Raw genomic sequence first — 57,671 nt, forward strand, 5'->3', positions numbered from 1 at the left:
ATGCCGATAAACCAGTGAACATCGCTGATAAAAGTAAGAGAATCGCCGATAAACCAGTGAACATCGCTGATAAAAGTAAGAGAATCGCCGATAAACCAGTGAACATCGCTGATAAAAGTAAGAGAATCGCCGATAAACCAGTGAACATCGCTGATAAAAGTAAGAGGATCGCTGATAAACCCGCGAACATCGCTGATAAAAGATCAGAAATCGCTGATAAACTCACGAAAATCGCTGATAAAAATCAGTCACATGAAAGGAGCAAAGCAATGACATACAAAGGTTGGTTGTTGCCACCTTCATTACGAGATTTTCATGAAGGACGTATTTGGTTAAAGGAGCATGCCCCATTTTCTAAGGAAGATATCGAGAAATCAATCAATCTTCAATACTTCCATATAATAGAAGGGATTCAAAAAGAGCCACATCTAAAATGCAATCGTTGCCATAATGAGCATCCTCAGCAATTTACAACGTTTGCTTGTTCAAAGTGCCAGCAGCAATGTGTATATTGTAGACATTGTCTGAATATGGGCAGAGTGAGCAGTTGTACGCAATTAATGATTTGGACAGGTCCTCGCGCAATTAGGACAGGAAAGCATTCACTCAATTGGACGGGGCAATTTACAGTGCTTCAACAGCAGGCGGCAAATGAAATGCTAGAAAGTGTTAAAGCACAACGTTCCCACCTTATTCATGCAGTATGTGGGGCAGGAAAAACAGAGCTACTTTTCCCGACTGTACATTATGCGTTAGAGCAGGGCTTACGGGTATGTATCGCTACTCCACGTACAGATGTAGTGCTAGAGTTATATCCTCGCTTTCAAACAGTTTTCCCGCAAACGATGATCCATGCTTTATATGGTGGTTCACCAAAACAGGTTGGTTATGCCCAACTTGTGTTGGCGACAACTCATCAACTGTATCGGTTTGAGCGGGCGTTTGACGTCATGATTGTTGATGAAGCTGATGCATTTCCCTATACATTTGATGAAACCTTACAAAGCGCTGTGCAAAAGGCAAAAACGGCAAACGCACCAATAATGTTGGTCACAGCAACACCTTCGCATAAATTACTGACTCAGTACCAAAATGAAAGCTATTCATTTATCCCAAAGCGCTATCATAACCGTCCATTACCGGTCCCTCGATTTCATTCTCTATGGAGCTATGAAAAAAGCATAAAACGGGGAAAGATCCCGCGAAAGCTAAAGCAATGGACAGAGGAACGCCTTGTACGAAAAGAGCCTTTTCTATTATTTTTCCCGACAGTAGAGTTAATGAAAATAGCTACGCCTCTTTTTCAGTTATTAGATGGAAGCATCATGGCGGTGCACGCTGAAGATCCCGATCGTAAAGAAAAAGTGCTTAAACTACGCCATGAAGAAGTTCCAGGTTTACTGACAACCACCATATTAGAAAGAGGAATTACGATAAAAAACGTACAGGTTGCAGTTATTGGGGCAGAATCAACCATTTTTACTTCAAGTGCACTTATACAAATCGCCGGTCGAGTTGGACGAAATGCTGATTTTGCAGATGGAGACGTTGTATTTTTTCATCATGGTATTACGATTGAAATGGATGATGCGCGTACCAAAATTCTTTATTATAATAAGAAAGGATTTTCACAATGAATAAAATTGAAACACTTTGCTTATTATGCTCACAGCCTTTGCAATCAGCAATCTCATGGAAACTACTTTTAACAAAACAATTTCAACCAACCATCTGTGATAGGTGCTCAGCTCGATTTGAATATTCCTCAACAGCAACAGCACTTTACCAATATAACGATGCGATGAAAGATTATTTACATCAATATAAATTTCTTCAGGATGTCGCACTTGCTAAAGTATTTCGGCAGGAGCTACATGCACGCTTCAAACATGAAAAAGCAACCATTATACCGATCCCAATGCATCCTACTAAACAAAGGGAGCGTACCTTTTCGCATACGGAAGAGCTATTAAAGGCTGCTACTATTCCTTTTATGCAACTTTTAGAAAAGACAACGACAGAAACGCAAAGCTCTAAAAATAGAGAGCAGCGTATCCATGCAGCTTCTCTGTTCCATTTGATGGCTGGAGCACATGTAGAACATAAAGAATATCTTCTTTTTGACGATATAAAAACGACAGGAACTACTTTACAGCATGCCACCGAGATTTTAATGAATGCGGGTGCTAGAAATATCAAAAGCTTCACACTAATTAATGGATGAAAATGCTAATGCATTGTGTATAATAGATTACGAGTAAATAAGATTCGTATCTAGCAGTTATATGTAAGAGGAGGAAGAGTGATGGCAGAGGTTCGTAATTGTCCGAAATGTAATGAGTTTTTTAATTATATAGGGGTCAGAGAAGTATGTCATAAGTGTGCTCAATCTGAAGAGGACTTATATCAAATCGTTTATCGCTTTTTGCGTAAACGTGAAAACCGTGCTGCGACAGTAGAACGTATTGTTGAAGCAACTGGAGCTGAAGAGGAGTTATTGTATAAATGGGTACGCAAGGGGCGCTTACAGACTGCGATGTTCCCTAATCTAGGTTATCCATGTGATAACTGTGGTCATCTAACGACAAAAGGCAAGCTATGTACAAAATGTCAGGATGAATTAAAGTCGGAGCTACGTACATTTGAAGCGGCGAAGGAGTTCCGTGAGAGTGTTGCAGAACGTGATCGTGTAACATACCACGCAGAACGAAAACGCTAACTTATTTCAGCGAGTGTCCAAACACCCGCTGAAATAGAGGAACTCAGTCTAAGAACGCCACGTCCTGTGGCAACGGCTGAGTGACCAACATCACGTTGGCCCAAATCCTCCGGCGGATGTCACGGAATCGGAAAGGAGTTCAATTTAGGATGTTAGCCTAAAATCATCGCATCCATGCGATAACGGCTAACTGACCTGCATCACGCAGGCCTAAGTACAAAGCCGATTCCGGACGCATTGTTTATCTGCGCGAAAGCGAAGCGACAGCAACAATTATGCCGAGGCATAATTGCTAAGCCTAAAGTGTGTTAATTTTAAATAAAATTAGCACACTTTTTTATATTTGAAAACTTAACATTATGTGAGACAATCCGAAATAATAGGAAGATAAGCTTTTTAGATAGGGGGTTATTAAATGAAAATTACATCTTATGGGATTAATGCAGTGAACGCCTATAAAAATCAGGTGCGCGATGTAAAATCAAGCGCTAATAAGGCATCTTTTGCAGATAAAATCGAAATTTCAAAAACTGCACAGGAGATGCAAGGAGTTTCAACATACAGCACAGAGCGTGCAGAACGCGTACAACAACTAAAAAAAGATATCAATTCAGGTGAATACAAAGTGGACGCTCGCAAAGTTGCAGAAGATATGCTGAAATATTATCGTTTCTAAGGAATATCAGAAAGGGTGCTTAGCAAAATGTCTACAGAAGCGATCTGTTCTACATTAACAAAGTTAGAAAGAATGCATAAAAGCTTACTTGAACTAGCCATTAAAAAAACTGAAATCATTACTGCTGGGAATATCGAAGCACTGGACCAAATGCTCAAGGATGAGCAGGCGCATATAGCGGCCATCGATAAGCTCGAGCAACAGCGTCAGAAACAGGTAACGGACTACCTTGAAGCAAAAGGACTTGCTTCAACTGACAAAGCAACTGTCGCTGATGTCATCGAGGCTGCTGAACAACAGACTGAAAAAGACACGCTCTCAGCAGTGCGCAATCGATTATTGCAGATCATCAACGACTTAAAAAACCAAAACGATTTAAATCAAAAACTCGTGTTCCAATCACTACAATTTGTCAATCTGACATTGGGTTCCTTACGACCTCAGACCGAGCAAATGAACTACTCTGGTAATGAGATACGCGGAACGAATAAGGTTGCTAAAAAATCATTTTTTGATTCTCAAGCATAGCTTCTTGCGCCCATGCAAGAAATTTTGCTTGTGCTTGGAATTATAAACGTAAATAAAAAGGAGGAAAAAAAATGCGCTCAACATTTATGGGCTTAGAAGCAAGTAAACGAGGTTTATTTACACAACAAACAGCTTTATACACAACTGGACATAATATTTCCAATGCCAATACATTAGGTTACTCTCGCCAACGGGTAAATATGCAAGCGACTCCTGGTTTTCCAACAGCAGGCTTAAATCAGCCTGTCTATCCAGGGCATCTTGGAACTGGGGTTGAAGCTGGATCAATTCAACGTATTCGTGATGAATTTATTGATCGACAATATCGCCAAGAAACAAATAAACTTGGCTATTGGGATTCCAGAACAAAGGCCATCTCTCAAATGGAAGATATTGTTAATGAACCTTCTGAATTTGGTTTGGATAAGGCATTTGAACAGTTCTGGAAAGGGCTTCAAGATGTTGGGAACAAGCCAACAGATGCGGCATCACGTAAGGTTGCCATTGGCCGTGCAGAGCACTTAGCAGAATCCTTTAACTATCTTGATAAACAATTAAAAATGATTCAAGGTAATCTTGGGAACGAACTTGATGTATCTACTACGCAAATTAACACGATTATAAAGCAAATTGCGGCAGTTAATAAACAAATTACAGAGGTTGAACCAAGCGGGCATGTACCGAATGACTTGTACGATGTGCGTGATGTTTTAGTCGATAAGCTAAATGAATATATCCCGGTGTCTATCGAGCGTATTCCTTCAGGTGGTCTTGCATCTGAAGTTGCTGAAGGTAGTTTAAAAATTACATATAAGGGCGCTGATGGTGTTGTCAGAGATTTAGTAGATGGAAAAGATTTTGCTCAATTCACTGCAATGGGAACTAAAGGTAGTAAGGTGACAGGAGATGACATTACAAATGTATTCTCTGAATTGCAGCTAACAGGGATTGAATCTTTAGATGCTCATGAAGCGGGGACTGTGAGTAGCTCACAAACTACGATTGAACAAAAGGACTTTGAAGCTTCAAAAGGAAAATTGCTATCCCTAATTAATTCCTACGGCTATCAGAGTGCAAGTGGTGTTAAGGGCTACTATCCTGAGACATTAGAAAAAATAGACCAGTTAGCCAATGCTTTTATTAAAGAATTTAACGACCTGCATGCCAAAGGCTATACATTAGAAGAAAAAGGTTCAAATACTTCTTCTAAAGGAGGAGCGTTCTTTGTAGGTACTGGTGCAGGTGGTATTAAACTTAATGAAGAAATTAAAGAAAACCCAAACCTTATAGCTGCATCTTCAGAGCAAACCGAAGAAGGGGACGGTAAGCATGCATATGAGCTTGCGAATATGCAACATAAATTATATGCATCAATTGGAAATGCGACTATGCAATCATTTTACCAAGGAATCGTCGGAAAAGTTGGTGTAGACGGTGAGGAAGCAATTCGTCTAGCTGCAACATCTGAATCTCAACGTCTGATGGTGTCAAATAGCCGTGATGCCGTAAGCTCTGTTTCATTGGACGAAGAGATGACAAATATGATTACCTTTCAGCAAGCGTATAATGCAAATGCACGTATGATTACCGTAGTTGATGAAACATTGGACAAAATTATTAACGGAATGGGCCGAGTTGGTCTATAGGAAAAAAATATTAAGCAATTTATGGAGAATAACTCTCCGACTTACAAGAAGGGAGTTTTTACAAAATGCGCGTAACACAATCAATGTTATCAGGTAACATGCTTAGAAATTTAAATAATAGCTATGGCAAAATGTCTAAACTTCAGGATCAACTTACCTCTGGCTCAAAAATTACTCGACCATCTGACGACCCTGTCATCGCAGTAAAAGGCATGGGCTACCGCCGCGATTTAGCAAAAGTAGAACAATACACTCGCAATATGATTACAGCAAATAGCTGGTTAGATTCTTCAGATGAATCTCTTAACCAGGTTGGCGAACAAATGAAGCGTGTCCGTGAGCTTGTTATTCAAGCTGCCAATGGTACAAACACGCCTGAGGATCGCGACAAAATAAAAAAAGAAATTGATCAAATTCGTCAGCAAATTCAGGATGTGGGTAATACGAATATTGATGGTAGCTACATATTCAGTGGAACAAATACAAATCAGCCATTATTTACACCAGTAGCGGGTGGTGGAAAGGAAATTAATCCAAACCTGAACGCTGCAGATAAAGGTGTAAATATAGAAATTTATGATGGTATTCAGATTCAGGTAAATACACCAGGTAAAGATTTATTTGAAAATATTAATGATATGATGGGGAAAATTTCTGATTTACTGGGGGATCCATCAAAAAATGGTGAAGAACTTGGAGATATGCTTGGAGGTGTTTCATCATCGAGTACAAATGATGATATCACAACAATGCATAATAAAATTCTTGAAGCACAGGCTGATATCGGTGCACGTCAAAATCGTGTAGAGATGATGGAAAATCGTCTTGGTATACGTGAGGTCAATGTAACGAAGCAACTAAGAGATAACGAGTCTGTTGATTATTCAAAAGCTATTACTGAAATGGTCACAAATGAATCAATTCATCAGGCTGCATTATCGGTGGGTGCTAAAATTATTCAACAAACATTAGTAGATTTTATTAGATAAAGAGGACTTATTTAATTTATATGAAGAAATTAGCAAGAGAAATATTAATCTATCCTACGACGAATGCGTTAAGGGCAGTAGCGAGCATTAGTTGACTTTATCAGATAATTATTCAAAAGCGTTTGGACATTTTGTTCAGACGCTTTTCTTGAAAGGAGAGGAGTAAATGAGACTCCCGCAAATTCAAATTCGTACGACCGATGCGCAAATTGATCTTGATATTTCCAAACCGAAGCAGTACATTAAACAACCGAGAGCAACACAACATATCGAACAGCCAGCTGCAATTCTCGAAATTAATACAACGCGTGGTGCACTTCGTATGGATTCTTCACAAGCAAGACGGGACTTAGGTTTAATAGGTCCACTTGAATCAAGTGCTAATTATGCACAAAAAGGTAAACAAGAGGTTCTACAAGGGATGGCGCGTAGAGCAAGAGAGGGACGTCAAATGATGGAAAGTGCCGGTAAAGACCAAGGACGTGCAACTATCCAAAATATCGCGAAACAAAATCATGGTCCCCATCGCGTACAATTTAACATTAAATTTGTGCCATCAATTGGCTCAGTCAAAATTGATTATACACCAGGTACAACTGATATTAATATTCAAAGAAGAGAACCAAAAATCGACGCAAAAGTGAACAAACCAATTCATGAATACACACCTGGAAAAGTAACTGGTACAATGGTACAAAGACCATCTGTTCAAACTGACGTAATTGTATAAAGGAGCACAATAACAATATGAAAATAGCAACCAAATTTTTAGGAGAAGTAGAGATAACGAACGAAGATGTTATAACATTTCCGGAAGGTATTCCAGGTTTTCCGGATGTTACTAAATTCGTGTTATTACCACTTGATCAGGACTTACCGCTTGCACTATTACAAGGTACTGAAAATCCTGAACTCGGTTTCATTGTCGCTTACCCATTTGTTTTCAAACCTGATTATGCATTTGATCTTTCAATGGAAGATAGCGGAGTTCTCGCTGTAGAACGTGAAGAGGACCTTGTTACATATTCAATCGTGACATTAAAAGAAAAGTTAAGTGAATCTACAATGAATCTACTTGCACCAGTTGTCATCAATATGAAGGAAAAAGTGGGTAAACAGATTGTGTTAAGTGACAGTAAGGCTTATCCGTTACGCTTTTCGCTGAGTGCCCTTGAAGGAAGTGTTAAATAATGCTCGTACTTTCAAGGAAAAAGAATGAATCTATTATGATAGGTGACCATATAGAAGTGAAAATTCTATCCGTTGATGGTGACCAAGTGAAGTTAGGTATTGTGGCTCCAAAATCAGTAACGGTTCATCGTTCAGAAGTGTTCGAGGCGATACAAGCACAAAACAAGGAAGCATTAAACGTAACGTCAAACTTATTAGAACAATTAAAGAAAAAATAATAATCTGAGCCTATGATCTCTTTTGAGTAATAGGCGTTTTTTGTCTTTAAAGATTTATTTTTCAAGAGCTCCTAGAAGATAAGAATTAGAAATTAATTTTTTTGATGGAAGGATTAGTTTAAAATATAGTAAATAAAATTTTTCTTGAAAATAAATAAAATTTAGCTAAAAACTATTAAACATTTCAATAAAGGAACGATATAGATAGTGTAAGGCAGTGGGAGTACATAATACGACCAAAGCCCACAGCATTCCACAAGGATGTGGGATGACAAAAAACATTCAAGGAGGAATTCCACATGAGAATTCAACATAACATTTCAGCTTTAAACACACATCGTAACCTTGGCTTCAACAACGCACAATCTGCGAAAAACCTTGAGAAATTATCTTCAGGTTACAAAATCAACCGTGCTGGCGATGACGCTGCTGGTTTAGCAATCTCAGAAAAAATGCGCGGACAAATTCGTGGTCTTGACATGGCAACTAAAAATGCTCAAGATTCAGTATCGTTAATCCAAACGGCTGAGGGTGCTCTTAACGAAACACACGCAATCCTACAACGTATGCGTGAACTAGCAGTACAATCTTCAAATGATACAAACGTAACTGGTGACCGTAAAGCACTTCAATTAGAAATTGAATCTTTATCAAAAGAAATCACTCGTATTTCTACTGATACTGAGTTCAATACTCAAAAGTTATTAAATGGTTCTTTTGGAGCAGCAATTGAAAATGCTGGATCAGCTACAGCAGATGGCGGTAAAGTATTCCATATTGGTGCAAACTCAGGTCAAAGTATCAATCTAAGTATTGGTAACATGGGTGCAACTTCACTAGGTGTTAATGCGCTTACAACTAGTGCAGCTGAGTTAGCAGCTAATGCAAGTAAAGGTGCTGGAATCAACATCACAACTCAAGCAAGTGCTGATAACTCAATCTCAATTATTGATAAAGCATTAACAAAAGTATCTGAAACACGTGCGTCTCTAGGTGCGGTACAAAACCGTTTAGAGCATACAATCAACAACTTAGGTACGACTTCTGAAAACTTAACAGCTGCAGAATCACGTATTCGTGACACTGACATGGCAAAAGAGATGATGAACTTTACGAAGAACAACATCTTAACGCAAGCTGCACAATCAATGCTTGCGCAAGCTAACCAACAACCACAAGGCGTTCTTCAATTATTACAATAATTGATAGCCTTAAGCCCTATTTCTCATTTGAGAAATAGGGTTTTTTTTGATGAAAGAAATGCTTGAAATGATATATTAGTTATTGATTATTTACGATTCAAGTCGATATAAAGCTAGAGGTGTAATTATGAAGAATCAATTTATTATTGAAACCATCGAAACGAAAACAGGGAATATGACATTGAAAGTTAATGACTACTTTATTCATAGTAAATACAATCCTATAATAGAAGCGCAGAAATTTGCAGAGACTCACTATGAGTCACATCATGTGCATATTTTATTTGGCTATGGTTTAGGCTATTTAGTAGATAGCCTAAAGGAACAATTGAAATTTGGTGAACCATTAATCGTCATTGATCCCTTATTTGATGATTCACATTTAGAAGTTCAAGCTAGACATAAAGACAATGAGTTTGATAAATTCTTATACAATAGCAAATCGGTTAATAAGTTAGAGTATATAATCGATACTATCAAAGGATTAGAGTTACAAAAAAACTTTAAAATTATATGCGCACCAAATTATGATAAATTATTTCCAGAAATGTATTTGCAAGTCTTAAAAACAGTAAAAGATATACAACAAAAAAACATGGTTAGTGAAAATACGATATATAGAGATTCAGAATTGTGGCAGAAAAACCTTAGTGAAAATCTTATATCTATATTTGAAGATAGAAATTTAAATAAATTACAACAAATATATTCTTGTCCAGTAATTATTGCCTCAGGTGGACCTTCTCTTACAAAACAATTACCATTATTAAAAGAAATTCAAGATAATGTTATTATTATAGCGGCAGGTTCTACAATTAATTCTTTATTAGCGTTTGGAATAGAACCTGACTATGTAGCTTCTATTGACGGTACAGAGGCAAGTTATAATCAATTTAAAGATTTAAATTTACAGAAAACTAAACTGATGTATACGATTTTTAGTAATCCAAAAATCAGAACGCAATTTAATAATTTGGGTTATGCGTTTACAGCTATTTCAGATGACTCAATTTATAACTATTTAAACAACAAATTAGATGTTAATTTACCTAAGATTGTGGGGGGAGGAAGTGTCGCACAGTACGCTTTTTCCATTGCTCAATATATATCTAGTGGTCCAATAGCGTTAATTGGACAAGATTTGGCATACACAGATAACCAAACGCACGCAGCTAATAATAAACAAACTAAGCGCATTGAAGAAAGCTGGAGGGTTAGTGACAATATGTTTGCAGTAGAAGGTTTTGATGGCGAGGATGTTTGGACAAGTACCTCGCTCTATTCTATGAAATTGACATTTGAGCAAATGATTGAAAATTATCCTTCTAATAATATTATTTTCAATTGTACTGAAGGCGGAGCAAGGTTAAATGGCTTTAAACAAAAAACTTTTAATGATTTTTTTGAACAATATATTCAAAAAGAACGTCCAAATAAAGAAATAGGGATTGAAAATCAAACCTATATAGTTGCACAAGATGAATGGAAGAATTTAAAAGAGATACTAGAAGGTGAGTTAAAAGAGTACGATCAAATAATCAAGCATTTAATAAAAGGCTTAAACACATTGGAAAGCAATAGATCTAATACAACTTTTAATAATAAGACGTTAAAAAAATTGGATAAAGTGGATAAGGAAGTTGCTGAACTATATTCAAAGGTGCAAATGGATTTCATTGTAGTCCCAATTACCTTAAGAGTGTTAAAAGGTTTCTTAGAGAAAGAAAATGAAACAACTACTGAAAAGTATACTAGAGTATATAATCAAACAAAGACTCTGTATGCAAAGCTTTTAGATGCAACAAGAAAGTCTAAATCATATACCGAAAATACAATCGAACGAATTGATAATGAAAAAATAATAAAAAGCGAGGAATAACAATGACAGAAATTTTAATGGATACGATTCAAAGTTTTAACGAATATTTACCAAGAGTAGCAAATGGGAGTCAAGAAATCGCTGGAAATTTAAGAAGTGATCAAATAGCCAATGCTTTAAAAATGATTTTAGAGTTTTCAGAAGGGATGTCATGGCTTGTAGAGGCGAGTGAACTCTTCGAAGCAAATGATGTAAAAGTAGCTGTACAAATTGCGAAAATTCAAGAGTTTTTACAGGAAATCAATGCGGGTCTTGAGATGCAGGATTACGTATTGGTAGCAGATATGTTTGAGTATGAAATTGCCCCTTTCTTTGAAGAAGCAGCATTAATTGAGGTACAATCAAATTAATGGACTGGCTTGTAGAACATGCAAAAGATGGCTCATATACGCTTCAATTGAATGATATTTATCTTTATAGTAAATATCGACCAAAGCAAGATGTAGAGAAATTTATTGAAAAAGAGTTAATCACTCAGTATAAACAATATATTTTATTTGGACTAGGCCTTGGTTATCATGCCGAGGCTCTTCTAAATAGTAGTCCAACTTCTACTATATACATTGTGCTTGCGGATAAGAAAGAACTAGAACTATGTAAAGTGTATGGTGCTGCACATATTTTAGACGATAAGCGAATCTGCATTATTGATAGTAAGGTCCATTTAACGAATATTTCATTGGATGAAACACAGCTGATTATTCCATTACAGTGGTTAAAGGCAATTGGTGCAAATCACCCGTTGTTTGTATCCTTAGAGAATATTAAAATAAGACAAATGTCCTTTCGAAATGTCGCCGGGATTATGCATGAAAATTTCTCAGCGAATCTAATGAATTCTCATTTCTTTATGCGAAGATTTGAAGAAATTGCAAAAGGTGGAAAATCTTTCTTAGTATCAGCAGGTCCATCGCTCAATCAAACGGTCAAATCATTGAAAGAAACAAATGACTTTTGCTTTGTTTTAGCAGTTGGATCGGCGCTAAAAACATTATTAAAAGAAGGCATTGTGCCAGATGCCGTCATTATTACAGACCCGACACACTTTGTACAGGAACAATTAGAGAATACTGCGTATAAGGGTTTACTATTTTATATGGCTACGGCAAATCATGGAATGACGAACATTCACAAAGGGAAAAAAGCTATTCTATTTCAAGAGGGTTATCCTTTGTCTGAAGAATTTGCAGCATCCAACGCAGTTCCTTTATTAGAAACTGGTGGATCGGTTGCAACTACAGGTTTTTCCCTTTTAGAATTCATGGGCTTTAAAACAGTATATTTATTCGGCCAAGATTTAGGCTTTAAAAATAATCAAACCCATGCGAATTTATCAACGTCCTCTAATATGTTTGAAACAAATATAAAGTTTCAGACAGTCCTTTCCAACAACGGAGACTACATTAATACATACAGTAATTTTAATGTTTTCCGTCGTTGGTTTGAACAAAAAGCAACAAATACATCTATGCAGATATTTAATACGGCGTGGGATGGTGCTAAAATAGAAGGTGTTCCTTACCTAAGTGCTGATGAGCTGAAAAAACAATTAGCAGATGCCCCGATTATGAATTATAAAGAGATTTTAGAGGGCATCGTATCAAGTAAATAATTTGAAAAGGTGTTATAGACATGACTAAAAAAATCCTAGTAACGGGCGCTGACGGATTCATCGGATCCCATTTAACAGAAGAACTTGTAAGACAAGGTCACGATGTACGTGCATTTGTTTACTATAACTCATTCAATTCATGGGGATGGTTAGACCAGTCGAAAAAAGAAATCAAAAAGTCATTGGATATTTTCTCCGGAGATATTCGAGATCCATTTGGGGTAAAGGAAGCGATGAAGGGCTGTACACACGTACTACACCTTGCATCACTTATTGCTATCCCTTACTCATACCATTCACCGTCTACTTATATTGATACAAATGTAAATGGTACGCTAAATATTGTACAAGCTGCGCGTGAATTAGGCGTGGAAAAGGTGGTGCATACGTCGACAAGTGAGGTGTATGGTACGGCTCAGTATGTGCCAATTGATGAGGATCATCCATTGCAAGGACAGTCCCCTTATTCAGCCTCTAAAATTGGTGCAGACCAAATGGCATTATCATTTTATCGTTCATTCGATACACCAGTTACGGTGATTCGTCCGTTTAATACATATGGTCCTCGTCAATCAGCGCGTGCGGTTATTCCGACAATTATTAGCCAATTAGCGAGTGGACAAACGACAATTAAGCTAGGTGCTATTAGTCCAACACGTGATTTCAACTATGTGCAGGATACGGTAGGGGGGTTTATATCTGTCATGAATTCTGAAAAGTCATTAGGTGAAGTTATTAATGTAGGCTCTAATTATGAAGTATCGATTGGTGAAACGGCAGAAATGATTGCAGAGATTATGGGTGTGAACTTAACGATTGAAACAGATGAACAGCGCTTACGTCCAGAAAAAAGCGAAGTCAATCGTCTATGGGCAGAAAATAAAAAAGCAAAAGAATTGATAGGTTGGCAACCTCAGTATGGTGGTAAAGATGGCTTCCGTCGTGGCTTAGAAGAAACAATTGATTGGTTCACTAATCCGAAAAATTCAGCTCAATATAAGGCAGATGTTTATAATATATGAATACGCAATGGGTGCAATTTGTAAATGATATAAAGGCACAATATGGAAAAGATTTTGTGCCTTTACATGAACCAACATTTAACGACAAAGAAATCGAATATGTAACGGACTGTGTAAAAACAGGATGGGTTTCTTCGGTAGGAGCGTATGTCACACGCTTTGAAGAAGAATTAGCGAAGTTTGTTGGTGTGAAGCGTGCTGTGGCAGTCGTGAACGGCACTGCTGCATTACATATTGCGTTAAAGATAGCGGGGGTAGAGCTAGAAGATGAAGTACTAATGCCTTCTCTTACTTTTGTAGCTACAGCAAATGCCGTTACTTATTTAGGAGCAGTTCCGCATTTTATTGATGTAAGTATGGATACATTAGGTATAGATCCAATTAAGCTAAAGAGCCATCTTAATAGAATGGCTGAAATACGTAATGGAGAGCTATTTAATAAGGAAACAGGTCGCCGTATTAAAGCACTTGTACCAATGCATACATTTGGACATCCTGTTGAGCTAGATGAATTAGTAGCTCTTTGTGATACTTATAATCTAGTACTTGTAGAAGATGCTGCAGAATCTTTGGGAAGTTATTATAAAGGTAAGCACACAGGAGGTTTCGGTAAAGTAAGTGCGATTAGCTTTAATGGTAATAAAATTATAACAACTGGCGGCGGCGGTGCGATTGTGACAGATGATGAGGCTTTAGCCGATTATGCAAAGCACTTAACGACGACAGCTAAAGTACCACATCGTTGGGAATATGAGCATGATGAAATTGGCTACAATTATCGTATGCCGAATATTAATGCAGCACTTGGGTGTGCTCAATTAGAAAAACTGCCTGAATTTCTACAGCAAAAACGAGAGTTAGCTAATAAAATTGGACAACTCATTACAGAATTAGAGGGTGTTAAGCTTTTTAAAGAGCCTACTAACTGCAGTAGTAATTATTGGCTCCAAACTATAATTCTTGATGAACGATATAAACGTGATGAAATATTAACATTTTTAAATGATAATCACATTTTGAGCAGGCCAATTTGGAAGCCCATGCATCAATTAAATATATTTCGAAACTGTCCAAAATCAACATTAGTAAATACAGAGTTGATTCAAAAGAGAATTATAAATATTCCAAGTTCTTGTTTTAAACGGATAGGTGGGTCAGAATTATGAAAAAAAGTGCAGTCGTAGTAGGTGGAGGGATTGTTGGGTTATTTTCAGCAATATACTTAAAACCAGAGTTTGACCAAGTGGTTATTCTCGAAAAAGATAAAGAAATCGGTGGATTATTAAAATCAATTACTAATGAAGATGGTATTAAATTTGATTATGGAACACATATTCCATGTGAAACATTAATTCCTACTATAGATAATATTCTATTTAGAGATGTAAATCCAGCAGAATGGGAAATATTTAGTAATTTTGATGTAGGTAATTTTTTTTTAGGTTCAATATATGAGAATAGTGGGTATGCTAATACATTAAATTTACCTAAAGAAAAATATCAAGAAGGCTTAATTGATTTTCTTAACGGAGAAGGTACAGATTATCAAGAAGATAATTTAGAGCGCTATTTAAATAAAGTTTACGGAAAAGGGTATACAGAACTTATTTATGAACCACTAATGAAAAAAATAGTTGGAGAGCCACTATGTAGTCTTCATACAAAGTCATTTAAGCTGTTCGACATTGGTAGATTAATTGTTGGAGATTATAATCTTACTAAAGAATTAAAAAAATCTGCAACAATTGATAGTAAGTCTGCTTATCCTGATTATATGCAAGGAGCATCAGCAAATAAAAAGTTTTATCCTAAAAACAATCAAGGCATAACAAGATGGATGGAAGAATTAACTAAACAAGCTTTAGAATTAGGTATAGAAATTAAAACAAACTGTGATATTAATGGGATTAAGCAAGAAGATGAAAAAATCACAATGATAGAATTATCAAACGGTGAATATATTTATCCAGAAAAAGTTATTTGGAGTGTAGCTCCTTATATTTTATTAAAACATCTTGATATAGTACGAGAATCTAAAGGATTTAAACCAGAATTTCTTAAATCTATAATTTGTAATGTAGTGGTAGATAGGAATTTCAAACTAAAAAATCAATATTTATATTGTCTAGATCCAAATATGAAAAGCTATCGCATAACGCTATATCCTAATCTAACTAAAACATTAGTTGAAAAAAACATCTTTAATTGTACAGTAGAAATTTTCTTAGATAAAGATATGGAATTTAATAAACAAGAAATTATTCAAGAGTTAATTAAAATGTCTATTTTAGATGAAAGCTTCAACATATTAAGTTTTGATTATAAGGTAATTGAAAATGGATTCCCAATTATAACAGAAGCATATATCAAGGAAATGAAAACCCAAAATGATTTAGTGTTAAGTAAAGTAAATAATGTTATCTTACTTGGAAAAGCAAAAGGTGAGAAATTTTTCATGATGGATACTTTGATTGAGGCATACGAGGAGTTGACAGAGATGTATGGAAGAGGTTAAAGCAAATTGTAAAGTATCAATCCATCAAAGTCAATATTTGCCTTGGTCTCCTTATTTCAAAAAAATAGCGCTGTCAGATTTCTTTGTTTTATTGGATGATGTTCAATTTCAAAAAAACGGTGTGCAAAATAGAAATAAGTTACGAAGTAAAAATGGAGAGTATTGGTTAACTGTTCCTGTGAATCATAAAATGGAGGAAAGTATTAGCGCCAAACATATTACTGATAACAAAGCACTTGTAAAACATTGGAAGTCGATTGAACAGAGTTATTCTAAAGCTAAAAACTGGTTTAAATATAGAGATGAGCTTTATGAAATATATACTTCTGAATATAATAATTTAGGAGACCTGAATTTTGATTTAATAAAATTCTTTATGAAAAACTTGAAGATTGAAACACCCATTATAAAATCTTCAAGTTTAAATTTAAATGAAAAAAAAGGTGATTTGGTATTGAAGATATGCGAAGTTTTAAATGCCGATGTATATGTATCAGGTCTTGGGAGTAAAAATTATTTAGAGGAATCTAAATTTAAGGAAAAAAACATTGAAATAGAATATTTACAATCAAAATCACCAGAATATCAACAAATTGTAGAGCCGTTTATAGCAGATTTATCAATCTTAGATTTTATAATGAATGGTTCAGAAGATGAAATTTATTTATATTTTAACGAAATAATATAGGGGGAAATTAATATGAACAAAAAAAATATAGCGATTTGGGAAGAAATTTATTCGAAAGGTTTGTCCAATTTAAAATATCCAAATGAGATGTTAGTACGCTTATTTAATAGATATTATGCAAATAACGATGTGAAAAGAGTTTTAGATTTTGGATTTGGGGCAGGGGCAAATTTAATTCATATTGCTGAGAGTGGTTGTGAAGTTTACGGAGCTGAAGTGAGTGAAAGTGCTATTCACCTAGTAGAGCAAAAACTTAAAGAAAAATCTTTAAATGCTAAATTAACAAAAATAGAAAATCACATACTACCATATGAAGATAATTTTTTTGATGTAGTTGTAGCCTGGCAAGTTTTGGCATACAATAATTTTCAATCATTTGAAGAAACAATGAAAGAAATTTCAAGAGTTTTAAAGCCTGGTGGACTATTTATAGGAACAATGACAGCTGTGAATGATATTACTCATGCTATGAGTGAAAAAGTAGGAGATTGCCTCTTTGTATCTAAAGTACCTAATCAGATAGGTGCGACTTGTATAATTGTGGACAAGCAGGAAATTCAGCAATTTTTCCCTAACAAAGTATTAGATATAGGAGAATATTATTTTGATTTGGGCGGAGTTGTGGCGAGGCATTGGGTAGTAACATATGAAAATTAAATTATTAGTTCTGACAGGAATTCGTTCCGAGTATGACTTGTTATATCCTTTGTTAAAAGAAGTTAAAAATAGTGAGGATTTTGAATTAGGTATTGTTGTATCAGGAGCACATTTAACACCATTACATAATTATTCTTTTCAGCAAGTTGAAAAGGATGGTTTTAAAATTGTAGGAAAAATTGATAATTTGTTTTACTCTAATACAGCTAGTGCAAAGGCAAAATCAACAGGTGTGTTATTACAGTCACTAGCAGAAATTTTGGCAAACTTCAAACCTGATTATTTAGTAGTTTTAGGTGATCGAGAGGAACCAGTTATTGGCGCTTTAGCGGCAACTTATATGGATATTCCTGTGATACATATTGCTGGAGGCGATCATACTATCCCAGAGCATGGTGATGTTGATGAACAAATTAGACATGCGACGTCAAAATTAAGCCATATACATTTAGTGATGCATGAAGAACATAAACAAAGACTTCTTAAAATGGGTGAAGAAGAATGGCGTGTTTTTGTAGTTGGAAATGGTGGGATTGACCGAATTAGAGAAACTAAGGTATTAGCAAAAGAAGAATTAGCTAAAGCGATAAGTAATAATATCAATGAAGACTATGCAGTTGTAATCTATCATCCTCTAAGCTCAGAAATGGCGGAAGCTTCACAAAATCTTAAATTAATATTAGATACACTGTTAGAATTAGATTTGAAGATTTTTATAGGTAATCCAAATAGTGACCCCGGGTATGAAAATTTACTTGAAGTAATCCAGACATATTCATCAAATTCTAATGTATATAACTATTCAAATTTAGATAGAGAATTATTTGTGAATTTATTGAGGCATTCAAAACTCTTAATAGGTAATTCATCTTTAGGGGTTTTAGAAGCACCATATTTAAGATTGTCAGCCATTAATGTAGGAGAAAGACAAAAAGGAAGAATTTGTGGTAATAACATACAGTTTATAGCAGCTGATTCCGATGAATTAAGAGCATCGCTAGAAAAAGTGCTCTTAAATAGCGAAATTAACAATAATAACAAAGAAGAACAGTTAATTTATGGTGATGGTAATATGGCTAAAAAGACTATTAGTATTTTACGAAATTTACCATCTAAAGAACAGCTTTTAGCGAAAAAAAACACTTATTAATTTTGGCCTACCAAAATTTGTACTTGCTAGCTCATTCTACTACAGACGGATGTATTCCACCCGCGTGGCTGGAGCCTCCTCAGTACGTGGTCTCAAGGCACATGATTTTCCCGCAGGTTTCGCCGCGATCCGTTTACATATAGCGGAGTTTCTTTTAAGTCAAGTACATGTTTTGGTAATGACCCTTAATTTTAGAAAAGGTGAGTATTTTGAAGAAAATAATTGTTTTGACACCTCACCCAGATGATGAAACACTGGGATGTGGTGGAACTTTACTAAAACATATAAATCAAGGCGATAAAGTTTACTGGTTGATAATTACTAAAATGGGTGATTATTTTGCTCAAGAAAAAATAACAAAGAGATCTAAGGAAATAGAAACTGTTGCTAGTATTTATCAATTTGAAAAAACATTTGAACTTGGATTTGAAGCTGCGACATTAGATCAGGTGTCTTATGGTGATTTGATTGGAAAAATAAGTGAAGTGTTTCAGGAAATACAGCCTAATATAATATTTGTACCTTACCCGGGTGATATTCATTCAGATCATAAAGTGGTGTTTGATGCAACAATAGCCTGTACGAAATGGTTTAGATATCCATCTGTAGATAAAGTATTGGCTTATGAAACATTGTCCGAGACAGATTTTACGATAAATCCTGATGCCAATGGTTTTAAACCGAATATATTTGTAAATATTGTACCTTATCTGGATAAAAAAATTGAAATTATGAAAGTTTATGATTCAGAAATAAGTGAATTTCCATTCCCACGAAGTGAAAAGGCGATTCAATCACTCGCAAGTGTCCGAGGTGCGGCAAGTGGCTTTGAAGCAGCAGAGGCTTTTATGTTATTGAAGGAGAGAATTCTATGAAAACTTATATAATTGCTGAAGCAGGTGTCAATCATAATGGTTCATTAAGAATGGCAAAAGATCTTGTAAAGGTTGCGAAAGAAGCAGGTGCGGATGCAGTAAAATTTCAAACCTTTAAAGCAGAGAATTTAGTAACAAAGCAGGCGAAACAAGCAAATTATCAAGTTGAAAATATCGGAGAAGCTTCGTCTCAATTTGCGATGTTGAAAAAATTGGAATTAACCTACGTTGAATTTGCTGAATTACAATTATATTGTAAAACAAAGCAAATTGAATTTCTATCGACACCTTTTGATTTTGAGAGTGTCGATTTTTTGCTGGATAAGCTTGATATTTCCTTAATTAAAATTCCTTCTGGTGAGTTAACTAATGCACCATTCATTCATTATATTGCGACGAAGAACAAGCCAATTATTTTATCGACAGGTATGGCGACAAGTGATGAAATTCATGAGGCATTAGCGTTTATTGCCTATGGTTTAGCAAGACCGCAAAAAAGGGTTGTATTAGAGCAGGTGTATGCTTTTTATGCTACGGATGAGGCGAAAAAAGTATTAAAGAAATATGTAACATTACTACACTGCACAACACAATACCCAACACCAATGAAATCAATTAATTTAAAAGCAATGAATGAAATGGAAAAAGCCTTTCATTTACCTATCGGTTTATCTGACCATTCGGAGGGTATTAATATTTCAATAGCCGCTGTCGGCATGGGGGCAAAGGTAATAGAAAAGCATTTCACATTGGACAAAACATTAGAAGGACCTGACCATATTGCATCTTTAAATCCAGATGAGTTAAAGGCGATGATAAAAGGGATTAGGGATTTAGAGCTAGCGTTAGGTGATGGTATTAAAAAACCGACGGTGATAGAATTACAAAATCGTATTCCAGCTCGCAAAAGCTTAGTTGCTAAAACTTCGATAAAAGCAGGTGAAGTATTTACCACAGAAAATTTAACTGTAAAAAGACCGGGCGATGGTATTGAACCTTCAAAATATTGGTCCATTCTTGGACAAACAGCTTCGGTATCATATGATGAGGATGCATTAATAGATGAATAAATCTATCATTATCATTGGAAATGGTGGACATGCCTCTGTATTAACGGAAATTTTACTTGCCCAAAAGCAAAAAATTATTGGTTTTACATCACCTAGAATTGAAGATAATACATTCCATTTACCTTATTTAGGAAATGATGGAGCGATAGAAAAATACAATCCTTCTGACATTGAACTAGTACTCGGGATAGGAATAATTAAGCCATCACCATTACGAGAAAAGATATTTAATACTTATAGCAATGCTAACTTTCAATTTAAATCGGTTATACATCCTTCAGCTATTATTGCACCATCCGTTAAATTGGGAGAAGGTGTTCAAATAATGGCAGGAGCTATCATTCAAACGAATACGATTATTGCCGATAATAGTATTATAAATACAGGTGCGCTGATTGATCATGATTGCCAGATTGGTGCTCATACACATATTGCACCTGGAACTAAAATATCTGGAGGCGTCTACATACAAAAAGGGACACTCATTGGAATAGGTTCAACAGTTATACAAGGAATTCATATAGGAGCGAACTGTATAATTGGCGCAGGGGCGGTTGTGATAAGTAATATAGCGAAAGGCAAAAAGGCCCTTGGTGTACCTGCAAAGGAAGTGTAGTTTTAATGAAGCAATGGCAGAAAACATTAGTTACCCAAAATCAAACGTTATTAGATACAATGAAAATTATTGATGATTCTTCTTTACAAATTGCTGTTGTAGTAGATAGGGAACAGCATTTACTTGGTACAGTAACGGATGGAGATATTCGACGAGGAATTTTACGAGGTGAGGGACTTGATGTACCTATTACCTCTATCATGAATCCAAATCCAATAAGTGCAAAAGCTGGACAAAAGCATTATAGATACAAGCAATTAATGAAGTCGAAAATGCTGAAACAAATGCCAATAGTAGACGAAACGAATAAAATTGTAGATATTTTATTTTCAGATAATTTAGAGCTGACTTTAAATAAAAATACAGTCATTCTAATGCTGGGCGGATTAGGTACTAGACTGCGACCTCTTACAAATGATACACCGAAGTCGATGTTAAATATAGGGAATAAGCCGATTTTAGAAACAATTATTGAGGGCTTTAAGCAATATGGCTATACACATTTCGTATTTTCCGTAAACTATAAAAAGGAAGTTATTCAAGATTATTTTCAAAATGGTGAAGCTTTTGATGTGACGATTGAATATGTTGAAGAAAGCAAAAGAATGGGTACCGCGGGGGCACTTTCGTTACTAGAAAATAGGCCAACGAAGCCTTTTTTTGTGATGAATGGAGACTTGCTAACACAAGTGAACTTTGATCAGCTCATGCAATTTCATATAGAGCATCAATCAATGGCAACTATGTGTGTGCGTGAATACGAATATCAAATTCCATATGGTGTTATTGAAACTGCTGGTACTGATTTAGTGACGATAAAAGAAAAACCGATTCATCGTAGTTTTGTTAATGCAGGTATCTATGTCCTCAATCCTGAAGTATTTGAGTGTATTCCGCAGGATGAGTTTTATGATATGCCTACCTTGTTTGAGCAATTGATAGAAAAAGATAAGAAAACATCGGCTTTCCCAATTCGTGAATATTGGTTAGATATAGGGCAAAAAGATGAATATGAAAGAGCAGATCGAGAGTTTACTAATATATTTGAGAAAGAAGATGTATTGAAATGAAAGCCTTAGTAATTGGTTATGGTTCAATTGGGCAAAGGCATGCTCGGATTTTGGAATATATGGGATTTCAAGTGTATATTGTTTCTAGAAGAGCACAGCATAAATTAAACTTTTTTAGTAGCTTGGAAACTGCTCTGAAAGAAAATAAGTATGATTATATTGTAATTGCAAATGAAACAGTAGCCCACATCGAGAGTTTAAGGGAAATTATAAATTATAAATTCACAGGTATGATACTAGTTGAGAAACCACTTTTTGCAAAAGTGGATTCTGTTAGTCTTAATGATTGCATGATTTTTGTTGCGTATAATTTAAGATTCCATCCACTTATTTTACAGTTGAAAACTATGCTCTTTAATGAGCAGACTATTAGTGTTAATGCTTATGTAGGTCAATATTTACCAACATGGAGACCAAATATAGATTATACTAAATGTTATTCTGCATATAGTAACCAAGGTGGAGGAGTTTTAAGAGATTTAAGTCATGAATTAGATTACCTTACCTATCTATTTGGTGAATGGAACTCATTAGTTGCTAATACGGCTAAAATTAGTAATTTAAATATCCAATCAGAGGATTATACACAAGTTTCTTATCGGACTAATCAGGATATACATGTATCTGTTGAGTTAAATTATTTAGACCGTATTGATCAGAGGTATGTAATTGTTCAAACAAATAATAAGACGATAAAGATTGACTTTATAGATAACAGTATTAATTGTAATGGTGAAATTGAACAATTGGCAACAGTTGATAGAGATTACACATATATGAAACAGCATGAAGCTATTTTAAATGATTCATTACATTGTTGTTCTTTTAAAGAGGGTTTAAATATAGTGAAAATGATTGAAGCAATTGAAAAATCCTCAATTCATAAGGAGTGGGTATATAATGACTAGAATTTGTACTATATGTGCACGTGGGGGATCTAAGGGAGTAAAAAATAAAAACCTACGTGAACTATTAGGAATACCGTTAATTGCCCATAGTATTATGCAAGCTCAAAAAAGTGGTCTATTTGATGTAATCGCAGTTAGTAGTGATAGTGAGGATATTTTACAAGTGGCTATGGAATATGGCGTGGATTTTGCCATTAAACGCCCAGCGGAATTAGCAACAGATACAGCCGCTAAATTGCCAGTTATCCAGCATTGTGTAAGTGAAGTTGAGCAACTAAGTAATTTACAATTTGATATGATGATAGATATTGATGCAACTTCACCATTGCGTACTATAGAAGATTTGAAAAATGCAGTAAGGATGCTTGGGCAACATGAAGATGCCTATAATTTAATAACAGCTGCACCTGCTCGAAGAAGCCCTTATTTTAACTTAGTAGAGGATCGAGCAGATGGATACGTGGGACTCTCAAAGCCTTTAGAAACTGCAATTTTTAGACGTCAAGATGCACCGAAATCATATGATATGAACGCTTCTATTTATGTTTGGAATCGTGACTGCTTTTTTAATGAACAATCTGTCTTTACAGATAAAACAATTTTATACGTTATGCCTGAGGAACGTTCTCAAGACATCGATTCAGAGTTGGATTTTGAAATCGTTCAGTTACTAGCGGAGAAAAGAGGAAGTTTAGTATGACGTATTTCGATAAATTTTCAATAAAAGGCAAGACAGCGATTGTTACTGGTGGTGGAGGGATACTTGGTCGGAATTTTTGTTGTGGACTAGCTGAGGCAGGGGCAAGAGTTGCTGTAGTGGATATTAATTTAGTTGGGGCACAACAAGTAGTTGATGAAATCCAAAGTCAGATACAGGGCGAGGCAAAAGCTTTTTATTGCGATTTGACATCAGAACAGTCAGTAAAAGAAATGGTAGAAGCGGTGGTTGAAGACTTTGGAATGATTGATATTCTTCATAATAACGCAGCTGGAAAATCTAGTGACCTAAATGCCTTTTTCGCTCCTTTTGAAGAATATGATTTAGATCAATGGAAAGAGATTATGAGTACAAATTTAGATAGTATGTTTCTTGTGGCAAAATATGTTGGGCAAGTGATGAAAGAGCAAGGTACAGGGGGTTCTATAATTCAAACTTCCTCTATCTATGGGGTAATGGCTCCAGATAATCGTATTTATGAAGGTTCCTTTTACTTAGATCGTCAAATTAATACGCCAGCAATTTACTCAGCTTCTAAGGCTGGGGTAGTAGGATTAACACGTTATTTGGCTACTTATTGGGCTAAGGATGGTATTCGTGTCAATACAATTACACCTGGTGGAGTAGAAAGCGGTCAGAATGATACGTTTAAACAAAATTATGGGAATCGCATTCCCTTAGGAAGAATGGCAAGAGCAGAAGAAATGGTTGGCGCATTAATTTATTTAGCGTCTGATGCATCTAGTTATGTAACAGGTCAAAACATTTTAATTGATGGCGGTTTAAGTGCTTGGTAAATAGATTAAGCCCAAATTTATAGCTGTTCTTTAGTAAAAATATTGATTTACATTTAAAATACTTGTTGTCATGAAATCATGGCGGCAAGTATTTTTTGACTAATCGCTTCAAATGAAAAGTATACTGAGTTTTGAATGTAGGATTTTAAAAATGCAAAAAGTGACCGATATATATACTTAGAAGTTACTATAGAATAGAGGAAATAAAAAGATGAATATACTAGAAAATAAAACTGTCTTAGTAACAGGCGGCACGGGGTCTTTTGGTAAAAAGTTTGTCAAACAGGCCTTAAAACTGAATGTGAAGAAAATAATAATTTTCAGTCGGGATGAATTGAAGCAGTACGAAATGAGACAACAATTCCATGATGATGATCGTATTCGCTTTTTTATTGGAGATGTTCGTGATAAGGAGCGTTTAGATCGTGCGTTTGATGGTGTAGATATTGTTGTGCATGCCGCTGCGATGAAGCATGTAGATGCATGCGAATATAACCCATTCGAGGCGATAAAAACGAATATTCATGGAGCTCAAAATATTATCGAAGCCGCCATTGATTGTGGTGTTGAAAAAGTGATTGCCTTAAGTACAGACAAAGCATGTAGTCCAGTTAACTTATACGGGGCAACAAAGCTTGCTTCGGATAAATTGTTTGTTGCTGCTAATTCTTATGTGGGCTCCAAAAAAACAGGCTTTTCTGTCGTGCGTTATGGCAATGTAGCTGGAAGTCGTGGAAGTGTAGTCCCATTCTTCAAAAAAACAAGTGAAACTGGAACGGTGCCAGTAACTGATGAGCGTATGACCCGTTTTTGGATTACTTTAGACCAGGGCGTTCAGTTTGTAATCGATAGTCTGGAGCGTATGCATGGCGGAGAAATTTTTGTGCCGAAAATTCCAAGTATGAAGGTGATGGATTTAGCTCAAGCAATTGCACCTGAGTGTGACGTAAAAATTATAGGTATTCGACCTGGAGAAAAGTTGCATGAGGCGATGATTATGGAGGACGATGCCCGACATACTGTAGAATTTGATAATCATTATGTCATTCAGCCAGAATTTCCTTGGTGGTCCAAAAAATTTGCGGAAGGTGGGAAGATACTGCCTGAAGGATTCTCATATACGAGTGATAATAATACGGAGTGGCTTTCTATTGAACAATTGGAAAAGCTGTCGGAGGATTTGTAATGATTGCAGTAATAGGGGGAGCAGGATATATAGGCTCACATACAGTGAAATATTTAATACAACATGGAAATGACGTAGTTGTGTTTGATAATTTAAGCACGGGTCATAAGGAATTTATCCCTTCAAATGTTCCTTTAGTCATAAATGAATCGTATTTAAAACATTATTTTGTTAGTACATAACTGGTTTTTTAACAAATTCGCCAACATAAGCACAAGCAGCAAAATGAGCAACTGTATCAATTGAAGGATATTGATTAAACAAGTATTGTAAATCCTCTTTATTGGCTAAATCACCCCCTGGATATGATGCTGCACTATGAAGTAAAAAATTATGTTTTCTTCTACCAGTGCAACTTATGAGGACCCTATAGAGTGGCCGATAACAGAGACGCATCCGCAAAATCGTACAAAATTAATGATGGAGCAACTTATAGAAGATTATTCACATACATACGGTTTGAAATTTGTGGCACTTAGATACTTTAATGCAGCTGGTGCCGATAGTGAATGTGTAATTGGTGAATAGCATGAGCTAGAGTCGCACTTAATTCCACTTGTGTTAGATGTGGCAATTGGAAAAAGATCGTCTATCTCGATATTCGACAGAGATTTCGACACAATAGATGGTACCTGTGTTCGTGACTATATTCATGTAACAGACTTAGCAGATGCACATTGCAAAGCGGTTGATTATTTAAAGGAGCACGATGAAAATCTTACACTAAATTTAGGTAACGGCTCAGGCTATTCCGTGCTAGAGATTATTCGAGTGATTGAAATGGTTACTGAATGTAGCATTCCGACGGTTATTACAGAGCGTCGTTCAGGAGATCCCGCGAGACTTAGTGGCTCAACAGTGAAGGTTGAGAAATTACTAGGTTGGAAGCCGCAGTATGACTTAGAAAAAATTGTTGAAACGGCATGGCAGTGACATGTGAAGAAATTTGGAGGTGCAAAATGAAACGTATATTAGTGACAGGAGGAGCAGGCTTCTTAGGCTCGCATTTAATTGATCGACTAGTAGAACAAGGCCATGCTGTTGTATGTATGGATAATTTACAAACAGGTGCAATGGAAAATATTAGCCACGTACTAGATAAACTTCAGTTTGTTCATCATGATATTATTGAACCTTTTCCTGAATTAGGACAGTTTGATGAAATATATAATCTAGCTTGTCCTGCTAGTCCTATACATTATCAGGCAGATCCTGTGCACACATTTAAAACAAATGTATTAGGTGCTCTAAACTTACTAGAACTTGCCCGTAAAACAGGTGCGAAGGTATTCCAGGCTTCTACCTCTGAAGTTTATGGAGACCCTTTAGTACATCCTCAACCAGAGCATTATTGTGGAAATGTCAATCCTATTGGTATCCGCAGTTGCTATGACGAGGGAAAGCGCGGAGCAGAAACGTTATTTTTTGATTATGCACGTATATATGATATCGAAATTAAAGTAGTCCGCATCTTTAATACATATGGTCCGAGAATGGATGCTAAAGACGGACGTGTCGTTAGTAATTTTATCGTTCAGTCATTACTGAAGAGACCTTTAACGGTATATGGCGATGGCAAACAAACCCGCTCTTTCTGCTATGTAGATGATTTGATAGAAGGTTTTCTGCGATTAATGACGACACCAAAGGAAGTTACAGGTCCTATAAATCTGGGCAATCCTTATGAATTTACAATGCTTGAACTAGCGAAAAAAGTTATGAACTGGACAGAGAATGACACATCTTTACAATTTGAGGAATTGCCACAAGACGACCCTAAACAACGCCAACCAGTCATTGATGAAGCACATCGTGTCCTAGGATGGGAGCCGCAAGTCATGTTAGATGAAGGACTTCAGAAAACAATCGCATATTTTAAGAGTAAAGTGCAGGAGAGATGAAGGATGCAAAAAGTACGGAAAGCAGTAATCCCAGCAGCTGGCTTGGGAACAAGGTTTTTACCTGCAACAAAAGCACAACCGAAGGAAATGCTCCCAATTGTTGATAAGCCTACGATTCAATATATTGTAGAAGAAGCAGTTGCATCGGGTATTGAAGATATTATTATCATTAGCGGCCGCAACAAACGTTCAATTGAAGACCATTTCGATACGAATTATGAATTAGAACATACACTGGAAATGAAAGGGAAACTGGATGACCTTAAAGAAATCGAAGCCATTTCAAATTTAGCGAATATACATTACATACGCCAAAAAGAGGCGAAGGGCCTAGGAGATGCCATTTATTGCGCACATCGTTTTATTGGAGATGAGCCATTTGCTGTTTTACTAGGTGATATTATTTTACAAGCACCTACTCCTGCGTTAAAACAATTAATTGAAACATACGACCGCGAAAAGGTTTCTGTCATTGGAGTCCAGCAAGTACCGATGGAGAGTGTCCATAAATATGGTGTGATTGACCCAGCAGCTGATGTGCAGAATGATAAGGCAATTGAAGTAAAGGGTTTTATTGAAAAGCCGCCAAAAGAGGCTGCCCCCTCAAACTATGCTATTATGGGACGTTATGTTCTAACACCTTCGATTTTTAAAAAGTTAGAAGCTACTGAACCTGGTGCGGGTGGGGAAATCCAATTAACGGATGCGATTCAATCGTTAAACCAAGAAGAACGAGTAGTTGCACAAGATGTTGTAGGAAAATTGTATGATATTGGAAGTAAAATTGGCTTTGTCCAAGCGACGATAGACTTTGCATTACAACGTGATGATTTAAAAGATGATATTCAAGCTTACATAAATATGAAAGCGGGGATAACACAGTGAATATAGGCATTATTGGCACAGGATATGTAGGCTTAGTAACTGGCGCTGTTTTATCAGAAATCGGGCATGTTGTTACTTGTTTAGATATTAACGAAGAAAAGATTAATACACTTAAAAAAGGGCAATCACCAATTTATGAACCTGGATTAGATGAAATACTAACACGTAATAATGAGGCAAATCGCTTAACCTTTACAACAAGTGCTCAAGAAGCATTTGCACAGGCAGATATTATCTTTATAGCTGTAGGTACACCTCAAGGAGAAGACGGGGCAGCGGATTTGTCTTATATTGAACAAGCAGCTAAAGATATTGCGAAAAATGTAGAGCATGATGTGATTGTTGTTGTGAAAAGTACGGTTCCAGTAGGTACGAATGATAGAGTGGAAGAAATTATTCATGCGAATATGGTAGCGGGCTTACAAATTCATGTAGTATCTAATCCAGAGTTTTTACGAGAAGGACATGCAATTAACGATACATTTTACGGAGATCGTATTGTGATAGGAGCAGAAAATTCAATCGCTAGAAATAAGGTGGAAAGCCTGTTCAAGTCACTAAACATACCAGTTATGCATACGGATCGACGTAGTGCAGAGATGATTAAATATGCCTCAAATGCATTTTTAGCCGTGAAAATTAGTTATATCAATCAAATTTCTAATTTATGTAATGCACTAGGGGCAGATGTGAATGCAGTAGCAGATGGCATGGGTATGGACCACCGAATAGGACGCGCCTTTTTAAATGCTGGATTAGGCTATGGCGGATCATGTTTTCCAAAGGATACAGAAGCATTAACCTATTTGGCAAGTGAAAATGATGTGAATTTAAGCATAGTACAATCGGCTATACAAGCTAACAGCGAGCAACGGCATATCTTTGTTCAAAAAGTAATCAATCACTTTAAAGGTGAGGTTGCAGGGAAGAAAATTGCGATATTAGGATTAGCATTTAAGCCAAATACAGATGACATGCGGGAAGCACCTGCCATAACAATTATTAAAGAACTACTAAAAAAAGGTGCGCATATTATGGCATATGATCCAATTGTAAAGGATGTAACTTCGTTAAATAATAAAATTAAATATGCAAATACGAAAGAACAATGTGTTGAAAACGTAGATGCAATATTAATAGTAACAGAATGGGAAGAGTTTGTAGAAGCTGATTGGAAGAAAATCAAAATGATTTCAAATGATGCACAAGTATTTGATGGGAGAAATATTTTAACGAATAAGTAGGTGGAAAAATGAATATAGAGCTTTTACCCAGTAAAATAGGTACTCCTACATTACAAGTTGAGGTAGCAAATAAGAAAGTGTTACTTCATAGCAAGTATAATCCAGTTCAAGAAGCAGAACGTTTTATTGAAAGTCAGTGTGAGAAAATTGAGGAAGCTGAACATATTATTTTTTACGGAGGTGGTCTAGGTTATTTCGTGCAGGCTTTTATCGAGAAGTTTCCAGAAAAGTTAGTTTCAGTTTATGAGCCATTTTCGCAAATTGCACAATTATGTGTAAAACAAAAGGATATGACGCAAATCCAATTACATAACATTGAGCATTTTTTAATTGAAAATCTGCAAGAGTCGATTGAACAAACATTACAGCCTTTACGAGAAATAGTGTACCAGAAATTTGTCATCATTACGCCTCCTGTATATGAACGGATATTTCCAGAAAAAGTAGAGCAATTTAGTAATTCTTTCAAAAACTTTTTACTTTTAACGGGGAATGATATTTCAACGGTTTCTGAATTTTCGATGCGTTGGACAATTAATGCTATAAAGAACTTTAAAGAAACAGTATGTAGCCAAAATATTTTTGAAAAGAAGAAGTACTTTAAAGGAAAGCCTGTCATACTGGTGAGTGCTGGACCATCATTAACAGAGGAACTAGACAATTTAAGAACTATAAAAGAACAAGGGCTTGCATACATATTTGCAGTAGGTTCAGCTAATAAAACACTAATAATGCATGGTATTTTGCCAGATGCTGTCTGTACATATGATCCGCAGCATCATAATTATCAGCTTTTTGAAGAAATTTATAGTCGTCACATTGACACAATCCCCATGATTTATGCAACAACCGTTGGGTATGAAACATTAGAATTTTATACGGGCCCAAAATTTCATTTTATTTCGACACAAGACCAGTTTACGAGGCAGCTTTTAATAAAGCGACAGGAGCCAGTCATTTATGATGCTCCTTCTGTCGCTGTTATGGCACTACAAGTGTTAAATTCGCTACAAGTCAGTAAAGTAATTTTAGTTGGTCAAAACTTTGCATTTAAACAAGGGAAGTTTTATGCAGATGGTATTAGCCGATTTGACAAAGAAAAAAATACTTTATCGGATAATAGTGTGCAACTGAAAGATGAAAAAACAACTCTTGAGGTGAAGGATGTACAAGGACATTTAGTAAAAACAAATACACACTTTTTACAAATGAAATCCGATATGGAGACAGTAATTCAAATAATGAAGGTACCTGTCGTTAATACAACGATAGGTGGAGCACGAATCGAGGGAGCACCATTTAAAAGCCTAAGCATTTTAGTAAATACGGAATTAAATAAAAGGATTGTACAGCAAGAGTGGTTAATGGTAGAGAAAAAACAAAAAATAAATAAACAAACATTCAATGCCATCCGATATGATAGTCTCCGTTTCATAGAACAATATGAGCTACTAGAGGACGCTATTAGAGAAATAAAAGAAAAAGAAGATTCGTCTGAGATAACTAATGAGATAGAAGCATTTAACGATAACTTGAAGCAAATTCAAAATAGTACATTCTTTCAACTGTTCTTAGCATCTGCTTTAAAAAGGATGAATGAAAAATTAAATGCTAGTTTAAAAGTAGCAAATAAAAAGCTAGCTCACAGAGAAAAAGTAGTAAGTATTGTGAAGGAGCATGAATTTTATTTACACGAGTTATTGGCCGTCTTTAAGCAAATTAATGCCATCCTTCAAATGAATTTACTATTACCAAGTGATATGAGAGAAAATGAGCGCTTTTATGAAGCTACATGTGGTGTGTTCCACTATGAGGGTGAGTGGCAGAAAAAATGGCTTACACGGCAAGAGGCGAAGGAAGGCTCAATGCATGAAGTACATGGAATTGGTGTTGAAACTAAAACAATGGGTGCAACGTTTGAGTTTCGTTTCAAAGGAACGCAACTCCGACTAGTGGGGACAAATCAATCACACGAGCCGCTGAAACTAAAGGTAACAATAGATGGAATAGAAGAATTAGCAACAGTTAATGAAATGACTAATGAACAAAAGTATGGTGCATTTATTGCAATAACACTATTTGAAACGGAAAATCTATCAAAAGAACTGCATAAAGTGAGTGTAGAGGTACTATCTAAGGACGTTGAATTTACATTTTTAGCTGCTTATACAGAAGCGAGTGCATATCATATTCATGAGGTTGAGCGTATTGAGGATTTAGTACTTGGAAAGCGGATAAGATGTTCATACAATGCAACATTCTCCGAACTAGGTGTTTTTTCCAAAATAGGCGTAGGTAGTAGTGAATGGATTCCTATTATTTCATCACCAAAACCAATAGGGGACTTTTTTCTTATAGATATAGGTAATGGTAAGCTTGTAGCGGATAGAGTTATTCAAAATTATATAAAGTTAGAAACCTTAATTAATGGTATGTACAAGAAAGATAAATTATTTTTAGATAAAGATACCAAAATGCGAGTTCAATTACTTAGTGGTAGTGGGGTTGATAATGATTGGGATGAAGCTTTCAGGAAGGATAGTATAGTGAAACAATTAAATATTTTATATAGGAATAATTATGTTGCAAGTTGGACTGTGGCAACTGATTTGAAAGAACTTAAAGAGCAAGAAGTCAAGAATACGATTATGAGAGGGGATTTTTATCATTACGGGATCAATGATTCATTTGGTGAGAATTTATTATATCAATTGGAAACAACTTGGGTATTGGAAAGTCCTGGAGTAGGATTTAGACCAATCTTTGTTATAAATAATTAAGAAAGTAGTGATTAAACGAATTATACAATATATGGTGGATTATTATCAGGGCAACGTATTTATGATTATATTTTGAATAGCTGAAATCAAGTAATTAGCATAACAGATAGAAATGCTCATAGTCTAAGTGAGTGTAAATTCGCTTCATTAGTTGTATCAGATATTGATGAAGTGAATTTAGAGATTTTGGATTCATGTGATGAAATAATAGTGGCTTTGGGTTCAAAAGAAGAAGCTTTAAAGGTATCGAACTTGTTGAAAAAGAAATTAATCAAGTGTCCAATTAGTACAGTTTATGATGAGAAATATAGTTGGCAATATCAAAAGATTCATCGATTGTATATGTTGGAGAATAATAGTGTGTTTTCAAAAAAGGGTTGGTTTTTAAGTAATCAGACACAGGAATCAATTGATAATGAAAAGAACCCTTTACCTTGGTATACATACGCAAGTATAGACTTTTTGAAGTCTAGAGTAAATAAACAGATGAAAGTGTTTGAATTTGGTTGTGGTAATAGTCCTTACTGGTGGTCTGAGAGAGTTCAAAGTGTAAATGCAGTTGAACACGATAAAGAATGGTATACAAAAGTTATTTCTAACATTCCTTCCAATGTACAAGTTAGTTTATGCGAAGATAGACAGTCATACATCTCTGAAATAGCGAATGGAAAAGGTTCGTTTAATATTATATGTAAAGATGGAATTCATAGGAAAGAATCCGTAGAACAAGCTCTTCCATTTTTAAAGAAAAAGGGAGTGATTATTTTTGATAATTCAGATCGGCAACGTTTATTTGGAGATGGAATGCAATATTTAACGAATGAGGGCTTTAAAAAAATTGAATTTTACGGAATGGGAGCAATAAATGATTATGAATGGGAAACTTCTGTTTTTTACCGTCCAGATAATATTTTAGGAATTTAGATTGAGGAGAAAATAATGTTTAATAAGAGACTCTATGTTTTTGGCACAGGGAAATACAGTGAAGAATTAACAGATAAATTAATTTCAGGGAAATATGTGATCGATGGATATATTGATCGACATCCAGAACAAAAGAATTTTTTAAATAGATTAGTTTTTTCATTACAAGAAGTTTTAGAAATTGAAGATGATATCTATATTGTTGTTGGATCAAGTTTTTACGAAGATATTTCAACGAGTTTGTCTGAACAAGGATTAATTGAATATAAGGATTATTGTAGTGGCGAATTTTTCATGACTGAGTACCATTCTAGAACTTCATATTCTCAATTTGGCGAAGATATACTAATTGAGAGTGTACTTGAAAAAATTAAGTTTAAGGGCAATGGTTTATTTATTGATGTAGGAGCATATCACCCATACAAATATTCGAATACATATGCTTTATATAAAAAAGGGTGGAAAGGTATTAATATAGAGCCTACACCATATAAAATTGATTTATTTAATGTTTTCAGACCTAAAGATATAAATCTGGGTATAGGCATTTCTTCGACTACAAGTCAAAAGGATTTTTATATTTATGATGAAAATGCATATAACACCACAGAAGAGCATGTAGTTCAACAAAGAATAAGCCAAAATAATTTGAATTTCCGGGAAATGAAAGTGTTAGAATTTTCACCGTTAAGTAAAATAGTAGAAGATTATTTACCTGAAATAGATATTCATTTACTAACAATAGATGTAGAAGGACATGAATTAGAAGTATTACAATCTTATAGTTGGGAAAAGCATAAACCAAGTATTATTGCTGTCGAAATTTTCGATTTAAATAACAGCGAAATTAAACTTTTTTTAGAGAAACTTGGATATGTTTTCATGGCAAAAACAATTGCAACAGGAATTTTTGTGTTAGAAGAACTACTTTGATTAATTCTAAGTAACTTTGCTCAGGAGAATGAGAAAGGATTTTAATTTAAAATATCAGTTTCTAATTGTAGTAAAAGAATCATTAACCAATAAAGGTTATAAAAAGTAGCAGAAGGTTGGTACGTAAAATGAAGAAGCCTGTAGCATTCATTATATTCAATCGCCCAGATACAACAGCTATCGTTTTTGAAGAAATACGCAAATATGCGCCAGAACAGTTATTTGTTATTGCAGATGGTCCTAGAGTATACAAAAATGGAGAGGTGCAAATTTGTTTAGAGACACGTGAAGTTATACAGGTGAATTGGGATTGTGATGTAACATATATATATTCAGAAGAAAATCTAGGATGCCAGAAAAGAATTTCTTCAGGATTAGATGAGGTATTTTCATATGTAGAGGACGCAATTATTTTAGAGGATGATTGTGTACCACATGAAGATTTTTTTGTATTTTGCGAAGATTTGTTGGATTATTACAAAAGTGATGAGGGAATTATGGCAATTTCGGGGGATAATTTCCAAGATAATAATTTTGAGATTGAAGAAAGTTATTACTTTTCTATATTTCCACATTGTTGGGGATGGGCTACATGGCGAAGAGCATGGAGTAAAATGGATGTAGAAATGAAAGAATGGAGTGCTGTGAAAGAGAATGACCTATTTAAAGAATACTGGTTTGATATATATTTCGAAAAATATTGGACTAATATTTATGACCGAGTGAGTAATGGTGAGATAGACTCTTGGGCTTATCCATGGACTTTTTCATGTTGGTTTTATAGAGGAAAAACCATATTGCCGAAAAAAAATCTTGTAAGTAATATTGGATTCGGAGAGAACGCAACTCATACTAATTCAGAGAATAAATTATTAGGAAATCTCCCCGTGCATAAAATGGACTTTCCACTTAAACATCCAACTTGTTTAAAGACGAATTTTGAGGCAGATTTTTATACATCAGAAAAAGTTTATTATGTAGATGCATTAAAAGAGCATGCTATGACTAACTCTATGAAAATTCAACTTTTTAAATATTTGATGGATTTGCGAAATTTAGAAGATCTATTTAAGAATGAAGTTTATATTTTTGGAACAGGTGAATTAGGTAAAATGATAAACTCCTTTTTCAAAGCAAATGGGTATCAAATTGAAAAGTTCATAGTGAGCGAACCTTCTGAGTATAACCAAAGTTTTGATGGTGTTGAGGTCGTTGAACCTACAAATTTATCTGAAAAAAAGATGAAAATTATTGTTTCTATAGAAGGGAAACATGATAAAGAGATTATCGTAAAATTGAAACAGATATTTAAAGAGGATATGGTAGAAATTTTTTCGTGGAAAGATTTAATTTTGTCTTAATAAATCTTTCTATGAATTATTTTAATTAAATAGAATGACCCATCTGTTAGGATGGACATCTTAGATATAAGCTTTCAAAGTATTTAGAAGAAAGGGACGATTGTAGTGAAAAAGAAAATAATATTTGGTACAGGACGAATTGCAGAATATGTTATACAAAATATAACTACAAAAGATATATACGGATTTATAGATAACGATAAAAAAAAATCCAAAGAATTTTTTCACGATTTACAAATCCTATTACCCAATGAATGCATGGAGCAAATTGATTTGAAAGAGTTCACCATTTTGGTTGCTTCTACACAGTATGAAGATATTTCTAAACAATTAATTTCTATGGATTTGGTTGAGGGTATCCACTTTTTTGATGCCTTTACACTTCTTTCTATAGAGCAAATTAGAGAATCATTGAATATTAGTCCAGATATTGAGGATGAGTTTATTGAATTATATATCAAAGTGAAAAATTATTCGATGACTTCTATAGACCGTCTCTACTCTTTGTATCAATCAGTTAAATACGTTATTGCCAATGAAATACAAGGAGATTTTGTTGAGTGTGGTGTATGGCGTGGTGGAAGTGCCATGATGATTATGGAAACTCTAAGAAAGTTAGAAGTTACTGATAGAACAATTTATTTATATGATACTTTTGAGGGAATGTCAGAACCAAGTGACATTGATATTGATTTCAGTGGAAATATGGCAGAACAAGAATGGTTGCAGTCTCAAACAAACTCTGTGAATTTGTGGTGTTATGCTTCTTTAGATGATGTTAAGAGGAATATAGAAAAGACAAGTTATCCAATGGACAAAGTTCATTTTTTAAAAGGAAAAGTGGAAGAAACTTTAACAAAAAATTTACCCCCAAAACTATGTTTACTACGTCTAGATACAGATTGGTATGAGTCTACTTATCAAGAATTGTTGCATTTATACCCCTTATTATCTTTAAATGGTGTATTAATCATTGATGATTTCGGATATTGGCAAGGTGCACGTAAAGCAGTAAATGACTACTTTAAGAAGTATAATGTAACAATGCTGTTAAATAAAATCGATTTTACTGGACGGTTGGGGTTGAAAACGCATGATTGATGATCATTCTTTAAAGTTATTAAACGTTGGTTGTGGAACAACTTTTCATAAAGCCTGGGTTAACATTGATATAAATAGTATTCATGAAGAAATCATAAATGTGGATATTCGAAAAGGTCTGCCATTTGAAGAAAGTTCTTTTGACGTTGTATATTCTTCTCATGTACTTGAGCATTTCTCAATACAAGACGGTTTAAGTCTACTAAATGAAATTTATCGTGTCTTGAGGCCAAATGGAATAGTTCGTATTGTAGTTCCGGATTTGGAAAATATAACGCGCAATTATTTGAGTTCACTAGATCGTGTTAAAGAATATGAAAGTAAAGAAAATGTTTTTAATTATGAGTGGATGCATATGGAGATGTATGATCAAACGACCCGCTCCATAAGTGGCGGTAATATGGGTAACAAAATGCTCGATTTAACAAATGGTTTTGATTTTATGTTTGAACGTATTGGGTATGAGATGTTTAATGCTCAAGAACGAGAGCTTATAAATAAACTTTCGAGTATTCAAATGAAAAAAAGTATTTACATTTTTGGAGCAGGTACATTTGGTCAACGAATTGAGAAAATACTATCAAAACATAGCGTATATATTAATGGTTATATTGATAATTCTACGTCTCTTATCGGTCAACTTGTCGATAATTTTCTTGTTAATTCCTTACACAATATATCTAAAAGTGCACATATAATAATTGCTTCGACATGGTGGAGAGAGATAGAAGCTCAGTTAAAAGAGCATGACTTTACTAACTATTCTATCGTAAAAACTGAAGTTGAGAAATTATCTGTACCCGATGGAAAATTAGAAGAAGTTAGGGAATATATACAAACACAGCTAGGAATGGACTATCTGAGAGCTTTTGATGAAGGTGTTTTTCGAAACCAGGGAGAAATTCATAGACAAATGTATGATCAATACTTATTAAAAAGGACTCTTTTAAAAACAGGATTTGTAAATGTTACTAAAATGAATGCATTAGAAAGTACAATTCCGAACTTTGGTGAGTATCAATTAGATGAAATAAATGGGAAAGTACGTAAACCAGACTCTTTGTTTATGGAAGCAACAAAAAAATAAAGAGAAGGTGAAAAAATGAACATACTTCACATAAATACCAATGATTTACGTGGCGGTGCAGCAAAGGTAATGATACGTCTTTTACAAAGTCAGCAATCATTGGGATTAGAAAGTAATGCGCTTGTTGGAATCAAAGAGTCCGAGCATTCTTTTGTGTATTCTTTTGATATTAGAAAGCATCATAAACTTATTCAAAAATCTAAAGAAGAAGGCTATGTAAATTATAATACTTTTGGTGCATTTAGATTGTTTGAAAATCCGCTTTTTCAACAAGCTGATGTAATTCATCTACATAATATGCATGGTGATTATTTCAATCCATATGCGATTTCAATGTTATCCCATATTAAACCGATAGTCTGGACATTGCATGATATGCAATCGGTTACGGGGCATTGCTCTTATTCTTATGATTGTAGTAAATGGATGTCTGGTTGCGGAAATTGCCCATATCCTAATGAGTATCCTGCTATTCAGTCAGACCGTACGCACTTAAATTGGGAAGAGAAAAAAGAGATATATAATAACTCTAAGTTGTTTATTGTCCCAGCTGCTCAATGGATCGGTGATATTGCATCAAAAGGAATATTACAAGGACACCCTATGGAGGTTGTTTTAAATGGTGTTAATATTCAGATATATCACCCAATGGACAAGCAATCAGTACGTCGTAAGTATGGCCTTCCTACAAATAAAATTATCATTGGTGCAGTAGCTAATGGTGGGACATTTGGGGAAGAACGTAAAGGCGGGAAATACGTGCAAAAAGTCATTGATCGTCTTATTGAAGCAGGATATGATGTCTTACTCGTTAATGTTGGTGGAGCAGTGCAAGAATATGAAAATGACTATTTATATCATGTTGGATATTTATCAACTGAAGAGGAAATGGCAGAGGTTTATAATACTTTTGACTTGTACTTATTCCCTTCTTTAGCAGATACATGCCCTTTAGTTATATCTGAGGCTATGGCATGTGGAATTCCAATTGTAACATTTGATACGGGTGGAATTCCAGAACTTGTTAAGCATGCTGAAACGGGGTTTGTAACTCAACAAAAAGATGAAGATGCTCTCTTTGCTTACACAGAAATGCTAGTCACAGATAGCGATTTAAGAAAATCATTTGGACTTGCAGCTCGTTCATATTGCGTTGCTAATTTTGATCACGATTTAATCGCAAGCAAATATTTAGAAGTGTACGAAAAAGCTATCCAGCTATTTGAACTGAGAAAAGATGAAACTCTCTATTATGACTTAGAGCATGTTCCGAATGTAATAAAAAATCAACAATTATTTTTACATGCAGAGCAGTTAAAAGGAAAACCACTTGTTGAAGAAATACATAAAAGTCAGACTTTAGCGGTTATTTCTGAAGATACAGAAGATTTATCAAAAGCGGACATAGTTTTTGTCAAAATAGATAAGTTTCATCTTGCGAAAGATTACTTTAAAACGATGCTTTATAAAACCGTAAAAACAGATATTTTAACGAGCGGTATAACCTTAGTAAGAAAAAGCGGAAAACCGTTTTTTCAACCTGTATTGCCAATACGAGAAGATAATCATATATTAAACGCAGCCATGGGTAGTAATTTTTATTCGCGTTCTTTTTTTGACAGAAATAAAGATGCAATTCTAAGTGGAAATCAGATTCAATGTAATTCATTTGAATTATTCAATACCGAAAGTGTAAGTATCCTAGTAGATGACTATATGAAAATGAAGGTAAATGAGTCAATTTATATTTATGGAGCAGGAACACATACAATAGAATTATTGAAGGAAAGTCCATTTTTAAGTGGGTATATTACTGGTATTATTGATCGAAATCCTAATTTGATTGGAACAAAGCTTTTAGAAGAGTATGAAATTATCGGAATAAATGATATTGACGACAAAATATCAATTCTAATTTCCTCTGCTAGTTTTGAGGAAGAGATTTACGAACATCTGTCAAAGATTATTAAAAATAGATTAATAAAAATATATAGTTAAGATAGGAAGAATGGGATGAAATCTGCATTGATCACAGGCATCACGGGCCAAGATGGTGCCTATTTAACAAAATTCCTTTTTGATAAAGGATATCAGGTACATGGACTTGTTCGACGTTCATCTATTGAACATTATGATCGGATAGAAGAGTTTCTAAAGGATGACCGATTAACTTTACATTATGGTGATATGACAGACTCTTCTAATATAATCCGTTTGATGTCTGAAATTAGGCCGGATGAGGTTTATAATTTAGCTGCGATGAGTCATGTACATGTATCTTTTGATACTCCGGAATATACAGCCAATGCTGATGGAATCGGAACATTACGATTATTAGAAGCTATTCGCATTTTAGGACTTGAACAAAAAACTAGAGTATATCAAGCTTCAACTAGTGAATTGTATGGTAAAGTACAGGAAACACCACAGTCTGAGACAACACCGTTTTATCCCCGTAGTCCGTATGCAGCAGCAAAAATGTATGCATACTGGATTACAGTGAATTATCGTGAGGCATACAACATTTTTGCATGTAACGGAATTTTATTCAATCACGAATCACCATTACGTGGAGAGACATTTGTGACACGAAAAATTACAATTGCTGTTGCAAATATTAAGAATGGTAACCAAAATTGCTTATATCTAGGAAACTTTGATGCAAAACGTGATTGGGGATTTGCGGGAGATTATGTTGAGGCTATGTGGCTGATGTTGCAACAAGAAAATCCAGAAGACTTCGTTATAGCAACAGGAGAAACTAGATCTGTTCGTGAGTTTGTAGAGTGTGCATTTAGTGAAGCAGGTATTGAACTTAAATGGCAAGGAACTGGTATTAATGAGAGGGGAATCAATCGTGCAACAGGTCAAGTGATTGTAGCAGTTGATCCTCAATTTTTCCGTCCAACTGAAGTAGAATTATTACTTGGAAATCCGGCAAAGGCAAAAGAAAAACTTGGTTGGGAACGTAAGACTTCTTTCCAACAATTAGTTCAAATGATGGTTCAAGAAGATTTGAAAAGAATAGAAAACTAAATCGAAGCGATGAAGGCGGAAATAATAGCTACCTTTGTCGCTTTTTAATGTAGTTTGATGGTAGTTTGCCGATAATAATAATAGATTGAAATAAAAGGTGAGTATGAAATGGATAAACAATCAAAAATATACGTAGCCGGCCATAGGGGATTAGTTGGCTCTGCAATAGTTCGAAATCTAAATACTGCTGGGTATTCAAATATTATAACTAGAACAAGCAAAGGATTAGATTTACGTAAGCAGGTAGAAGTAGAGGCATTCTTTGAAGAGGAACAACCAGAGTATGTATTTTTAGCCGCTGCGAAAGTCGGTGGAATTTTAGCAAACTCAACATACCCAGGGCAATTTTTATATGATAATTTAATGATTCAAACGAACGTTATTGAAGCAGCACGTCAATCTGAGGTGAAAAAGCTTCTATTTTTAGGAAGTACATGTATTTATCCGAAAATGGCACCGCAGCCGTTAAAAGAGGAATATTTACTAACAGGTGGTTTAGAATCTACAAACGAGGCATATGCAATAGCTAAAATTGCAGGTATTAAAATGTGTAATGCTTATAATAAAGAATATGGAACAAATTTCATTAGTGTAATGCCAACCAATTTATATGGACCAAATGATAATTTCGATTTGCAAAGTTCACATGTATTACCTGCACTTATAAGGAAAATCCATGAAGCAAAGGTAAATAAGGAATCGACAGTTTCTGTATGGGGGTCGGGTCGGCCACTCCGTGAATTTTTACATGCGGATGAGTTAGCTGATGCTTGTGTTTATTTAATGGACCGTTGTGATGCTAAGCAGGTTGGAGAATTTGTTAATATTGGTACGGGAAAAGAAGTGTCTATAGAACAATTAGCGTTACTATTATGTGATGTAATTGGCTATGAAGGCAAGCTAGTATTTGATAATAGTAAGCCTGATGGTACACCGAGAAAAGTAACAGATGTATCTAAATTACAACTTCTTGGTTGGAAACATTCAATAGATTTGAAGGAAGGAGTTCAAGATGCGTATAATTGGTATCTTGATAATGTCATAAAGTCATGAATAATGGACCGAAAATTAGTATAATAACAGCTTGTTATAATGCAAAAAATACTATTGAGCAAACGATTCAAAGTGTACTAGGGCAAACGTATGAAAATATTGAGTATATTATTGTTGATGGAGCCTCTACTGATGGAACGATGGAGATTGTGGAGAAGTATCGGGACAAAGTAGACGTAGTGGTCTCGGAGTCGGACAAAGGAGTATATGATGCTTTTAATAAAGGTGTAAACATAGCTTCAGGTGAATATGTTATGTTTTTAAATGCAGATGATTATTTATTGGGAAATGGTGTCATTAAACAGTTGGCTGTTTTCATAAATAAGAAAAAAGATGCTGTTTGTGTTTATGGAGATATTTACATGATAAATGAATCTACTGGTTATAAAACTAAACATGGGCAAAATATTAACCTAAATAGATTAAAAGAGGGAATCATGCCGCCGCACCCAGCAACTTTATTATTACGAGAAGTAATCTTAGCGCTTGGAGGATTTGATTTACAATACCGTATTGCAGCTGACTTTGATCTGATGGCAAAAGCATTACAGAAATATGAAAATAGAATGTACCATGTACCGATTGTGGTTACTATGTTTAGGCTCGGTGGATTATCTAGTAACGATAGCACGCGATCAATCGTATTGAATGAAACAAAAAGTATTCTTAACAAACATTTTCCAGGCAATAGTGCTCTAGTTAATCAACAGGTTCATGATACAAATGAGTCATTATTGAAAAAGTGGCTTGAACAAATTACTTTTCATAATAAATCAATAAGTTCATCATTGAAGGAAAAGCAAATTAAATCTGTTGTTATCTTTGGTAGTGAGGAGATGGCCCTTTTAATAGCACAGGATTTAATAAATAGCGGTATACAAATTAGAGGGTATCTTGATAATAATGAACTCAGACATGGAATTATCATGAATAATATTGAGGTATATCACCCTGAGTGGCTTTTACATATAGAAAATATAAAACAGATTGATGCAGTTATATTTGGATTTCAAGGATTCCATGAAGAAGCAGTGAAAAAACAACTTGATACCTATAAACTAATAAAAGAAATACATTGTGTAAGTTGGAGAAATCTAGTTCATAATATTAATTAAGGGGTTATTTAGATGGATTATAATGTATTAGTAAAAAAAATAAAAACTAAAAAAGTTATTTGTTTTGGTGCTAGTGACGCAGCAAAAAAGCTATTTGAATTAATGCCACTTATAAAAGTTGAACTGTTTGTAGACAACAATGTTAATAAACAAGGGCTTTTATTTTTAGATAGACCAGTTTGTAACCCTACTATTTTGAAAAGCATTCAAAGAGATGAGTATTTTGTTGTTATTACAAGTTCTTATAGAAATGAAATCACAATGCAACTTAACGAACTTGGATTTAATGACGAGCAGGATTTCTGTGATTTTATTGATGTTAAGAATAGCCTTAATTTAAACCTTCATTTTGAAAACGGTCATTATTATTCTCCAATTCCTAATTTACATGAAATCAAAGAAAATGAACAAAATCTATTTTCTAAGAAAAAGAAGATTCTTGGAGTTGAAATTAATGAGAAGGGTCAATTATCTTTGTTCAATGACTTTTTAGAGCCAATTGAATCATTCTATCAAATGATTCATGAGAAGAACGAGCTCCGATATTATACACAGAATGGTTTTTTTGAGTTTTTTGATGCAGCTACCCTGTATAGTATAATAAAAAGTTTAAAACCTAAAAGAATTATAGAAGTAGGTTCGGGGTTTTCTTCATCAGTAATGTTAGATGCAAGGGATAAACTAAATCTAAACATGAAATTAACTTTTATAGAGCCATTTCCGGATCGTTTAAACGGTTTATTAACGAGAACAGACAAAGAAAACTCAACAATCATAGTTTCAAAAGTTCAAGATGTTCATCTAGATATTTTTAGAAATTTAGAGGCTGGAGATATTTTGTTTATTGACAGTTCTCATGTTTCGAAAATAGGTAGTGATGTAAACTATCTGATATTTGAAGTTCTACCTGAATTAAAAAAGGGAGTTATTATTCATTTTCATGATATCTTTTTTCCTTTTGAATATCCCAAAGAGTGGTTGTATAAAGGCTATTATTGGAATGAGGCGTATATTTTGAGAAGCTTTTTACAATACAATAGAAATTTTTCAATCATGTACTGGAATGATTTTATTTATCAAAAGCAACAGGATAAATTGAAAGATAAGTATTTATCAATCGATAAATCTTTTGGAGGGAGCATATGGTTTAAAAAGCATTAAGCCGAAACGTAACTTTACAAAAGTAAAAACATATGAACAATAGTTGAATCTACTGGGGTGAATATATTAGGAGTGATTTAATTGAGACCAATTAGCGTGTTAATGACTGTTTATAATGGTGAAAAATATGTAATGGAAGCTATTCAAAGTATATTAAATCAAACCTTTCAAGATTTTGAGCTTATTATCATTGATGATGCATCTACAGATCGAACGGTAAACTTAATAAGAGGTATTTTAGATGAACGAATATCTTTACATACTCTACCACGAAATATGGGGGTTGGGTATGCAAATAATTATGCTGTTCAATTAGCATCTGGAAAATATATTGCTAAGATGGATGCAGACGATATTTCGCATCCAGAACGTTTGGCTACTCAATTTGAATTTCTTGAAAAAAATGCTCAAGTAGGGATTGTAGATTCTTTTGTTAACTTTTTTACAGAATCAGGAAGTGTTAAAAAAAGTCAAAGGTTTAAGGATTATAAGGACATTTATTCAAGCCAAATCAATAAATACTATGATTCTAAAACATTGAGTAAAGAATTATTCTGGTTTTGTAATATAGTTCATTCGGCTGTAATGTATCGCAGAGGGTTAACCAAATTCTTTAGCTATCCATTAGACATGAAAATCTGTGAGGATTATAGTTTTTTTTATCGAATGAATGATAAAGGAATTATATTTCATAAAATGCCGTTTTTTCTATTATCTGTACGTTTGTCAGAAAACTCAATAACTGCAACTAAAACAGAAGAGATGTTAATTAATATTTTTAAAATAAAAGAAAATGATATTTCAACTTTTATTAGAATAAATGAAAAACCAATAGCTATCTGGGGAGCGAGTAATCTTGGGAAACTGACTTGTAATTATATTCGAAATAACTTCAATGTGCAGCCTATGATTTTTATTGATTCGAATATAAAAAAGGAAGACAGAAGGCAATTACAAAATATCGATATTGTAAACCCAAATGAAATTGAATTTAATGAATTTAAAATTTTTGTTGCATCTAGTTATGGTAAGTTTCAAATAGCAGAAGAGTTAGAGCAAAAAGGTTTGAAAAATATAAAGGATTATTTTGTTGTTTTTTAGATAAAGACAAACGAAAATTTGAAGCAACATTTTTGATAAACTAGTTGATAGGTTGAATGGGATTTACGGAAGTTATTTGTTTTTTTGAATTACATAAATAATAGGACCAGGGGGGATTTTTATGTTAGCCTCAGTTTTAATAAATAATTATAATTATGCATTATACTTAACTGAATGTATTCAATCAGTCTTAGATCAAACTTACTCAAATATTGAAATAATAGTTTATGATGATGGTTCTACTGATAATTCGTTAGAAATTTTATCGGAATTTAATAACATAAAAGTTATTTCAAATAGTAATTATGGTAAAGGTCACAATTTGAATCAAATGAATGCAGTTAATAAAGCATTTGAAGAATCTACAGGCGAAATTATTTTCCTATTAGATAGTGATGATTTTTTTAAGAAAAATAAGGTAGAAAACATCATTAATTTATATAAAGAAAATCTAAACGTTGAAGTTATTCAACATTCTTTGGAGGAAATTGATGAATCCGGTAAATCACTACATACAACTGTCCCTGTGTTAAAAAAAGTTAGAAATTTTAAAGAGCATATTTACGAAACAGAAAGTCTTTTTCATCTATTTTCTATGACAAGTGGCTTAGCGTTCAGACGAAGCTTTTTAGAAAAGGTGCTTCCTTTAGAAGAGGATGACTTCTCTTATATTTGTGTTGATACACGACTTATGTTAATCGCTGCTCTACAAACCAATACATTAACTATTGAGGATACATTAACTTATTATCGTAAACATGGAAGTAATGCTTGGGGGAAACTGGGTGATTTAAATAATCATGAGGATTATACTCGTGATTTATATGACTTTTTTAACAAAATAGCTATGGGAAATGGGCAGCAGTTGATTAGTTACTCATATAATAAGTATTTAGAAAATACGTATTTTTATCATAATCTAAGTACGGAAAAGTGTATTCAATTTGTTATGAAAAATCCTGGAAAAGAGTATTATATTTGGGGTGCTGGTGAAGCAGGGCAAAGTGTATATCATGCGTTAAAAGATACAGGTTTGAATTTTCAGGGCTTTATAGACAGCGACGAACGAAAACAAAATTGTTTAGTTATGGATAGGGAAGTGTTGAGTCCAGCTAGTTTATATGAAAAGGACAATATTAATATACTAATTTCTCCTTTTCATGCCTATGAAACGATTGCTATGATTTTAAAAAATCAAAATTTTATCGAGAATGAGCACTTCATCTTCCCTTATATGGAGGGAGAATAAATGGAAAGTATTTCAGTTTCGGCCGTAATACCGGCGTATAATGCAGAATTGTATATTGAAAAAGCGATTCGAAGTTTGTTAAATCAAACGATACATATAGATGAAATAATTATTGTTGATGATGGCAGTGTCGATTGCACTTGTGAGATTGTGGAGGAGATCCAAAGAGAACAATCGAAAGTATTTTTATACAAGCAAGTAAATGCAGGAGCTTCTGCAGCAAGAAATAAGGGAATATCCAAAGCAAAGGGTAATTGGATATTACCTTTAGATGCAGATGATGAATGTTCTGAACAGTTAGTGGAAAATTATATTGGGAAAATTCAAAATGGTGATTATGCTGCTGTATATACTAATTTTGTTCAAATCAATGAAACATCAGAAGTTATTTCAGGTATCTTTTCAGGATATGAGCTGAGAGGAAATGATGGTTTTTGTAAAATGCTGATTCGTAATCCGATAATATCTCCTTCAGGAAGTATGATAAAAAAAACAATTTATGAAGAGATAAATGGTTTCGATATTAATGTGAAGTATGTTGAGGATGTAGATTTTTGGCTTCGATTATTAGCTAATGATTTTAATATTGGGCATATTGAAAAGCCATTAATATCAATTAGAAGGCATGCAACAAACACTACTGCTAGCATAGAAATAACTAAGGCAGGAGAAAAAATTCTGCTTGATAAGTATTCGATTTCAAATATCAAAGAAAAAATTTATAAACGTGAATATTCAATAGAAGATAATCATTTAGATTTTGCTAATTTACTCATCCGCTATGAAAAATGGCTAGAGGCAGATGAAGTATTGAAAGCAAATCAAGTAGATAAAAATAATAATCGATATATTAGTTTTCTATTTATAAAGTCAATAGTTGCGCTACACTTTAAAAAACTGCATCTAGCAAAGGAGTACTATTTTGAAATTTTAGAGAGCAATCGACAGCATGGGGCTGCTATGAATAATCTTGCTGTACTTTATAGCTTAGAAAATCAATTTAGTTCAGCAAAAGAATTATTAAGTAAAGTATTAGAGATAAATATAAATTATTTAGATGCTCATCATAATTTAATGATTCTTTCAAAAGATTTTATCGAATATGAAGAGTTAAAATTTACATGGAGAGAGTTAAGACCTAATCTTTTACATTATCAATAACCTAAATAATTAATAACTATATACTTGTTTTACGACGGATTCACACTGTCTTTAGGATAAGAAATAAATAACAAAGAGGGTTTAAGTATGGAATTATTACAGAATGTTGAGAAAATAGTTGCTAATTCTGATGGACAGGAGTTAAACTCATTTAATTTGGGTATTCAAGAGGCAAATACTGTTGTCATTTTTGGAGCAGGTAGCTACGGTGAAGGGGTTGCGAAAAGTCTGAAATTAATGGGCAAAAATGTCCTTTATTTCGTAGATAATAACCCAAAGAAGTGGGGGAATAAATTATCCGATATTACGATAATTTCACCAGAAAGCTTGCTAAACATCAAAGAGAAAGATGTATTAATTGTTATATGTAGTACTTGGCATAATGAAATCGAGAACCAATTAAAAATATTAGGCTTACATAACTATAGTAACTTAGATTTTGATTTTCAAAGTTATTATAAGGCTTCTGGGCAAGCAATATTATTTAAACAGTATTTAGATGAAAATATTAATGCTTTTGAGAAAGTTTATCATCTTTTATCTGATGATGATTCACGAATGTTATTTGAACATTTATTAGCTTATCGTATCTCAGGAAATATTTCTTGTTTACGAAAATCAATGTACCCTCAATATTTTCATCCTAAAGTATCACCTGAGGCGAGCGATCAAATTATAGATGGAGGAGCATATATTGGTGACACAGTTACTATATTCAATGAATTTTTAAAAATGGATTGTATGATTCATTCCTTTGAGCCATCCAAAAGTAACTTTTCGAAGTTAAATGATTTTATACAAGAACAGCATTTAACTAATGTAATTACCGTTCAAGCTGGATTGGGAAGAGAAAATGTAGAGCTTTTTATAAATTCTATTGAAAATACTGTTGACCCAAGTTATTCAATATCAAGTGAAGGTAATGAAAAAATTAATGTAATTTCAATCGATGAGTATGTTCGCAGAAACGAACTTAAAAATATAAGTTTAATTAAGTTAGATATAGAAGGGTATGAATTGGATGCTTTAAAAGGTGCTTATGAAACAATCAAGGCACTTCGTCCACGACTTCAAATTTGCTTATACCATAAACAAGAGGATTTAATTGATATACCTATTTATATTCATGATGTATTTTTTGACTTGGGATACAAATTGTATGTAGGTCATCATACAGATTCTTATTTAGAAACAGTATTGTATGCAGTTGCTGATTAGTAAAGACATTTTCAGGAGCGTTGAAGACTTTTTTTGGAGGTAGAAATTTATATTGTTTAGGTTAAGAGGTAGTTTACAGTAATATACGAGGAGTTGAGACTATGAAGCTAATTTTACTTTCAGGTGGATCTGGTACAAGACTATGGCCACTATCTAATGATTCGCGTGCAAAGCAGTTCCTTAAAGTATTACATAACGAGCAAACTGGTGAATTAGAGTCTATGGTGCAACGCGTGTATCGTCAATTGTCCGAGGTAGTTGCTGTGGAAGACATGATTGTAGCAACCAATGCTGCGCAAGTAGATATGTTACGTAATCAGTTAGGTGATATTCCAATTGTCGTAGAGCCGGAAAGACGTGATACCTATCCAGCAATTGCACTAGCATGTATGTACCTTTATTCAGTTTTAGGGATGAAGGGAGATGAGGTTGTTGGTGTAGTTTCAGTGGATGCTTTTGTTGATGTAGCCTTTTATCAACAAGTGAAGGAACTTGAACAGCTTGTTATGACAACCAATGCTGATATTGGCCTATTAGGGATAAAACCTACGTACCCCTCCTCTAAATATGGCTATTTAATACCAAAGCAATATACAGAATACATGCAAGTTGCCCGTTTTGTGGAAAAGCCATCTGAAGAAGCTGCGGAAGTATTAATAAGCAAAGGTGCTTATTGGAATAGTGGTGTATTTGCTTTCCCTTTAAAGTTACTATTAAATAAACTTAGCAAAGACGGATATTCTAATTCATATGAAGAATTACTAGAGCATTTTTCAAGATTACCGAAAAATAGCTTTGATTATGAAGTGGTAGAAGATTTAACTAAAATAACTGCTTTAACCTATGATGGTTATTGGAAAGACTTAGGTACATGGAATACATTGACAGAAGAGATGTCTCAACAGGTTATTGGGAATGGTGGATTAAGCGAGGATAGCTCGAATACGCATATCGTGAATGAGCTTGATTTACCAGTTAAAGTACTTGGGATTTCCAATGCAGTAGTTGCTGTTAGTGCGGACGGTATTTTAGTAACAGATAAGCCAGCTAGTTCACGAATGAAAGATATGCTACATGATGGTTTATTTTCAAGACCGATGTACGAGGAACGGCGTTGGGGATGGTATCGAGTGCTTGATGTTACAAGAAAAGATGGACGTGAAATTTTAACGAAAAGACTTTGTGTTGAGGCAGGTAAAAACTTAAGTTATCAATATCATAATTATCGATCTGAAGTATGGACGATTATTTCGGGAGATGCGATATTTATCCAAGATGATGAAACAAAAATGGTTTTACCTGGAGATGTATTAAGTATTCCAATTGGCTCGAAGCATTGTCTTTATGCATTGACGGATACAGAGCTAATTGAAGTACAAATGGGTGACCATATAGTAGAAGAAGATATTGTGAGACTAGAAAAAGATTGGTCTGCGATAATGGAATCCATTTGTTAATAAAAGCAAAAATAGAAAAACGACTTTCAATCATCTGAAAGTCGTTTTTTCTGTTATGCTAAGGATATTGAAAAATCGTTAAATTTACCGATAAAATTACTATAAATATATGTGGAAACCGAATATTTACGGAGGTTCTAAATGATTCGCTTTATTAAACTTAGAGAAGAGCATCTTGAACAAGTTCTGGAATGGAGAACACAGGAAGATGTCACTAAATTCATGAACACGGATATTGAAAAAGATATGGATAAACAGAGAGAGTGGTTTAGAAGTATTTCAAATTCAAAAACCGATGCTTATTGGATTATTGAAATAAAGGAAAAGCCAATAGGCGTAATTTCTTTAAATAATATAGATTTTGTGAATAAAAGAACGAGCTGGGGCTTTTATATAGGAGAAGAAAAGTATCGCTTATATGGAGGGATTATACCTCCATACTTTTATAATTATATATTTTCAAAGTTCGAATTTCATAAAATCACTGCAGAAGTGATGGAAGGGAATAACAATGTTATTAAGTTGAATTTAATGCATGGTTATAGAATGGTTGGCGTATATAAAGATCATATTTTAAAAAATGGTTCGTACTCTGATTTGAATTTATTGGAGCTTCTAAAAGAAGATTGGCTAAAGCTAAATAAATACCAAAAGTATGTATGTGAATTTGGAGAGTAAAAACTTAGAAATGGAGAATAAATAAATGGATAAATTATTATTAATTATTAATGAAATGCGAGAAGAAGCAGGATTTGAATCAATTGAATCTTTAGAAGCTTCTATGGATTTAAGAGAAGATTTACGACTAGACTCTTTAATGTTAGCGGAATTAACAGTACGAACTGAAGATGAATTTGGTGTAGACATTTTCGAAGAAGGCATCGTTCAAACAATTGGTGAAATCATTGCTAAAATCGAAGGCATATAATATGGAGAAGGTTTTTTTAGTACATAATGAGATTGTCTATACCTATGAAAAATTGCTATTGGACTTGAACAACAAGGAAAATGAATCTTCTTATGTATATGTAAAGGACAACCATCCATACGATGTTTTTTTAGCGATTATTCATAGTTTAATTTGTGACTATCCGATTGAAGTGTTAGACGGTGATTTTTCAGAAAAAGAGATAATCGAATTAGGTATCAATCTTAATGCGTTAACAATGACAAAAAAAATAAAAGAACGACTTAACCTTTGCAGTCTAGATGAAGCCATACAACGTATTAATGATATAGAAAACTGGCAATTAACTCTATATACATCAGGTACAACAGGGCGTCCTAAAAAGATGAGTCATACTTTCCAAACACTTACAAGAAACGTAAAAATCCATAAGAAGTTTGAAAATGATATTTGGGCTTTTGCCTATAACCCAACTCACATGGCTGGGTTACAAGTGTTTTTTCAAGCATTTCTCAATCAAAACACTTTAATTTATATGTTTGGTGAGTCAATGAAGAAGATACCAGCATTAATTGAGGAATATCAGATAACTTATATTTCATCTACGGCAACTTTTTATAGAAATGTTCTTCCTTATGTACAAGGAAATTCGTTTTCGATGGTCAAAAGAGTGACATTTGGTGGAGAAAAGTTTGATTTACTTTTAGAAGATAGGTTAAAAGCGGTTTTTCCAAATGCGAAAATGCTCAATATTTATGCATCAACTGAGGCTGGAAGTTTATTTTCAGCACAAAGAGATACTTTTGAAATTAAGCCGGAACATCAACAATGGGTGAAAATTACAGCACAACAGGAATTATGTATACATCATTCTTTACTTGGACATTCAGAGTCACTATCACTGGTTAATGATTGGTTTCACACTGGAGACCTTGTTGAAATGGTTGATGATACACATTTTAAATTCCAATCACGTCAAACGGATATGATAAATGTAGGAGGCTACAAAGTGAATCCACTCGAAGTAGAGAATATACTAATGCAAGTTCCAGGTGTTATCGATATTCTTGTGAAGCCTAAAAAGAATAGTGTTACGGGTGAGCTTCTTGTCGCGGACGTTATCAAAAATCAGGAAATAGATGAAAAAGAATTGAAAAAAGAATTAAAACAATATGCATCTATACATTTACAAGAGTGGAAAGTTCCACGCATTATTAAGTTCGTAGATGAACTTCCTAGTACACGAACTGGAAAGAAGGTCAGAAAATGAAATGGATTATTGTGACTGGTGATTCAAGAGGAGTCGGGAGAGAGATTGTTCATCAAATATTGTCTGAAACAGACTTTGGCGTTATTGGCATTAGCCGTTCAAGTGAAGATGCTGCGGGCGAGCTGTTAGCAAAATATCCAGACCGTTTCAAACCACTTTCTTATGATTTAACAGATGTGGATGGTATAAAGCTATTATATATGGAAAAGGTTCGTAAAATAGGTCCAATTTACGGACTCGTTAATAATTCAGCGATGGCCTATGACGACATTGTTTCTAACCTAAATGTTCAACAATTGCAGACAATGTTCCAAGTGAATGTATTTTCAGCTATGCATCTAACGAAGTATGCGATTAGAGATATGTTATTGCGTAAAACGCATGGCTCAATCGTGCATATATCCTCTATCAGTGCTCATACGGGATATAAAGGTTTGAGCATGTATGCAGCATCTAAGGGAGCAATGGAGGCATTTTCTAAAAATACTGCTAGGGAATGGGGGAGCAAAGGAATCCGTTCTAACTGTGTTGTACCAGGTTTTATGGAAACAAGTATGAGTACAGCATTGACAGAAGACCAAAGAGCACGTATTTACCAAAGAACATCTTTGAAAAAGGAAACGGATATATCAAGTGTAGCGAGTACAGTACTTTTCTTACTTTCTGATCAAGCAAAGTCGATTACAGGTACAACTGTACATGTCGATAATGGAACAATATAGAATAAATTCCCAAGTGAACGCAGGGTGTGATTATTTGAAAACAATCGTGATTATTCAAGCAAGAATGGGGTCAACAAGACTTCCGGGTAAGATTTTAAAACCACTAGGGGAGTCAGATGTACTGACGTATGTAACAAAGCGCTGTTTGCAAATTAACGGCGTGCAAGAAGTCATTGTTGCAACTTCATTATCGCCACAAGATGATGCAATTGCTTCTTGGTGCTTAGAACAAAATATTAAATGTTTCCGTGGTTCAGAGAACGATGTATTATCTCGTTTTGTAGATTGTGCGAATGACTATGAGCCTGATTATGTAATGCGCGTGACGTCGGATTGTCCATTTGTAGACTATGAAATGGCCTCTGAAATGATCGCTATTATGGCAAAAGAGCGAAAGGATATTGTGTTAATCGACGGTGATTTACCACGAGGTTTAGCTGTTGAGTTAATTTCATATGCATCGCTGCTGAAAATAAATGAAATAGGGCAAGAACAGCGTCATCGCGAACATGTAACGTACTATGCCTATGAATTTAAGGAACAGTTTGAAGCCATTACATATAAAGTTCCAGAGAACCGCCGGGCACCAGAGCTTCGTATTACATTGGATACAGATCCTGACTATGAGCTAATTCGAGTAGTGGCAGGATATTTTAATGATCCACTTGTCTCAAGTGTTGCTGTAATTGATTACTTAAAGCGTACACCTGAAGTTGCAAAGCTAAATGCACATATCGAACAAAAGCCGGTGATATAAATTGAATATTGTCATTCGCGCAGATGCTTCTTTTAAGATTGGTAGTGGTCATGTGATGCGCTGTCTAACCATTGCAACAGAGTTTAGAAAAAAAGGACATGAAGTGTCCTTTTGGATGAAAGAGTCGCAGGGAGATATGCGAGTATTTGTTCAATCTAAAGGTTTTGTAGTTATTACTGAAATGACAAAGGCAGATATTTGTATTATCGATCATTATGATATAGATAGAGAATGGGAAAGAAAAATCCGACCATTCGTAAAAAAAATAATTGTCATTGATGACTTGGCCAATCGTAAACATGACTGTGATTTATTATTGGATCAAAATGCCGTTCCGAACTTTGAGCATCGTTATGATGACTTAGTTCCAGCACATTGTGTGAAATTACTAGGACCGAGATATTTAATTATGAGAGAAGAATTTATTCGAGAAAGAAAAAGCCTTCCTAATAAAATGAGTGGAGTTAACCGAATTCTTATTTTTATGGGGGGAAGTGATCCCACGAGTGAAACATTGAAAGTATTAACCGCTTTAACGCAACAACAAATTTTCCAATATGTAGACGTTGTTGTTGGTAATAGTAATCCTCATAAAACTAAAATTGAAAGTATTTGCATGAAGGAAGGTTATCATTTTCATTGCCAAATAGATTATTTGGCCTCCTTGATGGCAAAAGCAGATTTTTCTATTGGAGCTGGCGGTAGTGCTACTTGGGAACGCTGCTTTGTTGGTTTACCTTCGTCAAGTACGATTGTTGCAGAAAATCAACGTATTTCAACAGAAACTGCAGAAAAGTTAGGCGTAATATGGAACTTAGGGTGGCATGAACAAGTAACTGTGGATGCGTATAAAGATCTACTTTGGTCCTTAAAAGGTAAAAAAGAATTATTGATAAACATGCGCAATGCCGGATTAAAGTTAACGGAGCAATCTGGAGGGGCGAAATCTTGGTTGGATGCAATTTTGGAGGTAACGAAATGATTCAAATAGGTGATAAAAAGATAGGACGTACAGAAAAGCCGTTTATTATTGCAGAAATGTCAGGTAATCACAATCAATCACTTGAGCGTGCATTAAAAATAGTGGATCTAGCAGCTGAGGCTGGAGCAGATGCAGTGAAATTACAGACATATACACCAGATACGATGACTTTGGATATTCATACAGGTGAATTTTTTATCAAAAGTGATACAAACTTGTGGAAAGGACAATCTCTCTATAATTTATACAAAGAAGCCTATACGCCCTGGGAATGGCATGAAGCTATTTTTAATCGATGTAAGGAACATGGGATGGTTGCTTTCAGTTCACCATTTGATGAAACAGCAGTAGATTTTTTAGAAACTTTGAATGTGCCTGCTTATAAAATTGCTTCATTTGAAAATGTAGATATTCCTTTGATTAAAAAAGTAGCAGCAACTGGTAAGCCCATTATTATCTCAACAGGAATGGCATCAATTGCTGAATTGGATGAAGCTGTACGAGCAGTTAAATCTCAAGGGAACGAACAAATTGTTTTATTGAAATGTACAAGTACATACCCTGCAACACCGGAAAACTCAAATATTTCTACTATCCCTCATATGAAAGAATTGTTCGGAACAGAAATTGGGTTATCTGACCATACGATGGGGGTTGGTGTATCCATTGCTGCAGTGACATTAGGTGCCGTTGTTATAGAGAAGCATTTTACGATAGCGCGTGCTGATGGTGGTGTAGATTCAACATTCTCTTTAGAGCCACATGAACTTAGAATACTAGTGGAGGAGACAGAACGGGCGTGGAAAAGTTTAGGAACGATTATCTACGGACCTACAAACTTGGAAAAACCATCGCTTGAATATCGCAGATCGCTCTATATAGGAGAAGATTTAAAAGCTGGTGATGTATTAACGAAAGAAAATGTTCGAGTCGTACGCCCAGGGCATGGACTAGCACCGAAATTTTTCGAGTTGGTAGTTGGTAAGAAAGTAAAAATAGATGTATTAAAAGGGACACCTTTAACTTTTGATATATTACTATAAGGACTGATAGCATGAATAAGCGCTCAACCTTTTTATCATATGGAAAACAGTCAATTGATGAAGCTGACATTGAGGCTGTAGTAGAAACATTACGGTCGCCTTTTTTAACGCAAGGACCTAAAGTTGAGGAATTTGAAAAATCAGTAGCAGATTATGTAGGTGCAAAGTATGCAGTAGCATTTTCTAATGGCACTGCTGCCTTACATGGCGCTTGTTATGCTACAGGTATCGGGGCAGGTGATGAGGTCATTACAACCCCAATAACTTTTGCTGCGACATCGAATGCAGTTTTGTATTGCGGTGGAACACCTGTATTTGCAGATATAGACTCACAAACTTATAATATTGATCCAGAGGAAATTAAGAAGAACATTACCTCGAAGACAAAGGCTATTATACCAGTGGATTTTACTGGCCAACCGGTAAACTTAGACGAAATAATGACTATTGCAGAGGAACATAAACTTATTGTAATAGAAGACGGAGCCCATTCATTTGGTGCTAGCTATAAAGGTCGTAAAGTTGGTTCACAAGCACATATGACGATGTTTAGTTTTCATCCAGTGAAACCAATAACTACTGCAGAAGGTGGAGTAATCACTACTAACTCTGAAGAATATTATGAAAAATTAAAGCTTTTCCGTAGTCATGGAATATCTAAAACCCCTTATGCAGCGGAGCAAGGTGATTGGTACTATGAAATGACCGAACTTGGTTTCAATTATCGTATGACAGATATGCAAGCAGCGTTAGGGTTATCGCAAATAAAAAAAATAGATAAATTTATTAATAGTCGCCGTGAAATAGCTGATATGTATAATGAGGCTTTAGATCAATTTCCTGGTGTGAAATTACCAAAACAGTTAGATGGAACAAAATCAGGTTGGCATTTGTACATAATTCAGCTGGACCAAACCGTACTAAATAAAACTCGAAAAGAAATATTTAATGAAATGCGAACATGTAATATTGGTGTCCATGTGCATTATATTCCTGTTTACTGGCATCCTTATTACGAACAACTGGGGTTTACTAAAGGGATATGTAATGTAGCAGAGAGTTGGTATGAAGGTGCGTTAACATTACCGATATTCCCTGCTATGGAAAAATCAGATGTAAATAATGTGATTGAAATATTAAAAAGTGCATTGAATAAATAATTTTATAGAAAATTAATTCACTCAAGAAGGAGGCACTAAAACAGTCAATTTGCCACAAAAAATATGATGTAATTGAACAATTCAGATGGATATATCAAAATGAAAACATGATTTATCGTTGACCTTTTCCT

56 protein-coding genes and 1 pseudogene are annotated in these 57,671 nt (G+C 34.5%); all 57 read left to right on the forward strand.

Annotated features, from left to right (window positions below):
- Positions 1-269 precede the first annotated feature (269 nt).
- Positions 270-1,637, forward strand: coding sequence for an ATP-dependent helicase ComFA (locus ACIQ7T_RS18735; protein ID WP_402872606.1), 1,368 nt, complete (start codon positions 270-272; stop codon positions 1,635-1,637).
- Positions 1,634-2,224 (forward strand): ComF family protein, encoded by a 591-nt coding sequence (locus tag ACIQ7T_RS18740; RefSeq protein ID WP_402872416.1) that lies wholly within the window; start codon positions 1,634-1,636, stop codon positions 2,222-2,224. The genes ACIQ7T_RS18735 and ACIQ7T_RS18740 overlap by 4 nt, the downstream gene beginning before the upstream one ends.
- An 81-nt stretch (positions 2,225-2,305) precedes the next feature.
- Entirely contained in the window at positions 2,306-2,719 is a 414-nt protein-coding gene (locus ACIQ7T_RS18745) for a TIGR03826 family flagellar region protein (protein WP_402872419.1), read from the forward strand.
- A gap of 415 nt (positions 2,720-3,134) precedes the next feature.
- Positions 3,135-3,395: a flagellar biosynthesis anti-sigma factor FlgM gene (flgM, locus tag ACIQ7T_RS18750; RefSeq protein ID WP_370078353.1), complete on the forward strand. Its 261-nt coding sequence runs from the start codon at positions 3,135-3,137 to the stop codon at positions 3,393-3,395.
- Between the two features lie 27 nt (positions 3,396-3,422).
- Positions 3,423-3,923 carry a flagellar protein FlgN gene (locus tag ACIQ7T_RS18755; protein ID WP_402872422.1) on the forward strand — a complete coding sequence of 167 codons (501 nt, stop codon included), beginning with the start codon at positions 3,423-3,425 and terminating at the stop codon, positions 3,921-3,923.
- Positions 3,924-3,994: 71 nt separating this feature from the next.
- Complete coding sequence (gene flgK / locus ACIQ7T_RS18760; protein WP_402872425.1) at positions 3,995-5,569, forward strand: flagellar hook-associated protein FlgK; 1,575 nt, start codon at positions 3,995-3,997, stop codon at positions 5,567-5,569.
- Positions 5,570-5,634: 65 nt separating this feature from the next.
- Positions 5,635-6,558 (forward strand): flagellar hook-associated protein FlgL, encoded by a 924-nt coding sequence (gene flgL / locus ACIQ7T_RS18765; RefSeq protein ID WP_402872428.1) that lies wholly within the window; start codon positions 5,635-5,637, stop codon positions 6,556-6,558.
- A 166-nt stretch (positions 6,559-6,724) separates the two neighbouring features.
- A complete protein-coding gene (locus ACIQ7T_RS18770) occupies positions 6,725-7,288 on the forward strand; it encodes a DUF6470 family protein (protein WP_402872431.1) in 564 nt (187 codons plus the stop codon).
- Between the two features lie 17 nt (positions 7,289-7,305).
- Positions 7,306-7,749: a flagellar assembly protein FliW gene (gene fliW, locus ACIQ7T_RS18775; RefSeq protein WP_402872434.1), complete on the forward strand. Its 444-nt coding sequence runs from the start codon at positions 7,306-7,308 to the stop codon at positions 7,747-7,749.
- Positions 7,749-7,967, forward strand: coding sequence for a carbon storage regulator CsrA (csrA, locus tag ACIQ7T_RS18780; RefSeq protein ID WP_402872437.1), 219 nt, complete (start codon positions 7,749-7,751; stop codon positions 7,965-7,967). The genes fliW and csrA overlap by 1 nt, the downstream gene beginning before the upstream one ends.
- 299 nt (positions 7,968-8,266) lie before the next feature.
- Positions 8,267-9,169: a flagellin Hag gene (gene hag, locus ACIQ7T_RS18785; RefSeq protein ID WP_402872440.1), complete on the forward strand. Its 903-nt coding sequence runs from the start codon at positions 8,267-8,269 to the stop codon at positions 9,167-9,169.
- A 127-nt stretch (positions 9,170-9,296) separates the two neighbouring features.
- Complete coding sequence (locus tag ACIQ7T_RS18790; protein ID WP_402872443.1) at positions 9,297-11,048, forward strand: motility associated factor glycosyltransferase family protein; 1,752 nt, start codon at positions 9,297-9,299, stop codon at positions 11,046-11,048.
- Between the two features lie 2 nt (positions 11,049-11,050).
- Entirely contained in the window at positions 11,051-11,398 is a 348-nt protein-coding gene (locus ACIQ7T_RS18795; protein WP_402872446.1) for a DUF8042 domain-containing protein, read from the forward strand.
- Complete coding sequence (locus ACIQ7T_RS18800; protein ID WP_402872449.1) at positions 11,398-12,660, forward strand: motility associated factor glycosyltransferase family protein; 1,263 nt, start codon at positions 11,398-11,400, stop codon at positions 12,658-12,660. The genes ACIQ7T_RS18795 and ACIQ7T_RS18800 overlap by 1 nt, the downstream gene beginning before the upstream one ends.
- 20 nt (positions 12,661-12,680) lie before the next feature.
- Positions 12,681-13,682: an NAD-dependent 4,6-dehydratase LegB gene (locus ACIQ7T_RS18805; RefSeq protein WP_402872452.1), complete on the forward strand. Its 1,002-nt coding sequence runs from the start codon at positions 12,681-12,683 to the stop codon at positions 13,680-13,682.
- Entirely contained in the window at positions 13,679-14,848 is a 1,170-nt protein-coding gene (locus ACIQ7T_RS18810) for a LegC family aminotransferase (RefSeq protein WP_402872455.1), read from the forward strand. Before ACIQ7T_RS18805 ends, ACIQ7T_RS18810 begins: the two co-directional genes overlap by 4 nt.
- Positions 14,845-16,197, forward strand: a complete 1,353-nt coding sequence (locus tag ACIQ7T_RS18815) for an NAD(P)-binding protein (protein ID WP_402872458.1) — start codon at positions 14,845-14,847, stop codon at positions 16,195-16,197. Before ACIQ7T_RS18810 ends, ACIQ7T_RS18815 begins: the two co-directional genes overlap by 4 nt.
- Complete coding sequence (locus ACIQ7T_RS18820) at positions 16,184-16,885, forward strand: WbqC family protein (protein WP_402872461.1); 702 nt, start codon at positions 16,184-16,186, stop codon at positions 16,883-16,885. Before ACIQ7T_RS18815 ends, ACIQ7T_RS18820 begins: the two co-directional genes overlap by 14 nt.
- 12 nt (positions 16,886-16,897) lie before the next feature.
- Entirely contained in the window at positions 16,898-17,542 is a 645-nt protein-coding gene (locus ACIQ7T_RS18825; protein ID WP_402872464.1) for a class I SAM-dependent methyltransferase, read from the forward strand.
- Entirely contained in the window at positions 17,532-18,692 is a 1,161-nt protein-coding gene (gene neuC / locus ACIQ7T_RS18830) for a UDP-N-acetylglucosamine 2-epimerase (protein ID WP_402872467.1), read from the forward strand. The genes ACIQ7T_RS18825 and neuC overlap by 11 nt, the downstream gene beginning before the upstream one ends.
- 200 nt (positions 18,693-18,892) lie before the next feature.
- On the forward strand, positions 18,893-19,567 hold the full coding sequence (locus tag ACIQ7T_RS18835) for a PIG-L deacetylase family protein (RefSeq protein ID WP_402872469.1): 675 nt from the start codon (positions 18,893-18,895) through the stop codon (positions 19,565-19,567).
- A complete protein-coding gene (gene neuB / locus ACIQ7T_RS18840; RefSeq protein ID WP_402872472.1) occupies positions 19,564-20,637 on the forward strand; it encodes an N-acetylneuraminate synthase in 1,074 nt (357 codons plus the stop codon). Before ACIQ7T_RS18835 ends, neuB begins: the two co-directional genes overlap by 4 nt.
- Positions 20,630-21,253 carry an acetyltransferase gene (locus ACIQ7T_RS18845; protein ID WP_402872474.1) on the forward strand — a complete coding sequence of 208 codons (624 nt, stop codon included), beginning with the start codon at positions 20,630-20,632 and terminating at the stop codon, positions 21,251-21,253. Before neuB ends, ACIQ7T_RS18845 begins: the two co-directional genes overlap by 8 nt.
- A 5-nt stretch (positions 21,254-21,258) precedes the next feature.
- On the forward strand, positions 21,259-22,323 hold the full coding sequence (locus ACIQ7T_RS18850) for a nucleotidyltransferase family protein (protein ID WP_402872477.1): 1,065 nt from the start codon (positions 21,259-21,261) through the stop codon (positions 22,321-22,323).
- Positions 22,320-23,231: a Gfo/Idh/MocA family protein gene (locus ACIQ7T_RS18855; RefSeq protein WP_402872480.1), complete on the forward strand. Its 912-nt coding sequence runs from the start codon at positions 22,320-22,322 to the stop codon at positions 23,229-23,231. Before ACIQ7T_RS18850 ends, ACIQ7T_RS18855 begins: the two co-directional genes overlap by 4 nt.
- A complete protein-coding gene (locus ACIQ7T_RS18860) occupies positions 23,224-23,931 on the forward strand; it encodes an acylneuraminate cytidylyltransferase family protein (protein WP_402872483.1) in 708 nt (235 codons plus the stop codon). Before ACIQ7T_RS18855 ends, ACIQ7T_RS18860 begins: the two co-directional genes overlap by 8 nt.
- Entirely contained in the window at positions 23,928-24,746 is an 819-nt protein-coding gene (locus ACIQ7T_RS18865) for an SDR family oxidoreductase (protein WP_402872486.1), read from the forward strand. The genes ACIQ7T_RS18860 and ACIQ7T_RS18865 overlap by 4 nt, the downstream gene beginning before the upstream one ends.
- A gap of 211 nt (positions 24,747-24,957) precedes the next feature.
- A complete protein-coding gene (gene pseB / locus ACIQ7T_RS18870) occupies positions 24,958-25,932 on the forward strand; it encodes a UDP-N-acetylglucosamine 4,6-dehydratase (inverting) (protein ID WP_402872488.1) in 975 nt (324 codons plus the stop codon).
- On the forward strand, positions 25,932-26,114 hold the full coding sequence (locus ACIQ7T_RS18875; RefSeq protein ID WP_402872491.1) for an NAD-dependent epimerase/dehydratase family protein: 183 nt from the start codon (positions 25,932-25,934) through the stop codon (positions 26,112-26,114). Before pseB ends, ACIQ7T_RS18875 begins: the two co-directional genes overlap by 1 nt.
- Before the next feature lie 151 nt (positions 26,115-26,265).
- A pseudogene (locus ACIQ7T_RS18880) lies at positions 26,266-26,865 on the forward strand (NAD-dependent epimerase/dehydratase family protein).
- Positions 26,866-26,891: 26 nt separating this feature from the next.
- A complete protein-coding gene (locus ACIQ7T_RS18885; protein ID WP_402872494.1) occupies positions 26,892-27,833 on the forward strand; it encodes a UDP-glucuronic acid decarboxylase family protein in 942 nt (313 codons plus the stop codon).
- A gap of 3 nt (positions 27,834-27,836) precedes the next feature.
- On the forward strand, positions 27,837-28,718 hold the full coding sequence (gene galU, locus ACIQ7T_RS18890) for a UTP--glucose-1-phosphate uridylyltransferase GalU (protein ID WP_402872497.1): 882 nt from the start codon (positions 27,837-27,839) through the stop codon (positions 28,716-28,718).
- Positions 28,715-29,962 carry a UDP-glucose dehydrogenase family protein gene (locus ACIQ7T_RS18895; protein WP_402872500.1) on the forward strand — a complete coding sequence of 416 codons (1,248 nt, stop codon included), beginning with the start codon at positions 28,715-28,717 and terminating at the stop codon, positions 29,960-29,962. The genes galU and ACIQ7T_RS18895 overlap by 4 nt, the downstream gene beginning before the upstream one ends.
- Positions 29,963-29,970: 8 nt before the next feature.
- Positions 29,971-32,742 carry a motility associated factor glycosyltransferase family protein gene (locus tag ACIQ7T_RS18900; RefSeq protein WP_402872503.1) on the forward strand — a complete coding sequence of 924 codons (2,772 nt, stop codon included), beginning with the start codon at positions 29,971-29,973 and terminating at the stop codon, positions 32,740-32,742.
- A 171-nt stretch (positions 32,743-32,913) separates the two neighbouring features.
- Positions 32,914-33,666: a hypothetical protein gene (locus ACIQ7T_RS18905; protein ID WP_402872506.1), complete on the forward strand. Its 753-nt coding sequence runs from the start codon at positions 32,914-32,916 to the stop codon at positions 33,664-33,666.
- Between the two features lie 15 nt (positions 33,667-33,681).
- A complete protein-coding gene (locus tag ACIQ7T_RS18910; protein ID WP_402872509.1) occupies positions 33,682-34,599 on the forward strand; it encodes an FkbM family methyltransferase in 918 nt (305 codons plus the stop codon).
- A gap of 128 nt (positions 34,600-34,727) precedes the next feature.
- Positions 34,728-35,960 carry a glycosyltransferase family protein gene (locus ACIQ7T_RS18915; RefSeq protein WP_402872512.1) on the forward strand — a complete coding sequence of 411 codons (1,233 nt, stop codon included), beginning with the start codon at positions 34,728-34,730 and terminating at the stop codon, positions 35,958-35,960.
- 105 nt (positions 35,961-36,065) lie between these two features.
- Positions 36,066-37,061 (forward strand): TylF/MycF/NovP-related O-methyltransferase, encoded by a 996-nt coding sequence (locus ACIQ7T_RS18920; protein ID WP_402872515.1) that lies wholly within the window; start codon positions 36,066-36,068, stop codon positions 37,059-37,061.
- Positions 37,054-38,148, forward strand: coding sequence for a class I SAM-dependent methyltransferase (locus tag ACIQ7T_RS18925; RefSeq protein WP_402872518.1), 1,095 nt, complete (start codon positions 37,054-37,056; stop codon positions 38,146-38,148). Before ACIQ7T_RS18920 ends, ACIQ7T_RS18925 begins: the two co-directional genes overlap by 8 nt.
- Before the next feature lie 15 nt (positions 38,149-38,163).
- Positions 38,164-40,146: a glycosyltransferase gene (locus ACIQ7T_RS18930; RefSeq protein WP_402872521.1), complete on the forward strand. Its 1,983-nt coding sequence runs from the start codon at positions 38,164-38,166 to the stop codon at positions 40,144-40,146.
- 15 nt (positions 40,147-40,161) lie between these two features.
- The gene (gmd, locus tag ACIQ7T_RS18935; protein WP_402872524.1) at positions 40,162-41,184 is read left to right on the forward strand and encodes a GDP-mannose 4,6-dehydratase; all 1,023 of its coding nucleotides are present in this window, start codon (positions 40,162-40,164) and stop codon (positions 41,182-41,184) included.
- Between the two features lie 108 nt (positions 41,185-41,292).
- On the forward strand, positions 41,293-42,237 hold the full coding sequence (locus ACIQ7T_RS18940) for a GDP-L-fucose synthase family protein (RefSeq protein ID WP_402872527.1): 945 nt from the start codon (positions 41,293-41,295) through the stop codon (positions 42,235-42,237).
- Entirely contained in the window at positions 42,234-43,352 is a 1,119-nt protein-coding gene (locus tag ACIQ7T_RS18945) for a glycosyltransferase family 2 protein (RefSeq protein ID WP_402872530.1), read from the forward strand. Before ACIQ7T_RS18940 ends, ACIQ7T_RS18945 begins: the two co-directional genes overlap by 4 nt.
- Before the next feature lie 12 nt (positions 43,353-43,364).
- On the forward strand, positions 43,365-44,513 hold the full coding sequence (locus ACIQ7T_RS18950) for a class I SAM-dependent methyltransferase (protein WP_402872533.1): 1,149 nt from the start codon (positions 43,365-43,367) through the stop codon (positions 44,511-44,513).
- A gap of 81 nt (positions 44,514-44,594) precedes the next feature.
- Positions 44,595-45,614, forward strand: coding sequence for a glycosyltransferase family 2 protein (locus ACIQ7T_RS18955; RefSeq protein ID WP_402872535.1), 1,020 nt, complete (start codon positions 44,595-44,597; stop codon positions 45,612-45,614).
- A gap of 121 nt (positions 45,615-45,735) precedes the next feature.
- Complete coding sequence (locus ACIQ7T_RS18960; RefSeq protein WP_402872538.1) at positions 45,736-46,863, forward strand: glycosyltransferase; 1,128 nt, start codon at positions 45,736-45,738, stop codon at positions 46,861-46,863.
- Complete coding sequence (locus tag ACIQ7T_RS18965; RefSeq protein ID WP_402872541.1) at positions 46,864-48,024, forward strand: glycosyltransferase; 1,161 nt, start codon at positions 46,864-46,866, stop codon at positions 48,022-48,024.
- Between the two features lie 87 nt (positions 48,025-48,111).
- A complete protein-coding gene (locus ACIQ7T_RS18970; protein ID WP_402872544.1) occupies positions 48,112-49,242 on the forward strand; it encodes an FkbM family methyltransferase in 1,131 nt (376 codons plus the stop codon).
- A 101-nt stretch (positions 49,243-49,343) separates the two neighbouring features.
- Positions 49,344-50,699, forward strand: coding sequence for a sugar phosphate nucleotidyltransferase (locus ACIQ7T_RS18975; RefSeq protein ID WP_402872547.1), 1,356 nt, complete (start codon positions 49,344-49,346; stop codon positions 50,697-50,699).
- A 141-nt stretch (positions 50,700-50,840) separates the two neighbouring features.
- A complete protein-coding gene (pseH, locus tag ACIQ7T_RS18980) occupies positions 50,841-51,377 on the forward strand; it encodes a UDP-4-amino-4,6-dideoxy-N-acetyl-beta-L-altrosamine N-acetyltransferase (RefSeq protein ID WP_079559508.1) in 537 nt (178 codons plus the stop codon).
- A 25-nt stretch (positions 51,378-51,402) separates the two neighbouring features.
- Entirely contained in the window at positions 51,403-51,627 is a 225-nt protein-coding gene (locus ACIQ7T_RS18985; protein ID WP_402872551.1) for a phosphopantetheine-binding protein, read from the forward strand.
- A 1-nt stretch (position 51,628) separates the two neighbouring features.
- Complete coding sequence (locus ACIQ7T_RS18990; protein ID WP_402872554.1) at positions 51,629-52,876, forward strand: class I adenylate-forming enzyme family protein; 1,248 nt, start codon at positions 51,629-51,631, stop codon at positions 52,874-52,876.
- Positions 52,873-53,598 carry an SDR family NAD(P)-dependent oxidoreductase gene (locus ACIQ7T_RS18995; protein WP_402872557.1) on the forward strand — a complete coding sequence of 242 codons (726 nt, stop codon included), beginning with the start codon at positions 52,873-52,875 and terminating at the stop codon, positions 53,596-53,598. Before ACIQ7T_RS18990 ends, ACIQ7T_RS18995 begins: the two co-directional genes overlap by 4 nt.
- Before the next feature lie 34 nt (positions 53,599-53,632).
- Complete coding sequence (locus ACIQ7T_RS19000) at positions 53,633-54,355, forward strand: cytidylyltransferase domain-containing protein (RefSeq protein ID WP_402872560.1); 723 nt, start codon at positions 53,633-53,635, stop codon at positions 54,353-54,355.
- Between the two features lies 1 nt (position 54,356).
- The gene (gene pseG / locus ACIQ7T_RS19005; protein ID WP_402872562.1) at positions 54,357-55,337 is read left to right on the forward strand and encodes a UDP-2,4-diacetamido-2,4,6-trideoxy-beta-L-altropyranose hydrolase; all 981 of its coding nucleotides are present in this window, start codon (positions 54,357-54,359) and stop codon (positions 55,335-55,337) included.
- Entirely contained in the window at positions 55,334-56,380 is a 1,047-nt protein-coding gene (pseI, locus tag ACIQ7T_RS19010) for a pseudaminic acid synthase (protein ID WP_402872564.1), read from the forward strand. The genes pseG and pseI overlap by 4 nt, the downstream gene beginning before the upstream one ends.
- A gap of 11 nt (positions 56,381-56,391) precedes the next feature.
- Positions 56,392-57,540 (forward strand): UDP-4-amino-4,6-dideoxy-N-acetyl-beta-L-altrosamine transaminase, encoded by a 1,149-nt coding sequence (gene pseC / locus ACIQ7T_RS19015; protein WP_402872567.1) that lies wholly within the window; start codon positions 56,392-56,394, stop codon positions 57,538-57,540.
- The last annotated feature ends 131 nt before the right edge of the window (positions 57,541-57,671 follow it).

Source organism: Lysinibacillus sp. NPDC096212 (genome assembly GCF_044763105.1).
Classification (GTDB): Bacteria; Bacillota; Bacilli; order Bacillales_A; family Planococcaceae; genus Lysinibacillus.

Coding starts and splice junctions, on each gene's coding strand:
- gmd (WP_402872524.1), top strand. CDS start 40,162: ATGAAATCTGCATTGATCACAGGCATCACGGGCCAAGATGGTGCCTAT.
- ACIQ7T_RS18815 (WP_402872458.1), top strand. CDS start 14,845: ATGAAAAAAAGTGCAGTCGTAGTAGGTGGAGGGATTGTTGGGTTATTT.
- ACIQ7T_RS18745 (WP_402872419.1), top strand. CDS start 2,306: ATGGCAGAGGTTCGTAATTGTCCGAAATGTAATGAGTTTTTTAATTAT.
- ACIQ7T_RS18970 (WP_402872544.1), top strand. CDS start 48,112: ATGGAATTATTACAGAATGTTGAGAAAATAGTTGCTAATTCTGATGGA.
- ACIQ7T_RS18860 (WP_402872483.1), top strand. CDS start 23,224: ATGACTAGAATTTGTACTATATGTGCACGTGGGGGATCTAAGGGAGTA.
- ACIQ7T_RS18940 (WP_402872527.1), top strand. CDS start 41,293: ATGGATAAACAATCAAAAATATACGTAGCCGGCCATAGGGGATTAGTT.
- hag (WP_402872440.1), top strand. CDS start 8,267: ATGAGAATTCAACATAACATTTCAGCTTTAAACACACATCGTAACCTT.
- ACIQ7T_RS18810 (WP_402872455.1), top strand. CDS start 13,679: ATGAATACGCAATGGGTGCAATTTGTAAATGATATAAAGGCACAATAT.
- pseC (WP_402872567.1), top strand. CDS start 56,392: ATGAATAAGCGCTCAACCTTTTTATCATATGGAAAACAGTCAATTGAT.
- ACIQ7T_RS18985 (WP_402872551.1), top strand. CDS start 51,403: ATGGATAAATTATTATTAATTATTAATGAAATGCGAGAAGAAGCAGGA.
- flgL (WP_402872428.1), top strand. CDS start 5,635: ATGCGCGTAACACAATCAATGTTATCAGGTAACATGCTTAGAAATTTA.
- flgK (WP_402872425.1), top strand. CDS start 3,995: ATGCGCTCAACATTTATGGGCTTAGAAGCAAGTAAACGAGGTTTATTT.
- fliW (WP_402872434.1), top strand. CDS start 7,306: ATGAAAATAGCAACCAAATTTTTAGGAGAAGTAGAGATAACGAACGAA.
- ACIQ7T_RS18865 (WP_402872486.1), top strand. CDS start 23,928: ATGACGTATTTCGATAAATTTTCAATAAAAGGCAAGACAGCGATTGTT.
- ACIQ7T_RS18960 (WP_402872538.1), top strand. CDS start 45,736: ATGTTAGCCTCAGTTTTAATAAATAATTATAATTATGCATTATACTTA.
- ACIQ7T_RS18990 (WP_402872554.1), top strand. CDS start 51,629: ATGGAGAAGGTTTTTTTAGTACATAATGAGATTGTCTATACCTATGAA.
- ACIQ7T_RS18740 (WP_402872416.1), top strand. CDS start 1,634: ATGAATAAAATTGAAACACTTTGCTTATTATGCTCACAGCCTTTGCAA.
- pseH (WP_079559508.1), top strand. CDS start 50,841: ATGATTCGCTTTATTAAACTTAGAGAAGAGCATCTTGAACAAGTTCTG.
- ACIQ7T_RS18735 (WP_402872606.1), top strand. CDS start 270: ATGACATACAAAGGTTGGTTGTTGCCACCTTCATTACGAGATTTTCAT.
- ACIQ7T_RS18820 (WP_402872461.1), top strand. CDS start 16,184: ATGGAAGAGGTTAAAGCAAATTGTAAAGTATCAATCCATCAAAGTCAA.
- ACIQ7T_RS18925 (WP_402872518.1), top strand. CDS start 37,054: ATGATTGATGATCATTCTTTAAAGTTATTAAACGTTGGTTGTGGAACA.
- galU (WP_402872497.1), top strand. CDS start 27,837: ATGCAAAAAGTACGGAAAGCAGTAATCCCAGCAGCTGGCTTGGGAACA.
- ACIQ7T_RS18800 (WP_402872449.1), top strand. CDS start 11,398: ATGGACTGGCTTGTAGAACATGCAAAAGATGGCTCATATACGCTTCAA.
- ACIQ7T_RS18995 (WP_402872557.1), top strand. CDS start 52,873: ATGAAATGGATTATTGTGACTGGTGATTCAAGAGGAGTCGGGAGAGAG.
- ACIQ7T_RS18885 (WP_402872494.1), top strand. CDS start 26,892: ATGAAACGTATATTAGTGACAGGAGGAGCAGGCTTCTTAGGCTCGCAT.
- ACIQ7T_RS18975 (WP_402872547.1), top strand. CDS start 49,344: ATGAAGCTAATTTTACTTTCAGGTGGATCTGGTACAAGACTATGGCCA.
- ACIQ7T_RS18930 (WP_402872521.1), top strand. CDS start 38,164: ATGAACATACTTCACATAAATACCAATGATTTACGTGGCGGTGCAGCA.
- ACIQ7T_RS18850 (WP_402872477.1), top strand. CDS start 21,259: ATGAAGCAATGGCAGAAAACATTAGTTACCCAAAATCAAACGTTATTA.
- ACIQ7T_RS18875 (WP_402872491.1), top strand. CDS start 25,932: ATGATTGCAGTAATAGGGGGAGCAGGATATATAGGCTCACATACAGTG.
- ACIQ7T_RS18945 (WP_402872530.1), top strand. CDS start 42,234: ATGAATAATGGACCGAAAATTAGTATAATAACAGCTTGTTATAATGCA.
- ACIQ7T_RS18825 (WP_402872464.1), top strand. CDS start 16,898: ATGAACAAAAAAAATATAGCGATTTGGGAAGAAATTTATTCGAAAGGT.
- ACIQ7T_RS18950 (WP_402872533.1), top strand. CDS start 43,365: ATGGATTATAATGTATTAGTAAAAAAAATAAAAACTAAAAAAGTTATT.
- flgM (WP_370078353.1), top strand. CDS start 3,135: ATGAAAATTACATCTTATGGGATTAATGCAGTGAACGCCTATAAAAAT.
- pseI (WP_402872564.1), top strand. CDS start 55,334: ATGATTCAAATAGGTGATAAAAAGATAGGACGTACAGAAAAGCCGTTT.
- ACIQ7T_RS18900 (WP_402872503.1), top strand. CDS start 29,971: ATGAATATAGAGCTTTTACCCAGTAAAATAGGTACTCCTACATTACAA.
- ACIQ7T_RS18915 (WP_402872512.1), top strand. CDS start 34,728: ATGAAGAAGCCTGTAGCATTCATTATATTCAATCGCCCAGATACAACA.
- neuC (WP_402872467.1), top strand. CDS start 17,532: ATGAAAATTAAATTATTAGTTCTGACAGGAATTCGTTCCGAGTATGAC.
- ACIQ7T_RS18790 (WP_402872443.1), top strand. CDS start 9,297: ATGAAGAATCAATTTATTATTGAAACCATCGAAACGAAAACAGGGAAT.
- pseB (WP_402872488.1), top strand. CDS start 24,958: ATGAATATACTAGAAAATAAAACTGTCTTAGTAACAGGCGGCACGGGG.
- neuB (WP_402872472.1), top strand. CDS start 19,564: ATGAAAACTTATATAATTGCTGAAGCAGGTGTCAATCATAATGGTTCA.
- ACIQ7T_RS18805 (WP_402872452.1), top strand. CDS start 12,681: ATGACTAAAAAAATCCTAGTAACGGGCGCTGACGGATTCATCGGATCC.
- ACIQ7T_RS18910 (WP_402872509.1), top strand. CDS start 33,682: ATGTTTAATAAGAGACTCTATGTTTTTGGCACAGGGAAATACAGTGAA.
- ACIQ7T_RS18755 (WP_402872422.1), top strand. CDS start 3,423: ATGTCTACAGAAGCGATCTGTTCTACATTAACAAAGTTAGAAAGAATG.
- ACIQ7T_RS18965 (WP_402872541.1), top strand. CDS start 46,864: ATGGAAAGTATTTCAGTTTCGGCCGTAATACCGGCGTATAATGCAGAA.
- csrA (WP_402872437.1), top strand. CDS start 7,749: ATGCTCGTACTTTCAAGGAAAAAGAATGAATCTATTATGATAGGTGAC.
- ACIQ7T_RS18845 (WP_402872474.1), top strand. CDS start 20,630: ATGAATAAATCTATCATTATCATTGGAAATGGTGGACATGCCTCTGTA.
- ACIQ7T_RS18795 (WP_402872446.1), top strand. CDS start 11,051: ATGACAGAAATTTTAATGGATACGATTCAAAGTTTTAACGAATATTTA.
- ACIQ7T_RS18770 (WP_402872431.1), top strand. CDS start 6,725: ATGAGACTCCCGCAAATTCAAATTCGTACGACCGATGCGCAAATTGAT.
- ACIQ7T_RS18855 (WP_402872480.1), top strand. CDS start 22,320: ATGAAAGCCTTAGTAATTGGTTATGGTTCAATTGGGCAAAGGCATGCT.